Raw genomic sequence first — 57671 nt, forward strand, 5'->3', positions numbered from 1 at the left:
TTCCCTCAATCAAGACCACGATGAACCATCCATTACTGCGCCTCATCGCCCTGTGCCTTCTTATTCCTATCGCGGCAGGTTCAAGAAGAACGGAGGAATGACCGGTGACCATATTTGACGCCCACTGCGATGTGCTGAGCAAACTGCTCGAGCATCCGCAGCTGGATTTTGCGCACGAACAGGATTTGCTGGATGTCACGCTGGAACGCATGCAAAAGTCTGGCATCCGGTTCCAGAACTTTGCCGTCTACTTGCCCGAGAAGTATGCCGGAGAGTTTCGTTATGTGCTGGAGAGCATTGATCTGTTTCATGAGAGGGTGCTTGCAAGCGGCCCCATCCATTTTATCCGGTCCAAGGAAGACCTCGAATACGCAGAGAAGAACGGCTTGACCGGAGCGCTGCTATCGCTTGAAGGAGTCGATGCGCTGCAGGGAAACCTGGCCTATGTGCGGATCCTGCATCATCTGGGCGTCCGGAGTATCGGCATCACCTGGAATTACGCCAATTGGGCGGCGGACGGCGTCATGGAGTCCAGAAGAGCGGGATTGACCGAGAAGGGCCGGCAGCTGATTCAGGAATGCAACCGTCTGGGCATGATCCTGGACGTGTCCCATCTCTCGGAAAAAGCGTTCTGGGAGCTGGCATCGCTGTCCGCGAAGCCGCTCGTCGCCTCCCATTCCAATGCCGGCAAAATATGCCCGCGCCGCAGAAACTTGAGCGATGAGCAGATTGGCTCCATCATCCGGGCGGACGGAGTCATCGGGGTCACCTTTGTGCCGCCTTTTGTCCATGCGGAGGAACCGGTAACGATGGACCGGCTGCTCGCGCACATCGACCATATCTGCTCTCTTGGGGGCCGCCGGCATATCGGGCTGGGATCGGATTTTGACGGTATCCGTGAAAAGATCATCGGTCTGGAGCATGCGGGGAAATATCATGATCTGGTCAATTTACTGCAAAAGCATTACAGCGAGGAGGACGTGGAAGGCTTTATCTGCGGCAACTGGTATCGTTTTTATTTGAAGCACCTGCCCGCGGCGACCTAATGTCTGCTTCCTGCAGCTTCCCTCAAGCCATAAATCGAAAAAAAGGAGTTCCATCCTGGGATGGGCTCCTTTTTTGTTTGGTCTTAGGATACCGTAATCGTACCCGTCATATTGTCGTGGCCTGAGCCGCATTGGATCGAGCAGTTGAAGTCGTAAGTCCCGGCCTTGTCTACGGTAAAGGTGGCCGTTTGTCCGTCCTGCAGATTGACGTTCAGGTCAGGAATTTCGAAGCCGTGTACGCCATCCTTGTTTTTAAAGGTCAGCTTGACCGTGTCGCCGGCTTTCAGATCGATATTAGGCGGGTCAAAAGCGAAGTTTTTCGCCGTCACGGTAATTTCTTTGGTTTGTCCGCCGCCGGTGGACGGAGCTGTATTGTTGGCAGGCGGAGCCGCCGTACCGTTATTGCTTTTGCCGCATGCGCTTAATACCAATACGATCGAGAGCAGCGCTATCGTAAAGATACAACGGAATTTCGGTTTCATCGTCGTCCTCCTTGAATGCAAATCTGGGTGTGTGATTCTTCTCCTTCAAGATGACCGATTCGAGCCGCTTTTATACCTGCATGACATCAGCCGGAAATGCGGCTTGGGTGCAAACCGGATGTATGTACGAAGGGCTGTATATTTTTTCTGCATGATTTTTGGTCTTGCTGGAAATATTACGTTACAACGCTTCTAATGAAAAAATGAGGAGATCGTTCCAACATGAGAAAAACTCACGTGATGATTGGCGCAGCCCTTTTAAGTACAAGCCTTGCTCTAAGCGGCTGTAATACGAATAAGAACAATAACGCAGCGACTCCGGCTCCGGCGCAAAATACAAACGAAAACAAACCATCCACGACGCCGGGAAAAGTGACGGGCACCTCTTTTAAAAACTTCGGCACCTACGGATTCGATCTGAAAAATACCCGCCATGTCCCTTATAAAGAGGTGACCGCGGCCAACGTCAAGGATCTGGGCGTGATCTGGAGCGCGGACCTGAAGGAGCTTGACAAAGACGTCAAGAACGGGAATCAGTGCTATCCGGTGTTCGTCGACGGCATCGTGTACATTACGACCGCCGGGAATCAGGTATTCGCCTTCGACGGCGCGACCGGCAGTCAAATCTGGCACTGGAAGCCGTCCGCAGAACAAGCTGCGACATTCAGCAAGTCGGGGATCATTGCCAACCGCGGCGTCGCTGTTGGGGAAGGTAAAGTGTTCATGCTGACGGTCGACAATCAGATCGTGTCCCTGGACCAGAAGACCGGCAAGCTGGTTAAAATGGTGCCGATCTCCGAGTCCATCAAAGGTGTGACGCTGGAGAACGGTTATTACGAAACGACCGCGCCCGTGTATTACAAAGGCAACATTTATATCGGCAGCAGCGGCGGGGACAACGGCATCCGCGGGTTTGTCAACGCCTATAAAGCAAGCGATCTGTCGCCAGCCTGGGCTTCTCCTTTCTACACGGTCCCGCCTAAAGGCCAGGACTGGCTCGCCAACAGTAAATTCCAGGGCGGAGGCGCGGTATGGAATCCGCCGGCCATCGATGAGGAGACAGGAATCATGTACTTTGCCGTCGGCAACCCGGCGCCTGACTTTTACGGTGAATCCCGGCCGGGAGACAATCCGCACACGGACTCGGTGGTCGCCGTCGACGCCGCTACGGGCAAGCTGATCTGGGCAAAGCAGGAAATCAGCCATGACCTCTGGGATTATGACGCCGCGGCTTCGCCGATGATCCTGAATGCCACCGTCAAAGGCAAGCAGCAAAAAATCGTCGTGCAGGGCGGGAAGTCGGGACAATGGTATGCATGGGACGCCAAGACCGGCGCCGTCGTTTGGGACGGGGTTCCTTTTGCCAAGATCGATCATCCGAAGCCGACACCGGAGGGTGTTACCGTGTACCCGGGCGTGCTCGGAGGCGAGAACTATGCTCCCGAAACGTATGATCCCGCAACAAATTACGTGCTGATTCCGGGCGTGGAACAGGGGGCCGTCATCAAGTCCGCGAAAAGCCAGACGGAAGCCTCGACACCGGACATGCCCGGAGCGGCCGCGTTCGGTACGACGACCTCGGCGCCAGCGAAGGATGTGCCGTACGGCACCATCACGGCGATGGACGTGAATACCGGCAAAAAAGCCTACCAGATCAAGACGAAGGATCCGATGCGCGGAGGCTTTACGAGCACGGCGACGGGACTGGCTTTCTACGGCGAGCTCGACGGGAAGATCAACGCCCTGGATATTAAAAGCGGCAAGGTCATCTGGACCTTCCAGACGACGGGCAGCAGCATTCAAGCAGCGCCGGCGATTTTCGTCGTCGACGACAAACAATATATGGCCTTTACTTCCGGCGGTCCCAAACCGAAAGTGTTCGTATTCGGGCTTGGCGGCGACAAAACCCAAGGCAAAGCGGGTACGGCGGAAGACACGAACGCTCACCAGAAAAAATAAGGTTCATAAAGCGGGGCAGAGCCTATGGCTTTGCCCCTGTTTATTTGCGCACAAGAAAAGGGGAGGAATCGAATCCATGTGGTATTTGCAGCGACTGTCCATTTTGATCATGACGGTATGTCTTGCCGGATGTGCCGGGATGCCCTCGAAGCCGGTATCCTCGGAAGCTCCGGCATCGGCGCAAGCGGCGGACCATGGCGTACAGCTGACGGTTGATTCGCCGTCCTTGCGGCTTAAACAGTGGAAGTCGGACGGGTCCCATATGACCTCTGTTCACGGCAGGCTGCTTCTCGACAATCAGCCTGTGGCCGGCGCCACGGTGCATACGAGCCAGAGCCAAATTGACGTTCCCACAGGGAAGGACGGATCGTTCACCCTGACCGTTGACCAGAGCCTCCTGGCTGAGACCAAGCTCAGTATCGCTTCCCTTAAGGACGCCACAGTATCCGGGAAACATCTATCGCCGGAAATGTCGAAGCGGCTTCTTACTGCTTCGGCCATGCTCAGCGTAAATTATCCGATTGAGGTGCTGAAGGTGGAAGACGATCCCGAGGATGCGTCCAAGGTCCAGGTTCACGGACGGGTTATCGCCGGCAGCGGTGACGTCGTATCTTATTTTCAAGTAGATAAATACCGGATGGGCGGGGTTGTCAAAGACGCGAACGGCAGACCGGTCGAGAACGCGGTGGTATGGTTCGACCGGGATCAAGGCGAAGGCTTCGGGAAATCGACGCCGACCGATCAGGACGGCAGATATTCCATTTTCTATTGGCCCGAGGATGAAGAAACAAATCTGTCGGTCACGATCGGCACCAAGAGGTACACGCTTCCTGAAGGCAGGGTATTCAAGATGCCCGAGAACACGAGCGTGGAGATCGACATCACCCTGCCGGAAGAGGGCACGGTCATCACGGATCATCCTCCGTATCTGGTGAGCCGGACATCGTCTGGCGCGATGTACACCGGAGTGCTGGTCGGACTGAGTTTGCCTAAGGATGTCCCCTATTCCGTCACCATTCCGAACAAGCGAGGGGAATTTACCGTGACCGTTGCCAAAAAGGTGTGGAAGCAGCGGCCGGCCTTTTTCGAGACCCGGATGTCCAAATTCGTCGAGGGGCGCTTAACTTGGGGGGATACCCTTCCGGCCGGTTTTGTTCAGCCTGCCGCTGAAGACCCGAAGCATATTCCGTTTACATATGATGAACGTCCGGCTCACTCTACAGCCATTTAGATAGCATAGCGATACAAAAGAATGTGCTGTTGATTATCGACCGGGAGTCGAAGCACAAAAATCCCTGACCTACATTTGAAGTAAGTCAGGGATTTTTATGAAAGCTGACCATGAATTTAGGGCAAACTAACCGCGGTCTCGTTCCGGGTTTCTTTTGCGCATGCCGGCTAATCCGATCAGACCCAGCAGTCCGAGCCAGCCCCAGCCTCCGCCGCGGTTCCTGTCCGTCGCCGCGTTCGTCCGGATTCGGTTATTGTCAGTCAGCATATTCGTATTGGATCCGGTGTAGGTGTTTGTTCCCATCCGGCCGGTGTTGTTCGTTCCGTAATTCGTATTCAAGTATTGGCTGCCTGTTCCAGTGCCATATACGCTGACATGGTAATGGGATGTCGTTCCGGCATTGTTCACCCGGTAATGCGAACCACCGGTAGATTCGGTTCCGAGGGTCCCTGTGCCCATACCGGTGCCCATGCCGCCATTTCCGCCGTCTTGCGTCGTTCCAGCCGCCCCATAAGCACAGGCCGGAGCAGCCAGCATCAAAGACATGCCTGCAATCAATACACCGATTCTTAACTGTTGTCTCATTGAGGCTACCTTCCTTCGGAGTATGTTTTTAAGCTTACGTTATTGTGTCACGGAAGAGGTGAGCTTATACAGATGGGGAGCCAGGGGCTTTTTAACGGTTATACGGGAATATTCGATTTTGTCCACGACATATATATCAAAAAAGGCAGGAAACCAAGAACTTTGGCGTGCAGGCCTATTGCTTGTCGATTCAGGTTATAAGGAAACAGGCGGGGGAGTGTGTCGAATGGGAAAAATGAATTTAAGGTCGTCCGTAAAGGGCGCAGTGATGGGAACTGCCATGACCGGAGGGTGGCTGCTTGCCGATCTGCTGCTGCCGGAGCCCTGGGGTGATGTGGTTTTATTTGGAGCGATGGCGGTTTTGAATATAGGCATCGGCTGGAAAATCGGCAGAATGTTTGATCAGCGCGAAGCGCAGGAAGCCGGCACCCATGGCGAGGCGGCGCATGCCAACAGCCCGGCCAGCCTGGAGTCCCGATAATAGAATGGATGTGCGGGAAACCGGTGAAAATCAATGATTTTGATTTTTGCCGGTTTTTTGTATTCGGTATGCCTGGCTTCATGAACTCTTTATCGGCCGAGACATGGCTCTCGCAGGGGACAAGCCCTTCGCGGATCCATGCCTGCAATTGGTTGCAATAGTGCCATTTATGTTGGTTTTATGAGCTACGACGGCATTTGTGCGGTTGCTATAATGACGGTACCAAAAGAGAAATTGGCATTTCAAGAGGGGGAACGACCGTTTATGAACCGTCTAAAAAGAACCTGGCCGCTGCACGTTATGCTGCTGCCGGCGCTGGTGTTTCTGGTCATTTTCAGCTATGTGCCGATGGCGGGGATCGTCATGGCCTTTCAAAATTTTAAGCCCTGGCTCGGCTTTGCCCACTCCGAGTGGGTTGGACTGGACAACTTCCGCATGCTGTTTGAACGGCAGGACAGCGTGGAGGTCATCTGGAATACGCTGATCATTTCCGCGCTCAAGATCGTGCTGAACCTGCTGGCGCCGTTTACGTTTGCGCTGCTGCTCAACGAGGTGCGCAGGGCGTTCTTCAAGCGTTTCGTGCAGACGCTGGTCTATTTGCCCCACTTTTTGTCATGGGTCATTCTGGGCGGCATTCTGCTGGATTTTTTATCCACAGACGGCGGGTTTCTGAACCGCATCCTGAGCTCCTGGTTCGGCATCCAGCCGATCTTTTTCCTTGGCGATAACAACTGGTTCCGGTTTACCGTTATTGCCTCGGACGTATGGAAGGAGTTCGGCTTCGGCACGATCGTATTCCTGGCTGCGCTCGCGAACGTGAATCCGTCCCTTTACGAAGCGGCGGAGGTAGACGGGGCAACCCGCTGGAAGCAGACGCTCCATATTACGATTCCGTCCATGCTGCCGATCGCCGTGGTCGTCGGAACGCTGGCGCTGGGCAACATTTTGAACGCGGGCTTTGACCAAATTTTCAACCTGTACAATCCGCTTGTGTACCAGAAAGGGGATATCATCGACACGTTCGTGTACCGTACCGCGATTCTGAACGGAGAGATGGGGCTTGGCACGGCGATCGGTCTGTTCAAGTCGGTCATATCGATGATCCTGATCCTCATTTCCTACCGGCTGGCCTATAAGCTGGCGAACTACCGGATTTTTTAAGAGGGGGATATCAGAAGGATGTATCATAAAACCGCTTCATACCGCATATTTTCGGTCGCCAATACCCTGGTGCTGCTGTGCCTGTCGCTGATGTGCATCATTCCGCTGCTGCATGTGCTGGCGGTGTCGTTCAGCGCCAAGTCGGCGGCGGACGCCAATCTGGTCGGCCTCTGGCCGGTGCAGTTCTCGACGGAGGCCTACAAAAAAACGATCGACAACCCCGTGTTCCTGCACTCCATTTGGGTTTCGGTAAAGCGTACGGTGCTGGGCACCGCGCTCACGCTGCTGCTGGCCTTTCTGGCGGCCTATCCGCTGTCGAAGGAAGCTTCGGTCTTTCGGGCGAGAAACGTGTACTCCTGGGTGTTCGTGTTTACGATGATCTTCAGCGGCGGGCTGGTGCCGTTCTATATCGTCATCCAGAAGCTGCATCTCATCAACTCCTTCTGGGTGCTCGTTCTGCCAGGAGCGGTCAACGTGTATCTCACGATATTGCTGCTGAACTTTTTCCGGGGGATCCCGAAAGAGCTGGAGGAAGCGGCGTTCATTGACGGAGCCGGGCATTTCCGCACCCTCTTCTCGATTTTCCTGCCGGTATCGCTTCCGTCAATCGCAACGCTGGCGCTGTTCAGCATGGTGTTCCACTGGAACTCGTGGTTCGACGGGCTGCTGTACCTGAACAATGCCAAGCAGTTTCCGCTGGCGACCTTCCTGCAGACGGTCATTGTGCAGAAGGATATGAGCACCATGAGCATTGATCCGAAAGAGGTGGCGCTGCTCTCGCAGAAAACGGTCAACGCCGCCCAGATCTTCATCGGAGCGGTGCCGGTGCTGCTGGTTTATCCGTTTTTGCAAAAATATTTCGTCAAGGGCCTTGTGATGGGCTCGGTTAAGGAATAGGAGGCAGGGCATGGAAATCGAAAAGATGTGGATCAAGGGCATGGACGTGTCCTTCCTGGATGAGATCGAACAGGGGGGAGGCACGTTTCATGAGGGTCCGGACAAGGTGGACGTTCTTGAGCTTTTACAGCGCAGCGGCACCACCTCCGTCCGGCTGCGGATCTGGAACGACCCGCCGGGAGGCTACTGCAATCTGGAGCGGACTCTGATAATGGCCAAAAGGGTCAAGGAGCTCGGCATGCATCTGCTGCTGGATTTTCATTACTCGGACAAGTGGGCTGACCCGGCGAATCAGTGGAAGCCGGCCGCTTGGGAAGGACTGCACGGGGCGGCGCTGGAACAGGCCGTTTACGACTATACGTACGAAGTGATGGCGGTGCTGCGCGCCGGCGATGCCCTGCCGGATATGGTTCAGATCGGAAATGAGATTACGAACGGCATGCTCTGGCCGGATGCGAAGGTGGATCCGAAAGCGGAATCCGGAGCGGATGAGGAGCCGTGGGCCCGCTTGTGCGGGCTTCTCAAATCCGGCGCAAGCGCTGTGCGGGCGGTGGACCGATCAGTTCGGGTGATGCTCCATATCGATCGCGGCGGGGATCCGGAGGGAAGCCGGACCTTCTTTGAACGGATGGAAGCGGAAGGGGTTCCATTTGACGTGATCGGATTGTCGTATTATCCGTGGTGGCATGGCCCCCTGGAGCAGATCGAACGGAATTTGCAGGATTTGTCTCTGCGGTTTGGGCGGGACATCGTCGTCGTGGAAACGGCTTACCCCTGGACTTTTCGGACTAGGGAAGGATTTCCCCTCATCGTGGAGAATGATGAAGCATTGCCGTCCGAGTTCCCCGTTTCGCCGGAAGGCCAGCAGGCTTATTTGAAAGCGCTAACCGACATCATCCGCCGCACGCCGGATGGCCGGGGCTTGGGCTTCTATTATTGGGAGCCGTGCTGGATCCCGTCGCAGCAGGTGTGGTCCGTCGGCCATGCCAACAATTGGAGCAATCTGACGCTGTTTGATCATGACGGTTATCCGCTCCCGGCGCTTTATACCCCATAACAGAAAAGAGGCTTGTATTCATATGAAAACATCCTATCCACCGATCAGCCCGCAAATTTCAGGCTTCATGCATGGGGCTGACTATAACCCGGACCAATGGCAGCATGATCCGGAAGTGCTTGAAGAGGACATCCGGCTGATGAAGCTGGCCAAATGCAACGTGATGGCCATCGGCATTTTTGCCTGGGCTGCGCTGGAGCCGGAGGAAGGCGTATTTACGTTCGAATGGCTCGACCAGGTGCTGGACCGGTTTGCCGCAAACGGAATTTATGCATGGCTGGCAACCCCCAGCGGCGCAAGGCCTGCATGGATGTCGCAGAAGTATCCCGAAGTGCTGCGCGTAGGGGAGAACCGGGTGCGCAACCTGCATGGCGGGCGCCATAACCACTGCTATTCTTCGCCCGTATACCGGGAGAAGACCCGGATCATCAATACGAAGCTGGCGGAGCGGTATGCGAACCATCCGGCCGTGATCGGCTGGCACATTTCCAATGAATACGGCGGGGAGTGCCACTGCAACTACTGCCAGGAAGCGTTCCGCGAGTGGCTGAAGGCGCGATACGGATCGCTGGAGGCTTTGAATCAGGCTTGGTGGACGTCGTTCTGGAGCCATACGTATACGGACTGGTCCCAGATCGAATCTCCCGCCGGGCACGGGGAAAAGATGGTCCACGGCCACAATCTGGACTGGAGAAGGTTCGTCACGGACCAAACCGTGGACTTCTGCAAACAGGAAATCGCTCCGCTCAAAGCGATCCGGCCGGACCTTCCTGCGACCACGAACATGATGGATTGGTTCGAAGGGCTGGATTACCGCAAATTCGCGGATATCCTGGACGTCATCTCCTGGGACGCCTATCCGACGTGGCATGACAAGCAGGACCCGGGCAAGCTCGCATCCTGGTTCTCCTTTAACCACGACCTGTTCCGTTCGCTGAAAGGCGGGCAGCCGTTCATGCTGATGGAGAGCACGCCGAGCCTGACGAACTGGCAGCCGGTCAGCAAGCTGAAGCGCCCGGGCATGCATCTGCTCTCCTCGCTGCAAGCCGTAGCTCATGGCTCGGACACCGTGCAGTATTTCCAGTGGCGCAAGAGCCGCGGCTCCAGCGAGAAGTTTCACGGCGCCGTCGTCGACCATGCCGGGCACGAGCACACGCGGGTGTTCCAGGATGTAGCCCGGCTGGGCGGCCTGCTGGAACAAATCGCCGCGGTGACCGGTTCCGGCGTGCCGGCGGAGACAGCCATGATCGCGGATTGGGACAACCGCTGGGCCGTGAAAGATTCCCAGGGGCCGCTGAACCGGGGAATCGACTACGAGGGCACGGTGATGCAGCATTACCGCGCCTTCTGGAACATGGGCGTGCCCGTGGACGTGATCGGTTCGGGCGACGACTTCTCCCGGTATAAGCTGATTGTCGCCCCGATGATGTATTTGTGCACGGCGGAAGCCGGGGCCGCGCTGGAGGCGTTTGTGGCCGGCGGAGGCACCCTGGTGGCGACCTACTGGTCCGGCATCGTCAATGAGAGCGACCTGTGCCATCTGGGCGGATTCCCCGGACCGCTTCGCAAGACGCTCGGCATCTGGTCCGAAGAGATCGACGGCCTGCATGAGGGCGAGCTTAACCGGATGATCCCCGTCCAGGACAACGGTCTGGGCCTCGAAGGCGATTATGAGCTGTATGACCTGTGCGACCTGATTCATCCCGAAGGCGCCCAGGTGCTGGCGGAGTACGGCGACGATTTTTACGCCGGGCGTCCGGTGCTGACGGTACATTCGTTCGGACAAGGCAAGGCCTATTACCTCGCCTCACGCGCGAAGGAGCCGTTCTACGGCGATTTCTATGCCCGCCTTATTCGGGAAGCGGGGGTCAGCCCGGTGATGGATACCGAGCTTCCGCAAGGAGTTACGGTCCAGCTTCGGTCGGACGGCAGCACTGACTATGTGTTTGTCCTGAACTTCACGGGTGAGGACAAGCAAGTGGATCTGGATGAGCGGGAATACCGCGATCTGCTTGGCGGTGATCCCGTCGCCGGAAGCATCAAGCTGGAGGGATACGGTGCGAGGCTGCTGGCGCGGAGCACCATATAAATCGTAGACGGTAACAGGAATGCGGTGCCCGGCGAGGGGCTCCGCATTTTTCGTATCCGCTCCGGGTTTGCCTGCGGTGCCAGGGATCGTTCCATGAAGAATGGCTGGTGAAAGATGCCTGCTCACAAGCTGCTCGTTTTTGGGACGTGCACCTGTTACAATAGGATTTGTATGTCATGGAAGGGAAGGTGCGGGGCATTGATTTACGGAATCGGGCACGATGTGCTGGAAATCAAGCGGGTTGGGCTGCTTCTCGGCAGCCGTCAGGGCTTCCGTTTTATGGAACGGGTGCTGACCGCCCGTGAAAGGGAGGAAGCCAAGAAACGGGGCGGAAACCTGACCGAGTTTGTCGCCGGGCGCTTCGCCGCAAAGGAGGCTATCTCCAAAGCCTTTGGCTGCGGCATCGGCGGGGTAATCGGCTTTGTGGACATGGAAGTGCTTCCCGATGAGAGCGGCAAACCCGTCGTGGTGCTGAACGAGCAGGCTTGGGAGCGCCTCGAGCTGCCGGGTGAGCCGGAATATGTAATCCATCTATCGATCTCCCACCAGACCGAGCTGGCTTCCGCCTTCGCTGTTGTAGAGAAGCGGGAATAGGCCGGCTCATGATCAAGCCAGCCAGAAAGGTATGAAGGACCTCATGAGCAGTTCGATAAGTTCAATGGAGCAGAAACGGCATTTCAGCATCAACCTGCTGGAATGGTACGACAAGCATAAACGGGATTTGCCGTGGCGGCGCCACCGCAATCCCTACTATATTTGGGTGTCGGAAATCATGCTGCAGCAAACGCGGGTGGACACGGTCATTCCGTTCTTCAACCGGTTCATCGAGCGGTTTCCGACCGTGGAGGACCTGGCCGACGCCCCTGAGCAGGATGTGCTCAAATGCTGGGAAGGCCTGGGGTATTACTCCCGGGCGCGCAATTTGCAGGCTGCGGCCAAGCAGGTGAAGGAGCTGCACGGCGGTATGGTGCCGGACGACAAGGCGTCCGTGTTCGCCTTGAAGGGGGTCGGCCCGTATACGGCCGGCGCGATTCTGAGCATTGCCTTCAACAAGCCGGAGCCGGCCGTTGACGGCAACGTGATGCGGGTGCTGTCGCGATACTTCCTAATTGAGGAAGATATCATTAAAGGAAGTACCCGCGCCTTTATGGAAAGCCTGGTCGTGGAGCTGATCCCGGACGGCCGGGCATCGGACTTCAACCAGGCGCTCATGGAGCTGGGCGCCTTGGTGTGCACACCCAAGTCGCCGCACTGCCTGACCTGCCCGGTGATGGAGCACTGCTCCGCCAGGCAGGAAGGCAAGGAGGAGCAGCTGCCGATCAAGACCAAGGCGAAGCCGCCGCGGCCCGAGTATCGGGTGGTGGCCCTCGTGGAGGGCCGCGGTGATCATAGCGGCCGCGTCCTGATCCGCCAGCGTCCGCAGGAAGGGCTGCTCGCCCGTATGTGGGAGCTGCCGCATTTGCAGACGCCGGCGGCGCGCAGCGGGCGGCTGCCGGACGAGCCGGCGATGGATATCCTCGCCGGGGCGCTGCTCGAGGAAGGCATCGCTGCGCGGCCGATCGCGCATTTAACGGACGCGGAGCATACCTTCAGCCATATTCACTGGAACCTGCAGGTCTACCGCTGCCGCGAAGAGGACCTGCCGCAGGCAGCCGAGCTGAAGGCGATGTACGCGGCCGGGGACAGCGGCGAGCCGTCCGTCCAGACGGAGTACCGATGGATCGATGAGCAGGATATGCAGCATTACGCCTTTCCCAATGTGTTTTTAAAAATTTTACAGAACTATTTCAAACATTCATCCTATTAATCGTTTAAAATGTTAACCAAAGCGTGCCTGTTCTCGGCAGCCGGGAATCATCTCGCTGAGAGACAAGCAAAAGGGGCTGCCCCTCAAGAAACTGCAATGCAGTTCTTTGGGGGCAGCCCCTTTATTTCCGGGAAGGTACAGCTTACGGCTGTACGATTTCCTGGTAACGTTTGCTGACAACATCCCAGTTCAGAACGTTCCAGAACGCTGCGATGTAGTCAGGGCGTTTGTTTTGGTATTTCAGGTAGTAAGCATGCTCCCAAACGTCCAGACCGAGGACCGGTGTTTGACCTTCCATCAGCGGGTTGTCTTGGTTAGGCGTGCTTGTTACAGCCAGTTTGCCGTTCTTGTCCACGACGAGCCATGCCCAGCCGCTGCCGAAACGGGTTGTAGCCGCTTTGGTGAATTCTTCCTTAAATTTGTCCAAGCCGCCAAGCTCGCTGTCGATTGCTTGAGCCAGAAGGCCGTTTGGCTTGTCTCCGCCTTTAGGGGCGATGATTTCCCAGAAGAGGGAGTGGTTAGCGTGTCCGCCGCCGTTGTTGCGAACGGCTGTACGGATGTTCTCAGGTACGCTGTCCAGGTTGGAGATCAGCTCTTCAAGGCTTTTGTTTTGCAGTTCAGGAGCATTTTCCAGAGCCGCGTTCAGGTTCGTTACATAAGTGTTATGGTGACGGTCGTGATGGATTTCCATCGTTTGAGCGTCGATGTGCGGCTCGAGCGCATCATTCGGGTATGGAAGTGGTGGTAATTGAAATGCCATAATAAATACCTCCTGTTAATGTTTTTTTGGGTAGAATCAACGCAAGTGGCTGATTCATATGAATAAAGGAACGCTTTTGTTGTCCAAAAGAGCCCTTTATCGGCATAAGTATGTAGCATGGAACGTGATTCCATTTCTATTAAACCGTATTTTTTCGATTAAATCAACATTTATGTTTACAAAGTCGAATTAATCCTGAGGCGGGCTTGCCAGCTGTGTTGGAACGGACTTAACCGCAGCCTTTTCCAGTCAGAACCTCAAATGATCCAGGCGGGTAGAGCCATTCTTTCATCGCGAGAAAAAACTTTTTTGGATTCCGTGAAGGCACGCCGAAAGACGCATTTGTTATCCTTTACCCAAATCCCGAAGGATTATGCCGCAAAACTAGTCCATTATATGGGAAATTTACAGATGATAGAATGAAAACGCTTGCCATAAAGCGCTTTCAAAAGAAAACGCGTGTTTTTTAAAGTAAACTATGGTTTAATGGATGATAAAGAAGGATTTTCACGGTTTTTGTCGTAATACTATACCTTGGATTAGAGGGTTTTTTTGTTTTCCCTGAAAATCCCCTTAATCCTATAAAGCTAACGAAAAGGGAGATTTAAACATGCATGTTCGTTCCTTTCAGTTAAGTGATGCGACTCGTGTCAACGAGCTGCTGCAAATCGCGTTATCCGAAGAATGCTACGAGAATACGATCGAACCTTTCTCCAGGCAGCTCTACTGGGATTCCGACCTGATTATGGTTGCAGAAGAGGATGAACAGATCGTCGGTGCCCTGATCGGCACGATCGAGCATAACCACGGCTTCTACTATCGTATCGCCATCCATCCGGATTACCGCCGCAAGGGAATTGGCAAGGCACTGGTCACCATGATGGAAGGCCGGTTCCAGCAGCGTAAGGTTAGCGGAATTATGATTGCAGGAGACGAGCATAACAAGGCCGCGATGCCTCTGTATGAGGCGATGGGCTACGGGGCCAACAAGGTGCTGCAGGCATTCCAGAAACTCAGCATTGTCGCGCCGCAATAGAGATAACGACCCTTTGGTATTATGGAGAAAACCTACATCCATATCGTGAATAAGCAATATTTACTATACTTGAGCATATCTACGCGCCGTTGCAAAAGGCCCGAAGATATGCTTTTCTGTATATATGGGAATTTGTCATAAAAATGAGGTGTAGCATGAATCAAGTCGATCAGCGGGAGCAAGGCCGCCCCGAGCCGGTGCCGGTTACAACGCCGGGAGAGCAGGCAGGCAAGCGCGGCTGGCTGTCCGAATTTTGGGACTGGGCCAAAACACTGGTTATCGCATTTGTCATTATGATGCTGCTGAATTTATTTGTTTTTAATCTGTCCATGGTCCGCGGGCAGTCGATGCAGCCGACGCTGGTAGAGCAGGAACGGCTGTTTGTCGATAAGATCGTATATGATTTTACCGCACCGAAGCATGGCGAGGTCGTCGTGCTTCGCGACCCGAGCAACGGTCCGGAGAAAAAGGAATTTCTGGTGAAGCGGATCATCGGCGTGCCGGGTGACACCGTGGAAGTGAAGAACCACAAGCTGTACGTAAACGGTAAGGAGCAGAGCGAGCCTTACACCGAGGTGGAAATTCAGGATGCGGATTTCGGCCCGGTCAAGCTGGACAAGGATCACTATTTTGTGATGGGGGACAACCGGCATGCCGGCGCAAGCCGGGACAGCCGTTCCTTCGGCAGCGTGGAAGCGAGCGCCATCGTTGGGCGGGCCGAATTTATTTTCTGGCCGTTGTCCAAAGCGAGATCGCTGTAAGACATTATGGAACGACTCTTAACGGAAAGGAGGCCGCAAGGAGAAATGACATCAGGTAAACCACAGGCTGCGTACGCTCCTTCGGCTTCGCCGTGGGAGCAGCTGAAACAGGACATTAAAGAGGCGGCGGCCGGGTTCGGCATTGACGATATCGGTTTTGCTTCGGCTGACCCGTTTGTCTCTCTGAAATCGATTCTCGAGAACCACCGCAAGCTTGGTTACGAATCCGGCTTTGAAGAGCCGGATCTGGACAAACGCGTCACCCCGGCACTCCCCGATGCACAGCCCGCCTCCCTCATTGCTATCGCCGTAGCCTATCCATCCAAAATGGAACACAAGCCCAAGCAGGTGCCTGGACAATACCGGGGGATCCTTGCCCGTTCTGCGTGGGGGCGGGATTACCATCAGGTGCTGCGGGACGCTATGGGCAAGCTTGAGGCATTTATCCGGGAGCGGGTGCCGGATGCGGTGATGGAGAGCATGGTGGATACCGGGGCATTGGTGGACCGGGCGGTTTCGGAGCGGGCCGGCATCGGCTTCAGCGCGAAGAACTGCTGCATCATTTCGCCTAAATGGGGTTCATGGATCTACCTCGGGGAGATGGTGACCAACATTCCGTTTCCGCCGGATACGCCCGTCACGGAGGACTGCGGCGACTGCACGATGTGCATCGACGCATGCCCGACGGGAGCGCTGGTCGGCCCCGGCCAGCTTAATGCGCAGCGGTGCATCTCCTTTTTGACCCAGACCAAGGGCTTTCTGGAGGACGAGGTGATGCGCAAGATCGGCAACCGGCTGTATGGATGCGATACCTGCCAGGTCATCTGTCCAAAGAACAAGGGGAAGAACTGGACGCATCATGAGTATCTGCTGCCGGATCCCGAGAAGGACAAGCCGCTGCTGCTGCCTATTCTGGATTTGAGTAATAAGGAGTTCAAGGAGAAGTTTGGGGAAAGCGCAGCCGCCTGGCGCGGCCGCAAGCCGATTCAGCGCAACGCCGTGATTGCGCTCGGCAACTTCAAGGATACATCGGCGGTGCCCCGCCTCGGCCGGGTGCTGCTGGAAGACCCAAGACCGGAACTGCGGGGTGCCGCAGCGTGGTCTTTGGGCCGGATAGGAGGGGAAGAAGCTTTGAATTGGCTGAATAAAGGTCTGGCTTCAGAACAAGACGAGAAGGTGATAGACATGATGAGAGAAGCGCAGGAAAAGCTTCAGCCCGCTGGAAGCGGACAACCCGCAGATGCCGAAATGGCTGCGGATGATTTTTCTCCCGGTCTGGGAGGCGAGAAGGAAACGGTCTTTTATTCGGAGATGATTTCTCCGATCGGCCCGCTGACGCTGTGCGCAACGGAGAAAGGGCTGTGCCTGATCGAGTTCGGACCGTTTAACGTCAAGGAGGCGGTTCTCCAGAAATGGTCCCGCACCTGGTGCGGCGGCGGTGATTTCGTTCAGGATGATGAGCGTTTAGCAGAGGCGAAGCGCCAGCTGGGGGAGTACTTTGCCGGGGAACGCAAGACGTTCGACTTGCAGCTGGATATGCGGGGAACGCCGTTTCAGCTTCAGGTTTGGAGCTCGCTTGCCGATATTCCTTATGGAGAGATCCGATCCTATGCAGATATCGCAAATGCGATTGGCAGACCGAAGGCCGTCCGTGCCGTCGGAGGAGCCAACAACAAAAATCCCGTACCGCTGATCGTCCCGTGTCACCGGGTGATCGGCGCCGACGGCAGTCTCGTAGGATATGGCGGAGGGATGGAGATCAAGCGCCATCTCTTGACCTTGGAGAACTCCCTGCCCGAAAGAAAGGGATGGGCCGATTAAGTAACCAATCGGGGGAACGTTCATGAGGTATGTAGGCATTGAAAGTGTGGAGCCCGGTCAATTTTTGGGGAAAACCATCTATTCCGGGAATGGGACGGTACTGCTGTCGGCGGGTGTCCAGCTTACCGTGTATATGATCAGTACGCTGAACCGAATCGGGGTCACGATGCTCTACATTCAGGATCCGCTTTACGCGGACGTGGATACGGAGGACATTCTCAGCGAAGCGACCAAACAGGGCCTGATTCAGGAGATGAGCGACGCTTTTGAAGCGGTGCGGTCCGGGAAGGAATGGAACACCCAGCTGATCGGCGCGAGTGTGGACCATCTCCTCGAGGACGTGATGGATAACAAGGAGCTGCTCGTGCAGCTTACGGATGTCCGGACCGCAGACAACGCCCAGTATGTGCACGCGATGAATGTATGCCTGTTGTCCACAGTAATGGGCGTCAATATGGGCCTGAATTATCAGCAGGTCAAAGAGCTCGCTACAGGCGCCCTGCTGCATGATATCGGTAAGAACGGCATGCGGGAGGGAGACGAGCTGTTCCCGGATTCCAAGAGCCATCACACCTGGCGCGGTTTCGAGAAGCTCAAGAACAAAAGGGAGTTCGGCCTGCTGATCGCCCACGTCGCCCTTCAGCATCATGAGCGGGTAGACGGCTTGGGCATTCCCCGGGGACTGACCGGAGACGAGATTCATTTATATGCCAAAATCGTCGCCGCTGCGGACGCTTACGACCGGATGATTCATCCGCTGAAGCCTTCGGGCCGGAGGCTGATGCCGCATGAAGCTTGCGAGCAAATGATGGCCATGTCGGAAAAGCAGCTCGACCACGGCGTGCTGGTCCAGTTTACGAGGATGGTGTCGATCTATCCCAACGGGACGGCCGTCAGGCTGTCGAATAAGGAGACGGGGCTTGTCGTCCGTCAGCACCGGGGGCTGCCGGGACGTCCGGTCGTCCGGATCGTGCGCGGCGAAGCGGGTCATTTGGATATTAAAGAGCTGGATTTGGCGCAGGAAACGACCGTATTTATCGAGGCTGTATTGGCCTAGAATTCATTTGCGAGCCGCATTTGGACATGCTATGATAGGTTCGTGCTGCTCAGGCACGCGCAAGGAATCGATTTATACTTATAGGGGTGGCGGAATATGCAATATGTAATTCCAATTATTACGCTGATCGTCGGCTTGGTCGGCGGGTTTTTTATCGGCGTGTATTATCTGCGCAAGCAAATGGAAAAAATGCAAAATGACCCGCAAATGCTTCAAAAGATGGCCAAGCAAATGGGTTACAACCTGAACGGGCGCCAGATGCAGAAAGCGCAGCAGATGATGAAAAATCAGCAGTTTTCCGGCAAGAAAGGCCCGGCACAAGGTCAAGGCCGCAAGAAGAAATAATCCCCTCGGCATAGAACGTCTACAGAGAAGCAGGGGGTAGCGATAGGAGGAAGTGCTGTGGCTGGCGTTAAAGATTACGTGAACGCGCGGGTTGGTGAAAACCGCGAGAAGATCGAGTACCATATCGAGCAAATTTTGAAGCTGATCGGTGAAAATCCCGAGCGGGAAGGGCTTCTTGAGACACCCGCCCGCGTTACCCGGATGTATGAGGAAATTTTTGCCGGATATGAGGTAGACCCGCGTGATGTGCTGGGCGTGACCTTTGACGAAAATCATGAGGAATTGGTGATCGTCAAGGATATCGTGTATTACAGCCAATGCGAGCATCATATGGCGCCGTTTTTCGGCAAGGTCCATATCGGCTACATTCCGAGCGGGAAAATTGCCGGACTCAGCAAGTTGGCCCGGTTGGTTGAGGCGGTCACCCGCCGTCTGCAGGTACAGGAGCGGATTACGTCCCAAATCGCCGACATTATGGTCGATGTGCTGCAGCCGCATGGTGTGATGGTCGTCGTGGAAGGCGAGCATCTGTGCATGTGTTCGCGGGGCGTGAAGAAGCCGGGCAGCAAGACGGTGACTTCCGGCGTACGCGGCATTTTCCGTGAAGACCCGGCGTCGAGAGCAGAGTTTCTGTCTTTGATCAAAGAATAATGACGGCAATATAGAAAGAGGGCACGCCCGGAAGGGGGCGTGCCCTCTTTTGTTTGTGCCAGCTATTTTTTGAAGATTATAGAATTTATAAATTTCAGCGAAGCTGAACCATTCTATAATCGCAAGAAAAACTTCAGCTAATCGCGGTCTGTCTTCTTTGAAGGTACGTCGATAGACGTTTTTCTTAAGATTATAGAATTTATAAATTTCAGCGAAAGCTGAACCATTCTATAATCGCAAGAAAAACTTCAGCTAATCGCGGTCTGTCTTCTTTGAAGGTACGTCGATAGACATTTTTCTTAAGATTATAGAATTTATAAATTTCAGCGAAAGCTGAACCATTCTATAATCGCAAGAAAAACTTCAGCTAATCGCGGTCTGTCTTCTTTGAAGGTACGTCGATAGACGTTTTTCTTATCATAGGGTCATTGTCGATATCCTTCTGCTCAGCCAGCTTGATATTGCCAAGGAAGGTGGACACCCGGCGCAGGTATTCACGCGAGTGTTCGCGGAAGATCAGCTCGTGGTGGCTGCCTTTCACGATCCAGACGTCCGAATACGGATTAGTCTGGTTGGAGGCAAGCTTCTCCGCGATTGGATAAGGCGCCTTCTCGTCCTCCGTCCCGTGGATAAAGAAGATCGGGAACGGATAATCCTCTTTTTTGACCTGCTGGTATGGAATCTGGTTCAGGCTGGTGCCGTTCAGTACCGGGAACAGCAGCTGCAGAATTTCCAGCGACGGATGCCGCGGCAGGTCGATCTGATTTTTGATGTTATGGTACAGCGTATCCGGCTCGAGCAGGAAGGTGCTGTCGAGAATCATGGCGTCGACATCCTGCGTCTGCAGTCCGGCCTGAAGGGCCGTGCCGGCGCCCATCGAGAAGCCCCATACCACGATCTGCTTGGCCCCGCGCTGCTTGGCCAGATCGATGGCCCCCAGCAGCTGCTGGGCTTCCACCTTGCCGCCCGTCGCGACGGCTTTGCTGTTCTGGGAAGCGAATCCGTAATCGAACATAATGACGTTAAAATTTAAGCGGTGGGCGAAATGTGCCAAATCGTACATCGGGATCCAGGTTTCCTCCCGGTTGGCGCCGTACCCGTGACTGAACACGATCGTCTTGGTTGATCCCGCGGCTGGAATGTACCAGCCCTGCATCATCCGGCTGCCGTCATGGGCCGGGAAAGTGACGTCCTCGTATTTCATGGACTTGGCCTGCATCGGATTGGAGTACAAGGGGGCGACTGTCGGATTGGACAACACCCAGGCGATGTAGGCATGCAGCGCAATGAAACAGAAGAGCAGGAAAAATACAACGGACAAGAGCAGTGCCACCAAAATATGCTTAAAGCGAATCATTCGCGTAGATAACGGTAATGGTGTATCGGGCAGGGGGCGGGGAAGATGTACGTCGTTACGGGATGTCATGTTCATGCGTGCCCCTCCTTATAAATACTTTACTATATTAAGTTTAACTTCCGGGCTTCGTTTACGAAACATATAAAATTTTACTCTATATCCTATGCAAGCCTGAGGTCAAAGTCAATCCGGGGCGGACAATTGTTAGACAATTGTAATAGTGAACCGCTCCATAGTTCACCTGCCGGCTACCCTTGTCCTCCTGATGCGGACATGAGCATAGAGTGCCCGACGGCATGAACTTGCACATGCAGATGGGCACCCGGTGGTGCACGAGTGCAGTGATGCCGGACATTGGCCCTAGCTACGTATTAGCGTCTTCTTGCGAAAGGGTCAAAGAAGAAAATATAGACTTTATCCGGCGAATTTCTTATAATTTATGTAACCATGTTTCATGTGGTGAAACATTTGAGGGGCGGGATCGGAATGGAAGACCGCAAATTAACGGTTCGTGCCGTTGAACGGGCACTGGATATATTGATGTGTTTTACGCAGAACAGCGAGCTGGGACTGACCGAAATTGCCGGAATGATCGGACTGCACAAGAGCACCGTCCATCGGCTGATGACGACTCTTGAGGAGAAGGCTTTCGTCGTCCGCGATGCGGCGACGGAAAAATACCGGCTGGGCATTAAAGTGTGGGAGCTGTCCACGCATTTATCGCAAAGCGACGATCCGGCGGTGCTGCTGCTGCCGGCGATGGAGCGGCTGCGGGACCGGCTGGGTGAGACGGTCAGCCTGTACCTGCGGGACGGGAAGGACCGTCTGCGGATCCAGGCGGTGCAGAGCAACCAGGCCATCCGGAGGGTGGCGCAGGTCGGGGCGCGCCTGCCGCTTACGGTGGGAGCGTCGAGCAAGGTGCTGGTGGCGTTTGCCGCGCCTGCCGATCAGGAGGAGCTCCTGAGCGATCCGGATTGGGCGGAGCTGGTGAAGGGCGGCAGCTATGTGCGGCAGCTGCAGGACATCCGCGAGCGGGGCTATGCGACGAGCATCGAGGAGCGCGAGCCCGGCGCCGCCGCGGTGGCGGTGCCGATCGTGAATCGGAACGGCCACGTCGCCGCTGCCCTGTCCGTATCCGGCCCGGTGAGCCGGCTGTCCAGCGAAACGCTGAATGAGTTTGCTCCCGTGCTGATTGAAGCGGCGCGGGAAATGGGGCTGATGATTCCGTAAACAGACGTAAGCCCACTGAGGTTGTGAACGGATGAATAGAATAAGAAAACAAACGGTCTGCGTCATCGTTATAGAGAAAGCCCGTCATACCGGGGAAATCCGGTATGGCGGGCTTTTTTTAGATTATAGAATTTATGAATTAGAAATCAATGTCATCAGTGAAGTCAGTGAAATCAGTGAAATCAGTGCTCGATATGCTCTTCAAACCAGCGTACGATATGGGTCAGCCGGCGGGTGCGCAGATGCGGATTGCCGCTGCGGGACAGGTTGTGGTCGGCTCCCGGAAAACGGATGAACTGCGCTTCCTTGCCAAGGCGCTTGAGCGCCACGAACAGCTGCTCTCCCTGCTCGATCGGGCAGCGGAGATCCTGCTCCCCGTGCAGGATCAGGAGCGGCGTGTTCACCTGCTTCACGTAAGCGATCGGGGAATGCTTCCACAGCTTCTCCAGATCGTCCCACGGATTGCCCCAAATCTGGTCCTCTGTAAAATAGTACCCGATATCGCTGACGCCGTAGAACGACACCCAGTTGCAGATCGAACGCTGGGTGACGGCGGCTTGGAACCGGTCGGTATGCCCGACGATCCAATTCGTCATGAAGCCGCCGTAGCTGCCGCCGGTGACGCCAAGCCGGGAGGCGTCGATGTAGTCATAGGCGGACAGGACATAGTCCACCGCATCCATCAGGTCCTGGTAGTCGCGTCCGCCGTAATCGCCGCGGACCGTATTGACATGGGCCTGGCCATACCCGTGGCCGCCGCGCGGGTTCGTGTAGAACACGGCAAATCCTGCCGCGGCGAGCAGCTGGAACTCGTGCATGAACGTGCAGCCGTACATCGCTTGCGGTCCGCCGTGGATTTCCAGGATGGCCGGCACCTTGGAGCCTTCCTTGAAGCCGACCGGCTTCATGATCCATCCCTGGATCGGCCAGCCGTCCGAGGCTTCGAAGCGGAAGGCTTCCGGCTCGCTCAGCACAAGCTCGCTGAACAGCTCCTTGTTGCAGTTGGTCAGCCGGGTCTCTTCACCGTTTGCCATGTCAAAGGCAAACAGATCTCCCGGATGAAGCGTATCTGCGGAAGCGAGAATCAGCCTGCCTTCCGGTGCCAGGGCGAACTGGTAAATTTCCCTGTCGCCGCCGGCGATGATCTCGTAATCGGAGCCGTCCAGCGCAAAGCGGGCGACCTTGACGCCGCCGTCCTCGCTCAGCTGCAGGAAGACGTACCTGCCGTCTTCACTGAAGACGGGTGGACTGCCGGCTCCCGCGCGCATATCGCCAACGCAGGCGTGTCCGAGCTGTACGTCGAGGTCCTCATAGCAGGCGCGTGCCTCGCCGCCTTCAGCGGGAATCAGGTAGATGCGCGTCAGCGTGGCAAAGCCGCAGTTCAGGTCGTCGGCCAGCATCAGGATATGGCTGCCGTCCGGCGTGTAGGCGATGGCCCCGATGCTCAGCCGCCCGTCCGTCAATTGGCGGACGTTTCCGCCGTCCCGCTCCGCCACGAATAAATCGTTGGTCAGGCAGAGGTCCGGATCCGGGAAGGAAGCGGAGGCCTGTGTGGCGGTATAGATGATGCGGCTGCCGTCCGGCGACCAATTGAACGAAGACACATCGAAGTCGCCCGAAGTGACTGGCGTACAAGCGGAAGTGGCAAGATCGTGAACGAACAGATGCGTTCTGCGGTCATTCCACAGTCCGGCGCCGTCGGCCTTGTATTTTATACGATGAATAATTTTTTCGTCCGGCTGTTTGTCCTTGCCGGCCTTCTCCGCTTGGGCTCCGGAGTCCGCACCGACGGCTTCATCGGTTGAAGGAGCCTCGGCGCGGAGCAGAAGGGCGCTGCCGTCGGGCGCCCATTTAAAGGCGCTGACGCCGTGCTTCAGCTCCGTTACGGCCTGGGCTTCGCCGCCGTGCGCGGGCATGACCCAGACTTGGCGGGCATCGCCCTTCTTGCGCAGAAAGGCCAGCCTGGAGCCGTCGGGAGACCACGCTGGCGAGGCGTCCTGCTCGCCGGCGGTAAAGGCGGTATCCTCCCGGCCGTCCGGCGAGATCAGGCGAATATGGGAGGTGTAGCCCCCATGCTGGTCGTTAACGGTTTTCGATATGTACGCGACAGCGCCGGTCTTGGGGGATACGGCAGGGTCGCTGACCCAATGCATCCGGTACAAGTCATCGGCGGTAATGGGACGTTTTTCACTCATGGACAGGGCCTCCTAAGCATGAAATTGGAATAGGTATGAAGCAATCAGATTCTAAACCACATTATCCCAGAGTTCCGGCGGGAAATCCATCCGCGGATCCGCGCAGGAGGGGAGGGCGTGACCACAAATCCACACATCCCAAACATCCCAAACATCCCAAACATCCCAAACATCGATGGGTTCACCAACCTTAATAGGAAGACACAAAAAACAAGCCCCTTGATCCGGTTCAAAGGGCTTGCCGTGTATCTTAGTGGCGTTATTAGCTGGCGGGCGTCTGAGCCATCTAGTGTCGGGGTTCCCGCTGGCGCCGACGCCTTATGTCCGGTCTATTTCTGCTTGCCGATCCAGCTTGCGATCGTATCGATGATTGCCGGTGTCACGTTGGAAGGCTGCGCGTATTCCGAACCGGTGGAGAGGCCGTCATATTCGGCAAGCAGATGGTTTACTTTCGGGAATGACTTATATTCCACATCGGCGCGGCCTTTTAATGCTTCCTTCCACTGTTCAAATTCATGCATCGGCACCTGCCAGTCGTTTTCGCCCTGCAGGACGAGCATCGGGCCGCTCTGCGTTTTGGCTAACTCGGACGGCTTGTAATCCTTCTTATCGTACCACCAGTAAGCCGGTGGAATCGGAAAGCTCTCCGGCAGGTGCGAGACCGAATACTGCGGGTCGTCCAGAAGTTTGGCGGCCTGGGTCCACACAGCTGCCTGCTGCTCGTATGGAGCAGGATCCTGACCCAACTGTTTTACGCGAGAAACCAATTCCGCTTGCTGCTCCACGACAACGTCGATAAATGAAGAGCTCGGGCCGGACAGCAGGATAGTGCCGGCGATGTTCCGGCCGGCATTGGCATCGGCATCCACGATGAGCGGCATCGCATAACCGCCTTGACTGTGCCCCGCCACGTAAATCCGGGCGGGATCGACGCCCGGGGTTTGGGTCAGCAGCTTCACCGCCGACAGCGCATCGTCAACCGTCTCTTCTTTGACGGTTAATTTCGGGTTGGCGGCGATTTTAAAGGTATGCTCAAACGTGACCTTGTCGTAGCGCAGGACGGCGATGCCTTTGGCGGCTAATCCCGCCGCCAGGTCGCGGAACGGCTTGGCTCCGCCGATGGAGGTGTCCCGGTCGTTCGGACCGGAGCCGTGAACGAGCACGACGGCAGGGAACGGTCCTTGGCCCACAGGCAGGGTCAGCGTTCCGGGAAGAGCCCATTCCCCTTCGCCGATTTGGACCTCCCGCTCGGTATAGGTCTCCGGATGATCATAAGCCGGAGGCCGGTATCCTCCCGCCGAGACCGGGCCGATGTTCAGATCGTCCACCTGGCGGTCTGCATTCAGGCGAAGGGTGATCTGAAGCGGTACGGCCGCCGTCTGCAGCGTATACGCCACATTATGGTGGACGGCATTGTCGCTTTCCTGCTTGCCGCCTACTGACGATACTTGGCCGTAGACGCTCTCGTAGTTCTTCCACAGGCCGCTCAGCGTTTGAGCGGGCAGAGCCTGCTGCAGGGCGGGGCTCATGACCTTGGCCGCCTCAGCTCCGTTCCCGGCCCGTAAGGCCTGAAGGAACAAATCGGCATTGTCGGCGGCTTCAGAAGGGCCTTCGGAGCTCTCTGTGCCGCCTAATGCTGTCGACAGGAAGGCGGCCGGAGCCATCGCCTGTTGGCCGGTAATCCGGACCGTTCCTCCGGCCGGCACGGTTTTGCCATTCAGTACGGCGTTGGAGCGTCCGATAGTCAGTACCAGCTTCGTACCTTCTTTTGTGACGGTCACCGAGCGCTGATTCGGGTCCCAGCTGACTTGGGCGCCCAATCGAACTGCGGTTTCGCGAATGGAGACGTAGGATGTGGCGTCCGGAGTTTCGGCAGCAGCCGCTGCAGGGACAGACAGACTGATGGCGGTCAGGGAAGCAGCAGCCACCGCGCTTAGGGTTCGTTTCTTTTTCATAAACATTCCTCCTAAAGGGGATATCCCCGAATGAAAATATGACATATCGCGTTCCGGCGTGTTAACTTGCAATTCGGGCCGCGATGATGATCACAGCTAAGATACCGACCAGGAAAATCCAGGCGCCGGGTCTGCCGAAGTTGACCGTCCAGCCGATGCCCATACGTTTTTCGACGAACAGAGCGGGGTCCTGCGGATTGAAATAAATATTGCCGAGCTTCCAATATTTATCATCATTAACGACATGCGTTGCCCCGGAACCGGAAGATGAACCGCCGATCCGCCGACCGCCCTGGCCGGTGGAAAAGGCCAGCACAATGGCCAAAACGACGATCAGAATGGGCATCATCAGGCTGACAAGCATCATAACCTCCCGGCTCAGCGGATAGATCATGTTGTACTGAACGAACGAGAACAGCAGCACCATCATGAGGCCGGCCGCGACATTGAACATGGACCATCGGCGGCGGAAGGCGGCGTTCCGGCGTACCGACTGCTGCGGATTGGCCGGGTCCAGCTGCTGTTTGCTGCGGAGGATCGACCAGTTCGTGGTCATAAAGATCCCGATCATGACCAGCTGCATCAAGTTCAGGCCGAGAACCGTCCGGTACGATTTGGCCGCCGTTCGGGTCACTTCGCCCTGCCAGTTGAACTTCATGTTCAGCGTGTCGGGGATTTTATCGTAGTAAGCCAGGGCCAGGGCGGCGCTGATCAATGCAACGGCTCCATGGATCAGAAACCATTTATTCGACCAGACCAGCTTGTTCCCGCTGCGGAATGACGTATCCACGGCCACGACGGAAGGGTTCAACGTCTCCTGGGGAAGCGTGGCTTTGTATCGTTTCATTTTCGTATAAAAAATCAGATTGATGACTGCCGAAGCGGCGATCAGCAGCACTACGAATCCTGAGATAATGGAAGGCTGCTGCTTTTCCGGCACAGTCAGCATGGCGAGGAGGCAGGCGATCAGCAGCACGCCATATGCGACTGAGCTGGTCCATACATACTGTCTGCGCATGCGGCGCAGCGGAGCGCTGTGATACATGGCTTCGCTGACCGATACGCCGAAACTGACAGTTTCCCGCGTTAAATAAGGCATGCAGATCAGGGACAGCGACAGGGGAACGAACATGGCAATCAGAAACAAAACGGATATCCAGTACATTAGGCATTCTCCTTTGGTTCTTGGGTGATTTCGTCGTAAAAGCTTTCCACGACCCGCAGCAGCTCCGCTTTATCCATGCCCCGGCAAATGGCTTCGGCGATGACGGGTCTAAGCTGAGCTTCCTGTTTGTGCGTATAGTCCGGGGTGATTCCCGGCATGCCGTCGGGGTTCACGACGACCCCTTTTTGCCGGTGAATTTGGATAAACCCTTCCTGCTTGAGCAGCGTGTAAGCCTTATTAACGGTGTGCAGGTTCACGCCGATATCCGAGGCAAGGCTGCGGACGGAGGGAAGATACTCGCCCGGGGCCAGCTGTTTGCTGGCGATCCCTTCGATGATCTGATTCATGAGCTGTGTGTAAATGGGCACGTCGGACTGCATATCCAACCGGATAATCAATGATGAGCCCTCCTTTCATCAACATGCTGCGTAGGTCGTATTTATTGTTAGAGTATAATCATCTGTTATACAACAAATATAACAGTTACACGTGTGATTGTAAATAGTTCGTCATACTAGTGCATGTGTGATTGTAAATAGTTCGTCATACTAGTGCATGTGTGATTGTAAATAGTTCGCCAACCCAGTGCCGTTTGGTTATAGATCGTTCACCAAATTAATGGACGCATGACTGAAATCAATTCGCCAAACTAATGGACATATCGTTGTAAATAGTTCGCCGAACCATCGCACGTATGACTGTCATCAGTTTCCGAAAACTATTTTGACATAGTACCTTGCAAAGCAAAGTACCTGGTGTTATTATGGTGACGAAGGGAGCGGACAAACGAAATGGAAATGTCGGAATGGACTTCACAGGTCCGCAGAGGCATCCTGGAATACTGCATTATGCAGCTTATCGCCAAGCAGCCGAGATACGGATACGAGCTTGTGACGCTGCTGGATCAATGGGAGCCGCTTGCCGTGACGGAGGGAACGCTCTATCCGCTGCTTCGGCGGCTGCTAAAGGATCAATACATCGAATCGTTCTGGAAGGAATCGGAGGCAGGTCCGCCGCGCAAATATTACAGCCTGACCCCTTCGGGGCACCAGCTTGTGGAGATGATGTCTGCGGAGTGGAACAAGATCAGCCGGAGCGTCGATCAAATTCAAATCTATGGAGGAGAGATCTTATGATCAGCCCATATGGAAGGTCTTATTTAGAGAAATTGAACAAGTACTTGGAGAAGCTTCCCGATGAAGAGCGGATGGATGCCGTTATGGAAATCGAGAGCCATATCGCAGAGGGCATCGCGAACGGGCAGCCGGAGGCGGCGATCCTGTCGCGTTTGGGCGATCCCCGCAAGCTCGCCAAGGCGTACCGGAGCCAGCACTTCATCGAGGGTCATCGGAGCGGATCTTTCCGCGATATTTTGGCTATGGCGTTGTTCTACTGCACGACAGGGCTGCTGAGCATCATGGTCATCCCGGTCCTTGCCGTGATTGCCTACGGCTTTGGCTTTTGCACCTTGTTGATTCTGGTCGCAGGCGCGATTCGTACTTTCGGCGCGACCTGGATCAGTATGGGCGTGCCTGGCATGGAGGTCCCAACGGAATACAGCATGGTGGTCGCGGCGATCGTTGGCGCCATCATTGGAGGGATCGCATACTTCAGCTGGATAGGTCTTAAAAAGTACATGGCTTTTTTGTCCACCCATTATCGAAGATCACTGCCGGGCGGCCGGGTGTCGGCATAGGTATTTGCAATTTTAATGTTAACCGGAACAGAGAAAGACCGTACGCATCATGCGCACGGTCTTTCTCATTTATACCAGCTGATCGGCGTGATTGTGATTCCGCCTGGCGCCCGACTAGCAGCGACCTTGGTGCATCAGCGGTTCTGGCTGATTTTCTCCTGCAAAATCTCTTGAAAGCTCCTATTCTTGTCCGTATCTTCCTTCACCGGCCGGTTAACGGGCTGCGGCTTAGGGTAAGACGGGTGATAGGGCATGATGCCGTGCATATGTATCATTCTGCAGGCCTCCTTATGCCAGGGATTTGGAAACAGATTTTCGTAAAGCAAGTTTAATGAAGTCTGATCCGAAGACGCAAAGTCCGTCACGGGGATTGTGTATCTTTTTTACCCCGTTGCTAGGTAAATGAAACATCAGATGACGTAGTGCCATGATTCCGGAATCGTGATTGGCGAACCGCCCCAGCTGTTGTAAAATTTAGTAAATCCAAACGAGGGGGGAAATCATGAGAACCGCTTGCGCTCTTCTGATCTTGTTCATTCTGGCATTGGGAGGCTGCAGCAGCAGCGAAAAGGAGGATGAAAAGAAGTTCACCGTGGAGGATTTGGGCATCGTCAGCAAGGCGGATGGACGAAAGGTGTATTATGGAATGAAGCAGGCGGACGCTGAGGCCGTATTGGGACAGGGCAAAGAAAGGAGAGAGGGAGAGTTTGAATATGCCTTCGGTGTCTACGCATTTTATCGGGACGGCAAGGTTGCCGCTATCCGGCTCGAGGAAGAAGCGAAGGATCATTATAAAACTGCCTTAGATGCCGAGATCGGCATGCACAAAGACCAGTTCGAAAGTATTTACGGGGATGTTCATATGCCGACCATACCGGATTCCCAATTAACGTATGTTTTTGATATGAAAAAGCAGGTGCTTCTGAAGGAGAACAAGCCCAAGAACGATAAGGAAGCCAAAAATCTGCTGATCTTCAGTGCGCTGGAGTACGACGGAATCGTGGATACGATCGTCATCATCGACAGTTATTCAACGTCCCATGGTATCAAAGAATAAGCAGTATGATAAATAAAGCCCCGCAGGCCATGTCCATGGCACTGTGGGGCTTTTACTTTTTAACGATAATTATTGGTTGGCGATCATTTGACGCAGCACGGTTTGCAGAATGCCGCCGTTGTGGTAGTAATCCACGTCGACCATGCTGTCCAGACGGGCCGTTACCGGGAATTCGAACTTGGTGCCGTCTTCGCGTGTAGCGGTGACGGTCAGGCTCTCGCCCGGCTTGATGTCGTTGCTGAGTCCGACAATGTCGAACGTTTCGCGGCCGGTGAGGCCCAGGCTGCTCCAGCCATGGCCTTCCTGGAACTGCAACGGAAGCACGCCCATGCCGACGAGATTGCTGCGGTGAATCCGCTCGAAGCTTTCGGCGATAACGGCTTTGACGCCGAGCAGGAACGTACCTTTGGCCGCCCAGTCGCGGGAGCTTCCCGTACCGTATTCTTTACCGGCAATAACGACCAGGTTCTGTCCGTTGTCCTGATACTTCATGGAAGCATCATAGATGGACACGACTTCGTCCGTAGGCAGGTAAGTCGTAACGCCGCCTTCGGTGCCCGGCGCCACTTGGTTGCGGATGCGGATGTTCGCAAACGTACCGCGCATCATGACCTCGTGGTTACCGCGGCGGGAACCGTAAGAGTTGAAGTCCTTGCGTTCAACGCCGTGCTCCTTCAGGTACAGACCTGCAGGGCTGGTCGGCGAAATGTTGCCGGCAGGGGAGATGTGGTCCGTCGTGACGGAGTCACCCAGCAGGGCAAGCACGCGTGCGGACTTGATATCTTCGATGTCGGCCAAGCCGTTTGCGAGATTCTCGAAGAACGGAGGGTTTTGAATGTACGTGGACTTGTCGTCCCACTCGTACAGCTCGCCTTCCGGAACCGGAATCGCATTCCAGCGCTCGTTGGCGGTAAACACGTTCTCGTATTTGCGGCGGAACGCTTCAGGGCTGACGGACAAGCCGATCGCTTCTCTGATTTCCGCGGAAGTCGGCCAGATATCTTTCAGATAAACCGGCTGGTTGTTCGGATCGTAACCGATCGGATCGTTCTGCAGGTCAATGTTGACCGTACCTGCCAGCGCGTAAGCGACAACGAGCGGTGGCGAAGCCAGGTAGTTGGCTTTAACCTGCGCGTGTACGCGTCCTTCGAAGTTACGGTTACCGGACAGCACGGCAGCGACGGTCATGTCGTTGTCGGTGATCGCCTGGCTTACTTCGTCCGGAAGCGGACCGGAGTTACCGATACATGTTGCGCAGCCGTAGCCCGCTACGTAGAAGCCAAGGGCTTCCAGCGGCTCAAGCAGCCCGGCTTTTTCCAGGTAATCCGTAACGACGAGGGAGCCCGGCGTCAAGCTGCTCTTCACGTATCCCGGTTTCTTCAGGCCGCGTTCCACGGCTTTCTTCGCCAGGAGACCTGCGCCCAGCATAACGCTTGGGTTTGACGTATTCGTACAGCTGGTGATCGCCGCGATAACGACTGCGCCGGTTCCCATTTCGCTGACGGATCCGTCTTTATGCTTCACGGACACTTTTTCTTCAATCTTGGCATCGCTGAGGCCGTATCCGCCTTTTTCGATCGGCGTACGGACGATGTCGTTGAAGGCGTCCTTCATATGAGTCAGCTCGATGCGGTCCTGCGGGCGTTTCGGTCCGGCAAGGCTCGGTACGACCGAGGCCAGGTCGAGTTCGATGATGTCCGTAAATTCCGGATCTTCGGTTTCCGCGGTGCGGAACATGTTCTGTGCTTTGTAGTAGGCTTCTACCAGAGCAACCTGCTCATCGGTACGTCCGGTGTTGCGCAGGTAAGCCAGCGTCTCGTCATCGACAGGGAAGAAGCCGATGGTTGCGCCGTATTCCGGTGCCATATTGGCTACCGTTGCGCGGTCCGCGAGGCTGATGTTGGCCAGACCCGGTCCGAAGAACTCGACGAATTTGCCGACAACGCCTTTTTTGCGGAGCATTTGGGTAACGGTCAGCGCAAGGTCGGTCGCCGTAGCGCCTTCCGTCAGGCTGCCTGTCAGTTTAAAGCCGATAACGTCAGGCGTTACGAAGTAAAGCGGCTGTCCGAGCATGCCCGCTTCGGCTTCGATCCCGCCGACACCCCAGCCGACAACGCCGAGGCCGTTGATCATCGTAGTATGGGAGTCCGTACCAACGAGGGAGTCCGGATATACGACCGTTTCTCCGTCGATTGTCTTGGTCGCCGCCACGGATGCGAGATATTCCAGGTTGACCTGGTGAACGATCCCGGTTCCCGGAGGAACGGCGCGGAAATTGTTAAATGCCGTTTGGGCCCAGCGCAGGAAGCGGTAGCGTTCCTCGTTGCGCTCAAACTCCACTTGCATGTTGTAGTTGAGGGCGTCGCTGGTACCGAACGCATCAACCATAACGGAGTGGTCGATAACGAGATCGACCGGAACGAGCGGGTTGATCTTCTTCGGATCCCCGCCGGCTTTCTTCACGGTGTCGCGCATAGCGGCAAGGTCGACGACGACCGGTACGCCGGTGAAGTCCTGCAATACGATACGGGCAGGAATGAACGGGATTTCCTTGTTATCGTCACGTCCTTCATTCCATTTAGCCAGCTGCGATACATGCTCCTGGGTAATGGCACGTCCGTCGAATTGGCGGACAGCGGCTTCCAGAAGCACCTTGATGGAGAACGGAAGCTTGGAAATGCTGCCGAGTCCCTGCTCCTCAAGAGCCTGCAGGCTGTAGTAACGGTAGGTTTTGCCTCCGACTTCCAGACTGCGGGCCGTGGAGAATTGATCCTTTGCTGTCATTACATGTACCTCCTTGATCGTAATTCGGTTCCTCTGCTTACTGTGGTTCATCAAATCAGTCATCATTCAGGTGGCTTGGGTGAGAGCGATAAGGGCGATCACTTTGCCGTTCCTTGTTTCACTAGATGAAACATAATTTCAAAATAGTGAGGTTCGCTTTTAGTATACCGTTTACAAGCCGGGGAGTAAAGTACTTTTTGTGTCTATTTATATGAAGAGACCGAGGCGGCAAAAGAACGGGAAAAAGTTCCCCCGATCTGCGCCGGGACTGGTTCCGCGCACTGGCGGGACGGAGTGCGAAGCTTGTCCGCTTCCCGCCTTCCGGCGGACCTCCGCCGAGCGAAAATGGACCAGGGTTCATAGGTGCACCCTTTTTTTCATATAGTGGAATATACGCAGCCGAAACAACATATTTCGGGTTAACGAAACGGGTGAAAGGGGAATGCATGGGAATGGAGAAGGAATGGAAGCAGACGCTGTACGCCTATGTAAATCAATACAACCAGCATCAGATCGATTACCGGTCACAACATACAGATCAGGTCGTGACGGATCCGGCTTATTTATTGGCAAGAAGTGAGCGCGCTTCCCGGCTGTCACAATGGTATGCCGCAAGGGGGGCAAGGCCGCTTCGCAGCGAGACGAGGGCCAAGCTGCTGCGGACGATCCGCGATACCCCGGAGGAGGCGGTCATCGACGTGCAGCTGTATGTGCAGCTGTTCTATGAAAAGGGCGGCGTCAATCATGTGGAGGAAATGATCCAGCGGGAGAGGCTGACCCTGATCCGGGACGGGGATGCCTGGGTGATCGTGTCGGTGGAGCAGCTGACGCCGGAGAAGCATCCGGCCGCCGGCATCCCTGCCGTGCACACCGGGCAGCCGGCCTACGCCTATTCCAGCGGCGGGTCGAAGCCTTACCTGAACGCCGAGGTGCTTCAGGGCGGACCCGGCCGCAAAACATCACGCTACAACCGCGCGGCAGCGGCGGCTTATGCCGACGAGTGGTGGGAAACCAGCAATCCGGAGTTTGCCGTATTCGAGGTGGACTGCACCAATTACATCTCGCAATGCCTCTTTGCAGGGGGCGCTCCGATCCACTATACTGGTAAAAGAGAATCGGGCTGGTGGTACAAAGGATATGTCGGGAGCAAAGAGTGGTGGAGCTACAGCTGGGCAGTTTCGAACGCGCTGCAATCCTTTTTGTCGTCAAGCAGCTGGGGGCTCCGCGGTGAGCTGGTGGAGCGGCCCGAGCAGCTGATGCTGGGCGACGTCATTTTTTATGACTGGGACGGCGACGGCTCCTTTCAGCACAGCACGATCGTCACGGCGTTTGATGCCGGCGGAAGCCCGCTGGTCAACGCCCATACGGTCAGCAGCAAGCACCGTTTCTGGGACTACAAGGACTCCTACGCCTGGTCGGAGAACACCGTATACCGTTTTTTACATATCCCGGACTACTTCTAAGCCATTATAATGGTATATGAACAGCGGCAGGAGGACACCTGCAATCATGAGGAAAAAGAGAGGTTTGGCATGGGGAACAACAAAACAACCGTAGGCCTTGTGTACGGCGGTAAATCAGGAGAACACGAGGTATCGCTGCAGACGGCCTTTGCGGTGATGAACGCCTTTGATTACGATAAATACGAACTTATTCCATTCTATATTACGAAGCAGGGCGAGTGGAGAAAAGGAACGACGCTGCAGGCCCCCCTCGGCAAGCTGGACCAGCTGAAGTTGGAACAGAGCCAGGAAGGTACAGAAGCGGCGCTGGGAGCGATTTTCAGCAGGCTGTACGGCGGTGAAGCCGGCATCGACCTGATGTTCCCGCTTCTTCACGGAACCTTTGGGGAAGACGGAACCATCCAGGGTCTGTTCGAAATGGCGAACATTCCTTACGTAGGCGCCGGAGTCCTGGCTTCCGCAGCCGGAATGGATAAGGCCGTAATGAAAAAGCTGTTTGCGCAGGCGGGCCTGCCTCAATGCGGCTACCGCTTTTTCACGAAATCGCAGTGGGAGCGCAGCAGCTTCAATCTGATCATGGGCGTCGAAGACGACCTTGGATACCCATGCTTTGTCAAACCGGCGAATTTGGGATCGAGCGTTGGCATCTCCAAGGCGAGAAACCGCGAGGAGCTGGAGCAGGCGATTGAGCTCGCTTTCCGCTATGACCTCAAAGTCATCGTCGAAGAGTTTGTGGACGCGCGCGAAGTGGAGGTGGCTGTGCTCGGCAATGACGAGCCGATGGCATCTGTGCCGGGAGAAATTATTTCCTCCAGCGATTATTACGACTACGCGGCGAAGTATACGGATGGGCAATCTGAAATGGTCATTCCGGCTTCGCTGGATGCGGAGACGGCGGACCGGCTGCGGGAGCTCGCCCTGATTGCTTTTCAGGCGATCGAAGGCAGCGGCATTACCCGGGCCGATTTCTTCATCCGCAAATCGGACGGCGCCATCTTCATCAATGAGGTCAACACGATGCCGGGCTTCACTCCATACAGCATGTATCCGCTGCTCTGGCGTGAAACGGGCCTCGGCTATCAGGCGCTGCTGGACCGGATGATCGAGCTGGCGCTGGAGCGCTACAACAGCAAGCAGTCGCTGGTTTTTGCCAACGACATTTAACTTGGCGCTGCGAGATTGCTTGAGTGAAGGTCCGCCAGAATGAACGGTTAGACGTACAGCAACACCATATAAGGTATCCGGCCGGCTCTGCAGTATAGGCCGGGTACCTTTTCCATTTTAATCAGGAGAAGGAGATGAAATGATGGGTTTCCAGACCGAATTCAATTCCGTGTGCAAGTTCAAAAGCGACCAGGAGCTGTACGAGCTGCTCGAATACGGACGCGGCAAAATGGTCAAGCAGGGCTTCCGCGTCTTCCCGACAGGCCAGAAAGTGATTGCCTATACCCCGAACAACGTGGCGGTGGCAATCGTTAAGATCGTCGGCTGCATCGCCGAGATCAATTTTCAGGGGCAGGAGGTTACGGAGGTCGAAATGGAGCTCATCCGCAAGCTGACCGACGAGGAGTCGCGGATTCAGACCGATTTGGCTTACGAAATGTTTTTTGGGGAACATACTTCTTAAGGATGATTTTATAACCAAGAGGAGTAGAAGCCAATGATGAGGGTCCGTTTCGGATACGTGGCGATGTCAACCGTAATAAAAGATGCGTCTCCCTCCAAAACGATGACGATGGCCAGTTTCACCAAACTGAACGACCGGGAGGCGGCCATTCGCAAACTGGAGCGGATTGCGGCCGAAAATTTGCATAACACGCTGCGGCTGCTGAAGCATAACAACGGCAGCGGCATTCATGTGTACCGGTTTTCTTCCAAACTGATTCCGCTGGCGACCCATTCGGACCTAAGCGATTGGAGCCCCTATGATGCCCTTCGCGAGCCGTTTGGCGAGGTGGGCAATTACGTCAAGCAGCATGACATGCGGGTGTCTTTTCACCCGGATCATTTCACGGTGCTCAGCACGCCCCGGGCCGAGGTGCTGAAGAGCTCCATTCGTGACCTCCGCCACCATGTTACGATGCTGAAGGTGATGGGGCTGAACGCGACAGCGAAGAACAACATACATATCGGCGGAGCTTATGGTGACAAAACCGCTGCGGCGCAGCGGTTTGAGGAGCATTTTGCCGCGCTGGACGAAGACATCAAGCAGCGGCTGACGCTGGAAAACGACGACAAGACGTTTACGGCCGCCGAGACGCTTGAGGTCTGTCAGCATGTCGGACTGCCGATGGTGCTGGATATTCACCACCAATGGGTCAATAATGATGGGGAGAAGCCCTGGGAGCTGTGGCCGGACATCCTGCAGACCTGGTCGACGCCGCTGGCGCAGGCCGATGCGGCGAAGGACAAGCCGCTTCCGCCGAAAATTCACGTGTCCAGCCCCAAGAGCGAGTCGGACCCGCGCGGCCATGCCGATCACGTCGAGATGGAGCCGCTCTTGACCTTTTTACGGAAGATTGCGGGAGATACACCTGCCGTGGATGTCATGATTGAAGCCAAAGCCAAGGACGGGGCGCTGTTCAAGCTGATGGAGGATTTGCAGGCATATCAGGGTGACGGAGTGCGTATTCTGGATGGTGCGAGTATTGAGATTACACCCTAGATAAGGTTGATTTCTTTACGGGCATCACCTTTGGGGCCAATGTGGAAATCGGTTTCCCGGTCCGAATCGGGCGAAACTTTGCCGGAGTCTATACGTATAGTTTTAGGAGATAGAATCAGCGGTGTGACGTTATAAGCTGATCCACACGGGGACGGGAGCTGTGTTCATGAGTGTCTTGGCTCCGCCCGCGGACGGGGCCGTCCCAAAGTACAGATCTAATCAGAAAGTAGAGTGAATGCTTTGAACCAAGAGGGTAAGGTACCATATGTCGTAACCAGCAAGAGCTTTACGGCTGTAGCGATTAACGCCGCCTCGAAAGCAGGCGAATGGATTAAGAGTAAACTGGGCACGGTAAAACAGTTGGATACCAAGTCCGGAGCGCCGGATTTGGTCACTGAAGTGGACAAGGGCGCCGAGCAAATGATCCGCAAGCTGATTTTCACTCATTTTCCGGATCATGCGCTTCTTGGCGAGGAAGGGGTCGAGCCCGGGCCGGAGGCTTCCAAGAAAGCGCTTGAGCAGGCGCTGGATGAAGAATACTTGTGGATTGTGGATCCGGTGGACGGAACGACGAACTATGTTCACGGGTATCCGTTCTTTTCCGTATCCATTGCCTTGGCGCATAAAGGAGAAGTGATCGTCGGCGTCATTTACGATCCTTCACGGGATGAAATGTTCGTGGCCGAAAAGGGCAAGGGCGCCTATGTGCATGGCAAGCGCATGTCCGTTTCCCAGCAGGGAACGCTGAATGAGAGCCTTCTCGCAACAGGCTTTCCGGTGGGAAGAGATACGACGCTTCCGCAAAATATGGCCGGACTTAATTTCCTTGCGCCGCGGGTGCGCAACATCCGCTCCGGGGGCTCCGCAGCCCTGCATCTGGCTTATGTTGCCAGCGGGCGGCTTACCGGCTACTGGGAAGTCGGCTTGAACGCCTGGGACCTGGCAGCGGGATCGCTGATGATCACCGAGTCCGGCGGAAGCATCACGGATACGCTCGGCAATCCTTATCATCTGGGCGTTCGCCATGTGGTCGCCACGAACGGGCTGATTCAGCAGGAGCTGGTCGGCGCATTGAAGGAAGCGAAGGGGACCGGCGAATAGTCGGAGATTCAGAGGCTGAGCCTGACCGTCATGCTGTTTCATTAGGCTTGAATCGGGGTAACAAACAATGGACGTAATCGATCTTATTCACGCGGTGGCAGGCCACCGGTACAGCGCAAAGGAGTGTCAACCCATGAGTGAGAAGGACAATTTGGAGCGGCAGCTCAGTGACATGCTGACCGAAGGCGAGCTGCAGCAGCAGCAAGACCGTGAAGAGAAGGAGCGCGAGCTCATTTCTCCGAGATATGAAATCCGGATCCAGACGAAGATGGACCCGATCGTGGAAGAGACGAAGATTTACCGGGGCATGGCGAAGGAGCTTGATGACCGGTATGATAAATATATGAAGAGAGCCGAAGGGGACGGAGCTTCCGAAAGCAAATCCCTGGAGGACGAGAAGTCGTAGAGAACATGATCGCTTGATCATCCCAAATTAGACCTGTGTGGCAGCTGCCGGTTCCGGCAGAGAAGGCCGTACAGGTCTTTTGTCGTTTGTTAAGGACTCCGAAATTTACCTCCAAGCTGAGATTCCTCTCCAACATCCTTTCCCATCACTTTGTACAGCGCATCCCCACCGTAATAATTTCAACCCTAAATCGCAATATTGCCTCCTCAAAATTTGGAAAGCGATCCGGTAGACTGATCCTTGTAAATCAACCTATTTTCGAGAGGGGCATTAAACAAATGAGAAAAGGCAAGAAATGGCCGGTCATGCTGCTTGCGCTCATCCTGATGGTATCCTTGTCTGCCTGCGGCGGGGGCAGTAAAAGCGGCAGCGGTACCTCGGAAGGAACGGCGGAGCCGGCGGCCACGACGGACGATTCCTCAAAGACGAGCTCGGACGAGAAGATCGAGCTGTCCTTCTGGTCGCTCGGCACGACCAACTATGAGGAGCTCGGCAAAGAATACACCAAAGAGCATCCCAACATTACGATCAAATTCCAGAACACCTCCGACCAGACCGCGCACCATAACAACCTGACGACGGCTTTGTCCGCCGGATCCGGAGCTCCGGACATCTTCATGCTGGAGATCGGCTTCATGGAGCGGTTCATTACGGCGGAGGACAAATTTTACAACCTGAATGATTTAGGGGCTAAAGATATCGCCGCCAACTACCTGGACTGGAAATGGAAGCAGGGCTCGTCCAAGGACGGAAGCTTCCAGATCGGGCTTCCGACCGACATCGGCCCGACCGTCGTGTATTACCGCACCGATTTGATGGAGAAGGCGGGGCTGCCGACCGATCCGGAAGAATTCGGCAAGGCGATTGATACGTGGGATAAATTCGCTGCCGTGGCAAAGCAGTTCAAAGAGAAAACCGGCAAGCCGTTTGCGGATTTGACGGATCTGGTCTACAACGGCGTTCGTGACCAATCCGACGGCGAGATTTATTTCAGCAAGGCGGACGGCTCCTTCATCGGCGACAAAAACCCGATGGTGAAGAAAGCCTATGACTTTACGGTCAAAGGCATTCAGGAAGGCTGGATCGGCAATACGCTGCTGTGGTCTCCGGAATGGGGTCAGGCGACCAACGACGGCGGATTCGGCGTCATGCTTGGACCGGCTTGGATGGCAGGCAACATCAAGACCAACGGTCCGGACTCCTCCGGCAAATGGAGAATTACGCAGCTGCCTGAAGGCGCGGGCAACTGGGGCGGTTCCTTCCTGACGCTGCCGAAGCAGGGCAAGCATTCGAAGGAAGCTTACGAATTCATCGCCTGGCTTGACAGCAAGGAGAATCAGCTGGAATCGTTCAAATCCAAAGGCTTGATGCCTTCGATTCCTGCTTTGTATACGGATGCGGCCTTCACCGGCTTCAAGGACGACTTCTTCGGCGGACAGGCGACGGCCGTGGAATACGGTAAAGCCGCACAGCGCGTAAAACCGGTCTACTATGGTCCGCTGCATGATCAGACGGATACGTTCTTCAAGGATGCGCTGAAGAACGTCCTTGAGAAAAAAGCCGACCCGGCCAAAGAATGGGACGCTGCTGTCGAGAAAGCCAAAACACTGGCGGAACGCAGCTAACCATTTTCGAAAATTCAAATGTTAAAGCATTGATTCTGCATCCAAATTCGTCAGGACGGCCTCAGCGCCGCGCCTGGCGGGTTTGGATGATCCTATGAGAACCGCGGAGGTGCAGCATGGCAGAAACCGTAATCGCTTCGCAGGCCCGGAGCAGCAAGAAGCCTTTTCTGACAGAGCAAAGGCGGAGCCGGATGACAGCCTATACGTTTATTTCGCCTTTTTTTATTTTGTTCGCCATTTTCGGGTTGTACCCGATATTCTTTACGATTTATTTGTCCTTCTACAAGTGGGATGCGCTCGGCCCGATGAAATACGTCGGGATGAAAAACTACGACCTGATCACGAGCGATCCGACCTTCTGGATCTCGTTCACCAATACGCTCATCATGGGCGTGATGGGCACCGTCCCGCAGCTGATTATTGCGCTTCTGCTGGCGGTGATGCTTAACTCGGCGATGACCCGGTTCAAGAAGACGTTCCGGGTTCTCTTTTTCATGCCCAACATTACGTCGATCGTTGCTGTGACGCTTGTATTCAGCACCCTGTTCGGCAACAACGGCATGATCAACTGGATGCTGAACGGCCTGGGGCTGGAGAGCGTGGCCTTTAACTCCGGCTGGTGGGGCGTCAAAATCGCCATCTCCACCATGGTCATGTGGCGCTGGACGGGCTACAACGCGATCATTTTCTTGTCCGGCCTGCAGAGCATTCCGATGGACCTGTACGAAGCCGCGCGGATCGACGGGGCGAACCGCCGCCAGCAGCTGGCTTACATTACGCTGCCGCTGCTCAAGCCGTTTATCGTCTTCGTGACGCTGATCTCGACCATCGGCGCACTCCAGCTGTTTACCGAGCCGTACGTCTATTTGGGGCAGTCCGGAACGGGATCGACCCGCCAGGAAGGGATCACGATGGTGACTTATTTGTACAGCGAAGCTTTCCGCAACGGATTTTTCGGAACGGCGGCGGCTACGGCGGTCATGCTGTTTATCATTACGATCATCTTCTCCATGATTAACATGTGGGTATCGGGACGGATGAACGGAGATACGGAAGGTGGTAAGGCATGAGTTCACTTCAAACGGCTTCTTCCCGGACGCCGGGGGATACGGGAATCATCGGCAAAACGCTCTTTTACATTTTGCTCGTGCTCGGGGCGCTGGTCTCGATCTTTCCTTTTTACTGGATGTTTGTCATTGCGACGAATGACCGCGGGGCGGTATTTCATATTCCCCCGATGCTGTCCATCGGCGGCGAGTTTCTGAACAATTTCCAGCGGGTGCTGGAGCGGACGGACTTCTTTCGCGCGCTGCTCAATTCGCTTTTTGTCTCTTCCATGGTGACCGTGTCGGTGGTGTTCTTCTGCACCCTGGCCGGATACGCCTTTGCCAAGTACGATTTTCCGCTGAAAAATGCGCTCTTTTACTTCGTGATCGCGACCCTGTTCGTGCCGACCCAGCTGAGCGTGCTGCCGACGTATATCATCATGGCGAAGCTGCACTGGATCGATACGTACAAGGCGCTGATCGTGCCGGCGATGGTGAACGCCTTCGGGATCTTCTGGATGCGGCAGTATATTTCCACGGCGGTCCACTCCGAGCTGATCGAGTCCGGACGGATCGACGGCGGCGGGCATTTCCGGATTTTCTGGAGCATAGCGGTCCCTGTCATTACGCCGGCCATGGCGACGCTTGGCATTCTCAATTTTATGAACGTCTGGAACGACTTCTTCTGGCCGCTCGTTGTGCTGAAGAACAGTGAGCACTTTACGATCCAAATCGCACTGCAGCAGCTGTTCTCTAACCGCGACGGGCTCGATTACGGCATGATCATGTCTGCGACGTTTACGGCGACGCTGCCCCTTCTGATCGTGTTCCTTCTCTTCAGCCGCTGGGTCATTGCAGGCTTGACCTCCGGGGCGATCAAGAGCTGATCCCCCTAAAATCTGCCAGACACGAAGGAATTATTTCATGCCATGAAGAATGAATAGATCTAAAGACATAGAAGCAGGAGGCAGGAGGACCCAAGTGCCATGAAGCTCCGCCGCAAAATATTACTGGCTATTATTCTTCTGGTGTTCATACCGGTCATCATCATGGGCGTGGTCACCTATTACAACTTTTCCAGCGCCATGGAGAAGAAGTCGAACAATTTCTACTGGATTTCGCTGCTGGAGACGGACCGCAAGCTCAAGTTCGCCTTGAATGAGATCAACTCCGTCTCCAATGCGGCGATTACCCAGCCGGTCATTCAGCAGTTTCTGAAAAATCCGGATGTAAGTGTGACGTACGACCGCAAGCAGGAGATCAACAATCTGCTGATCAACCACCCGATGATTACTTCGTTCAGCCTGTACTCCACCAGCCAATTGATCTATCAGTACAATGCGCCGATGTCATTCGGCGATTTGAAGCGGCAAACCTGGTATGCGTCCATGCTTGGCGCCGAAGGGCGTCCGGTATGGTCCGGGCCGGGGGAGAACGGTTCGGCGGCAGTGAGCCGTCCCGTTATGATTCATGCCCGCGTCATCAAAGACTACTACTCGCTGGAGACGATCGGCTATCTGGTCATCTATGTGAAGCCGGACATTTTGGATCAGGTATTCTGGGAAGCCGCGACGCTGAAGAACGGGGACATTCTGCTGGTGAACAAAGAGGGCAGTGTCGTATTTAACAAATCCGGAGACCGGATCGGGGAGAACATCTCTTTTCCTTTTCTGTCAGACACTTACACCAAGACGAAGGACTATTACGTAGATTCGTTTCATCATGAAAAATCACTAATTACCTTTCTGCCGTCCCACAACGAACAGTGGTATCTGGTTGCGGTGACGCCGCTGAAGCTGATTCGTTCTGAATCCGTTTCCATTCGGAATATCGCCATTATTTTAGGACTGTTTTCTTTGCTGTCGGCACTTTGGTTCGACCAATTTTTTATCCGCAGGCTGGTCCGCAGCCTGATCAGCGCCGTAAACGGCATGAAGCGGGTTAAGCAGGGCATCTTCGTACCGATCACATCCCATACGAAAAGCGATGATGAAACCGATCTGCTGATCGACGGCTTTAATCGGATGAGCTCGCAGATCCAAGAGCTGATCCAGCAGGTGGAGACGGAGCAGACCCGCAAGAAGGAAGCCGAGCTGCAGGCGCTGGTGGCCCAGATCAATCCCCACTTCATTTACAATTCGCTGGAATCGATCAACTCGATGGCGGTGCTGGCCGGGAACCGGGATATCAGCAAAATGGTTATTTCCCTCGGCAAGCTGCTGCGGATCAGCATCAGCGAGAACCAGGAGCTTATTCCGCTGTATATGGAGTTCGAGCATGTTCGCCATTACTTGAACATTCAGAAATACCGGTTCGAAGACCGGTTTGACTATGAAATCGACATTCCCGAGACGCTGCGATCATATATGACTCAGAAGCTGATCGTACAGCCGATTGTTGAAAACGCTTTGTACCACGCCATTGAGCCGATGGAGGACAAAGGATATATCCGCATCCAGGCCATTGAAGCCGGCCGGGACATCGTCATCGACGTGACGGACAACGGGCCGGGCTTTGACCCGGAGTCGCTGCTTCGCATTTGGAACAAGGAGTCCGCCGGATCGAAAAAGTATCATGACAGCGGCGTGGGCCTGAAAAACGTCCATGAACGGCTGCGGATCCGGTTCGGAGGCTATTACGGCATTCTCATATGCTCCTCTCCCGGCGGCGGATCAGTCGTCCGGATCCGGGTGCCGAAGATTATGCCATAGGACCGGGGCGTCAGGGGAGGAGAAAAACGGATGTTAAGAAGAAAACTGCGAAGCTGGGGCTGGGTGCTCCTCTATGCGGTCGTACTGACCGGCACGGTCGTCGTCGTGGCGCATGCGAACCATGAGCCGATCGAGGAGGATGCCACCGATAAGGTCACGCTGACCTTCCGGCATTTCTGGATCAGTGAGCATGACCGGCCGATGCTGAACATTTTTGAAGATGTCGTGCGCGATTTCGAGGAGGCCCATCCCAACGTCAAGGTCAACTTCGACGGGATGGATCAAACGATCCACCGGGAGCAGAAGCTCAAGAGCGAGATGGTGACCGGCACGCCTCCGGACATGTTCGTCCTGTTTGGCGGCGCCGAGATCGAACCGTACGTCAGGTCGAACCGACTGCTCGATTTGACGGAGTTCGTGAACGGCAACCACCTGGAGAACGAATTTAAAGATTTGAAGCTGTGGACCTTCGACCGCCATGTCTACGGCCTGCCGATTGAAGGCAACGCCGAGCCGCTGTATGTGAACGCCGCCTTGTTCCGCAAGCTCGGGATCGCCATTCCGGAAACGTTAAGCGAGTTAAACGAAGCGGTGGACGTGCTGCGGCAGCACGGCTATATCCCGTTTGCCCTCGGCAACGAGGAGCGCTGGCCGGCGGCTATTTTTGCCCATTATTTAATGGACCGCTACGGCAATCCGCAAATGATCGAAAACCTCGTCGAGGGAAACAGCGGCAGCGCGTTTCAAAATGCGGCTTATCTGAAGGCATTTAACCAGATCGAGGCATGGGCGGAAAAGGGGGCATTCGGCCCCCATCCCAACGATATCTCGACCGAAGAAGCGATCGATCTGTTCAGCCATGGCAAAGCGGGCATGTATTTAAACGGCAACTGGGACATTACGCTGTTTCATAACGAACGGGCGCCGGCCGATTTTCAGAACGATATCAAGGCGATTCCGTTCCCGTCCCTTGAGCCGGGCGGCTCCAAGTCGCTTGCGGGAGGCTATACGATCGGGATCGGTTTATCTTCCAATTTAAGCGAAGCGCAGAAAAAGGCGGCCCTGGAGCTGATGAAGAGCTTGTACACGACCCAAGTGCAGGAGCGGATCGTGTACGAGGGGCTGCGGATTCCGTCCATGCGCATTCCTTTTGATGCCGAGCGGACCGGGCCGGTTTTTCCGCAGGTGACCGCCTTAATGGAGCAGGATCCGCAAACCTTCGTTCCTTATGACAATATGCTGTCCCCGGAAGTGAACAAATCGTTTCTGGCGGTCATCGCAGAGATGATCCACGGGGGCATTTCGGCGGGAGACGCATTGCAGGAGCTGGACGTCTCCTCTCAGCAGTACTGGAATCTGAGGCGCAGCACGGCGGTGAAATGAAAGGAGGGATAGGAAATGGAAGGTTCAGGCCGGCATTACACAGCCATATTGGTGGATGACGAACCGATCATTCTGCGGAGTCTGAAGGCTGCCATCCCCTGGGAGGAGCTGGGCATCGAGGTGGCCGGCGAGGCGAAGAACGGGGAAGGGGCGCTCGACCTGGTCCGGGAGCATGCGCCGGACATCATCATCAGCGATATCCGCATGCCCGGCATGGATGGTATTACGCTGATGAAGGAAGTGCTTACGGGCAATCCTGGACGCATTTTCATCGTGATCAGTGGTTATGGCGAATTTGAATATGCCAGGGAGGCGCTTCGGCAGGGGGCTTTCGACTATCTGCTGAAGCCCATCGATCATGACGAATTGACAGAGATGCTGAAGCGGGCGGCTGCCCGGCTGGACGCGCAGCGGGCCGACGACAGACTTCTGCACTCGGTTCAGGTGCTGTCCGTGATGGCCCGCGAGCGGATGTATGCGGAATGGATTGAGGGCAACGACCGTCCGTGCGGACCGCTGGCGTGGCTGGAGAGCCATGAGCTGGATGAGGACTACTTTATGGCCGTTGTGCAGCTGGATCATTACCACCAGCTGAGCGAACGGTGGTCGATGGCCGAAAAGCGGCTGTGGCTGTTTGCGGTCCGCAACATTTTGGAGGAGTGGTCGCAGCAGTACGGATGCCTGGCGGTGTTTCCTTTTCACAGCGGAGAATGGATCGTGCTGTTCCCCGATGCGCTGCAGCCGCGGAAAATCACGCTTGGCCACGATCTGATCGACCGGATCCGTACGTATTCCAAGCTGAAGTGCTCGGTGGGCCTCAGCCGGACGACCCGGGGAATCCATCAGCTGAGCAGAGCCTATGACGGGGCAGCCCGGGCGCTGTACCAGCGCTTTTACTCCGAGCAGGAGGGTGTGTTTGCCGATACGGAGCATGAGGATATTGCCGGGCATCCGGATTTAAAATATCCGAAGCATCTGGAATCACAGCTGCTGGACGCCATCCGGACGCTCGATACGGGGCGCCTGAACGCATGCTGGGATGAGCTGAAGGGATATCTGGAAGAACAGGCCTATCCGAAGGAGGGAGCCGAGCGGCTGCTCATCGAGCTGACGATCGTCCTGTGCCGCCAGCTGGAGCAGGGAAATCCGCCGATGGATTGGCGCCTGGACGGCCTGATTCATGAGCTGCATGACCAGGGAAGCCTGCATGACGCGATCGCTCTGCTTAAAGAAGCATTTGCGGTGCAGCTGGCGGATCACCTGAAAAGCCAGCACCGGGAAGACGGACCAACTGTGGTTGAAAAGGCGAAGCAGTATATTTCGAACCATTATCATCAAGATCTCAGCATCGAGGAAGTTGCCGAAGTCGCCGACCTGAGCATCAGCCATTTCTGCACCTTGTTCAAGCAGGTGTCGGGCTATACGTTCCTTGAGTATTTAACGGAGTGCCGGATGGACAAAGCCAAGTACATGCTGAGCCATACGAGCGTAAAAGTGTATCAAATTGCGCCGCTGGTGGGGTATCAGGATCCGAAATATTTTACCCAGGTTTTTAAAAAGGCCACGGGCCAAACCCCGACGGAATATCGCGAATCGCATGCCGCCATTTCGGGGAAAAACTAATCCCCCAAACCGGTAAATGGTGGTAAACTGAAGTTAGCAAGCAAGCCTTTGGCGTCCTGCCGGAGGCTTGTTCCATTGAATAAGGAGTGATCACATGCTTCGAACTGTTCACAAGTACATAGGCTCGCTGTCCGCTGCGCTACTGTCCTCGGCACTGGTGCTGAGCGCGGCGGGAGCGGCACCCGCTTCTTCACCGCAAGCGGCGGCGAAAGAGCCCTACCGGATCGTCGCCTTCGGCGATTCGCTAACCGTCGGCTATGAGCCCGGCAAGGGAGAGAAGGACGTTCCTTACGGTTTTGTGGACCGCCTGCAGGAGCAGGGGCTGCTTCACGGCCGGACGGAAACGCTGAACGTGGGGATTGCCGGGCTGAAGAGCCTAGGGCTCCAAAACTTTGTGGAAGCCGTCGCAGCCGGACAGCCGATCGGTGCCGAGGCGATTCAGCCGAACCTGCCGGATCCCCGGACCGCCCAGATCGGCGCAGCGGCTCCACAGACCCAAGCGGCCGTGAAGGCCGCGGACGCCATTACGATCACGATCGGCGGCAACGACATGTCCCAGCTGCTTGAGACCGGGAGCCAAATGACGGACCAGCAGCTGTCCGACCGCGTACAGGAGCTGTTCAAGCTGTACTCGGACAGCATGAAGGTCGTGCTGGACGACCTGCACGGCTTGAATCCGGACGCGCTGATCGTGGTCGCCGACCAGTACCAGCCGATGCCGGAAATCGCCGACAAGGCGCTGTATCCGAAGCTGGGGCAGGCAGCCCAGGCTTTTACGGACGTCATTGACAAGATGGCGGCCACCTATCAGTCGCAGGGCGTCAATGTCAAGGTGGCCCATGTGGCCAAGGAGTTCGTCGGCGGCGAGGGCACGATGACGCATATCATCGCGGATCGGGACATCCACCCGAACCAGATGGGGTATGAGGCGATGGCCAAAGTCTTCTCCGAAGTGATCTGGGGCGGCTACACCAAGCTGGCTGTTCACGAGGCGGGCGCGCCGATGGGTATCATCGTCGGCGGCAAGGAGCTGAACACGCCTTACAAGCCGGTCATCAAGAACGGCGCGAATTTCGTGGCCATCCAGGACATCGTGAACGCGGTCGGCGCCACTTCCAAGTGGGACGGCAAAACGTCCAGCGCGACGATCAGTTACGCGGGCAACACGGTCGTCATCACGATCGGCGCCAGCTCCGTGAAGGTGAACGGCCAACCGGTCGCTGTTGGCGCACCGGCGTTCCTGAACAAGGTCGGCAAGGAATCGAAGACGTACGTACCGCTGGCAGCGCTGGCGCAAGGCCTCGGCTTCGACGTTCAGTACGTGGCGAAGCTGAGAACGGCATTTATCAATCCATAATAAGCACGAGAAGGGCTTCCCCGAATGGGGGAGCCCTTGTTTATTGCGGAGGTTTCGAAGCTGTAATGCTTGAGGGTGGGTGCTCCGAAGCCTTCTTGCAACGTGAGCATCAGCTTCGAAGTTGTAATGCTTGAGGGCGAGTGCTCCATGACGTAACATCTGGTGGAGTGCGCTCCGAAGCCATCTTGCAAGCCCGCTGCGCGTCCGGCTCATGCTTCCGACCGCTGTTGCTCGCGAATTTCCGGGAATGGACGATGAGGAAGAAATTCGCTCACAAAGGCGGCCGCTGCCGCTTCTCCAGCATGAATCCGGCCGCTCCGCTGGATTCGGGGAAGGGGGAGCTATGCCTGCTGCGCTTAGGCAACTAATAAGGGCAGGGAGAGCATCGCTCGGAAGTTGTTAAGGCCGCTGCGCTCCCGAGCACAGACCTCTGGTGGGAGTTCTCCGATGCCCACATCTCTGGTGGTATCGCTCCGAAGTCTTCTTGTAAGCCCGCTGCGCGTCCGGCTCATGCTTCCGACCGCTGTTGCTCGCGAATTTCTGGGAATGGACGATGAGGAAGAAATTCGCTCACAAAGGCGGCCGCTGCCGCTTCTCCAGCATGAATCCGGCCGCTCCGCTGGAATCGGGGAAGGGGGAGCATGCCTGCTGCGCTAAGGCAACTAATTAGGGCAGGGAGAGCATCGGCTCCGAAGCCTGTAAGGGCGTAGCCGACTGGTGCCCAACTCCTCTGATTACAGCCCTTTTGATAGCCCCGCTCTGAACCCTGCTCCTGCTGCCGCAACCCGGCAGGCAAAGGCAACTACAGCATCAGCTATCACATCTGCTACCCCTTCGTAATCTCAAAACCCGCTTCTGCTCTCTTCTAATGCACACCGATCTGCGCATAGGCCTTTAACCTCGCCCAACCGATTCACCGGCCGACCAGCTTCTGGCCCACGCCCATGCGACGGTGCTCCGCTTCCACGATCAAACCGCTGATTTCGGGCGAACGGCGGAGACCCCAGCAGGAGCCTTCCTTACCCGATCGTCAGCACAACCTTGCCCTGGCCGTGCCCGCTGGCCAGCTCGCGGTGCGCCGCGGCGGCCTCTTCCAACGGGAAGGTCCTACGGACGCGGACATTCAGCTTGCCCGCGGCGCAGAGCTCCGCCAGCTCGGCCAGCCGCGCAGCCGAGCGCTGGTTGCGGATCATGCGGACGCCGAGCTCCGCTGCAAGCTCGCCGTCCACGATCGTGCCGATGCGCTCCCTGTCCGGGACGAGGTCCACGGATACGCGGAGCGCATCCCTCCCGGCGGCGTCGAGGGCCGCATCGACGCCGCCAGGAGCAAGGGCACGCACCCGCTCGCCCAGGCCGGGGCCGTAGGCGACGGGGATCGCCCCCAGGGCGCGCAGGTAGTCGTGGTTCCGCTCGCTGGCGGTCCCGATAACCGTGGCGCCCAGAGCGCGGGCAAGCTGGACAGCCATGGTGCCGACCCCGCCGGCGGCGCCATGGATCAGGACGGTATCGCCCTCCCCGACGCGAAGCTCCTGCAGGGCGGTGTGGGCGGTCTGTCCCGAAGCTGCGAGCGCCCCGGCTTCTGCCCAAGGGATGCCCGACGGCTTACGTACGATTTGGCTGGCGGGAACGACGACGTATTCGGCGTAGCTGGCCAGCAGAGCCCAGCCGATCACGTCATCGCCGGCCGCGAAGTCCGTTACGTGGTCTCCGGCCTGCTCGATCGTTCCGGCGAAGTCATTGCCGAGAATTTGCGGAAACCGGATGCTTAGACCAGGCGGGACCCATCCCGTTTCCCGGACGGCCAGGTCGAACGGTTGAACGCCGGCCGCTTTGATGCGAACCCTGACCTCATCAGGGCCGGGTAAGGGGAGGGGCACTTCCGCCGTATGCAGTACGTCCGGCGGACCGAACGCGCGGATCACCGCCGCTTTCATGGTCTGTTGTTCTGTCATGCTATCGATCATCCTTTCGGTCATTGAATATAGTGATATCCAGAGCTTTTATTTCATGCCTCCTGAGGTGAGCTTGAGCAGCCTCTCTCGCCTTCGGCCTGTATTTATTCTATAATCGATCCTAAATAATAAAAAATATATATAATGCTATTTATTAATAACCTTTGGTATATAAGGAGGGGTTTCGATGGAGCTGCTGCAGCTTCAATATTTTCGCAAAGTTGCCGAACTTGAGCACATGACCCGTGCGGCAGAGGAACTGCGCATTGCTCAGCCTGCCCTCAGCAAGACGATTTCACGGCTGGAAGAGGACCTGGGCGTGCCGCTGTTTGACCGGAAGGGGCGGCAGATCCGGTTGAACGCCTTTGGCCGGGCCTATCTGCGGAGGGTAGAGACCGCGCTGAACGCCCTGGAAGACGGGAGAAGGGAACTCGAAGATCTGGCTGGAGCGGAGAAGGGCAGGGTTAACCTCGCGACGACCACGCATAAATGCTTCTCCGACCGGATCGGAGATTTTCTAGGGATGCATCCGGAGATTCGGCTGCAAATTTCACAGGCGGGAGAGCAGGAAAAGCGGGATAAGCTTGTAAGCGGGGAGCTGGACCTGTGTATCACGTTCCCACCGATCGAGCAGCCGGGCATCGAGGGAATTTCCTTTTTGACGGAAGAAATTTTGCTGGCGGTGCCTTCGTCACACCGGTTTGCAGGCCGCAGCAGCATCCGGTTAAGCGAGGCGGCGGGGGAGGCTTTTATTTGCATCCAGAGCAGCAATCCATTTCGGAAAATGACGGATCAGTTTTGCAGGCAGGCCGGGTTCGAGCCGGATATTGTGTGCGAGGTGGATGAGCATTCGGCCGTTGGCCATTTTATCCGGGCGGGGGTAGGCATCGCTTTTATCCCTGAGACGCTGGTAGATCGGATCGGATTTTCGTTTCATGTGCTGCGGATCGAGGAACCGGTCTGTCGGCGTACTTATCAAATCGCATGGCAAAAGGAGCGCTATTTATCCCAAGCTGCGCGCGAATTTCGGGACTTCCTGGTCCAGAGCTTTTAAAAGCGTGCCGCTTCGTTATTACCAATCAAAAAAAACGCCCAAGGAACGGCTTCTGCCGTATCACCTTGGACGGATATTCTCCTATGGGCTAACCGGAGGGTTCCGGGCAGCCCATTTTTATGGCTATTTTATCTCCGGTCAAAATAGTTGATCCCCATAGCCTCCCGCACCTCGCCCATCGTTTGGCGCGCGGCCTCGCGGGCTTTGGTGGTACCTGCCATTAGAATGTCGTCGATGTCGCCGGGACGCTGTTCATACCGGGCGCGGCGTTCGCGGATCGGCTCCAGCACCTCTTCGATCGCCCCGGTGATTTTAGCTTTGCAGGCGGCGCAGCCGAGCGTGCCCCGGGTGCACATGTCATGAATATTGCCGCTGTCCTCGGGGCGAAAAATCCGGTGATACCCGTAAATCGTACAGACCTCCGGATGGCCGGGATCGGTTTTGTGCACGCGCTCCGGATCGGTTGGGGCCTTGCGAATCCGGCTGCGGACCTCATCCGTGGTGGAATCGAGGGAGATGGCGTTGCCGAGGCTTTTGCTCATTTTGCTTGAACCGTCGAGCCCGTCCAGCCGTTCACCTACGATGATTTGCGGCTCAACCAGGACGGGGGCGTACAGCTCGTTAAAGCGCCGGACGATTTTGCGCGTCTGCTCGATATGGGGGATCTGGTCATCGCCGGCGGGAACCAGGGTGGCTTTACAGAAGGTGATGTCCGCCGCCTGGCTGACCGGGTAGCCGAGGAAACCGTAATACAGATCCTCGTATCCGCGCTCGGCCGCTTCGCTCTTGATCGTCGGGTTGTGGCGCAGCGAGCTGACCGACACGAACATCGAATAAAACACCGTCAGCTCGGCGATCTCGGGGATCATCGACTGCACGAACAACGTCGCACGATCAGGATCAATGCCTACCGACAAATAGTCCAGCGCCACCTGGCGCACGCTGCCCGCCAGCATTTCCGGCGTATGAAAATGGGTGGTTAGCGCCTGCACATCCGCCAGCATGATATAGGTTTCGTACTGCTGCTGAAGCTGCACCCGATTCTTCAGGCTGCCGACGTAATGGCCGAGATGCAGCTTGCCGGTCGTCCGGTCTCCGGTGAGGACAATGTCCTTGGGTTGTGAGTTTGTTGAAATTGTCATGGTTATTCCTCCTGAATTGAAATTGTTTTGTATACGGAACTTCATTAGCGAGCATGTCTAGTAACCCGGTCTTCCCGGGACGCCACCACCAGCCGTCATCCATGGCCATCACCTCCTTCAATCATGCAGTTTTCAGTTTTGCTTTAGTTGATCGGGCAGAAGGGCGTACGTTCTTATATCAACGCCAAAAAAGCCCCGCCCTTAGGATCTCCATGCTGAAAAATTTCCAGATGGAGATCTATCCAAGGACGGGGCTCTAGCCCGCGGTGCCACCTTGATTGGCCGCCATCCTCTAGGGATGCAGCCCTGCTCAACAGGTACGGATTCCGGCGCTAAACGAAAAGAAAATTGTGTATGCCTTCCTCGATACCCTGCCCCGGTTAACGGTGGGGACCTGCCGCCCACCCTACTGTCCGCTTCTTTGGGGAAGCGTTCCTGTTCAGATGGGGCACTCCGAAGCCCACTTCCGCGCGCGCCGCCACCGGCTTGCACCACCCGCCGGCTCTCTGTAAGGCCGCAATTCGCGCGTACTCCTCTTCATCATCGTGAAAATGGATTTGCACTATTGTAGCTCATTTTTTCGAGGAAGGAAAGAGGGCATCTGCCGCTATTCCGTTGTCATCCCGTTGCTATTCCACCGCCGGGGCACGCCAATAACACTTCCATAAAATTTTACTGGCAACCCGCCGAAAATAAATTACACTAGGACTAATCGCCCATGGGCCTGTCTGCCGGGCCATATCTTACAATCGCGAATGATTGTCGTAGAAACGCACATACTTCCCCATTTTTATTGTTGGTATATTGAAAGAAAGCCGGAGGTGTTATGACTGATGAAGCGGGGGATCCGCAATCCGCTGGCGAGAATGAACGTCAGGCAGCAGATGATCCTGCTGTTTCTGGTTCTTGTCATTCCCGTGTTTATTCTGAACGGGTACGGCAACAACAGGGCGGGCCAGATTTTAAAACGCCATGTAACCAATGCTTATATAGAGCTGAACAAGCAGAATTTCAAACTGATCAGCCGCGATATTGAAACCGTTAACAAGGTGACGGCGACGGTGTTTCAGAATCCGGTGGTCCAGCAGCTGGATACGACGGGGAAGGACACGGTGCTGCAGCGGGTGAAAACCTACGAGAAGCTGGAGCGCATGCTGAGCTCATACTCGCAGGAGAGCGATGAGCGGCAGCCGCTGTACTATTCGCTGTACGTGTACGATCCCGGCAACCATTACTTTTTTGCCCCTTATTATCCGGAGTCCAAAAAGTCCGGGGTCTATTTCTTTTCGAACGAGGCCGAGAAGCCGGAATGGTTTGACGAAGCGGTAGCCCGTAAAGGGAACGGCTATTTGCGGCTCACCGATCATTTATCCCCGCCGGCGAAGGGGCAGTATGACCAGAAAACGCTCGGCTATGTCCGCGCGATCAACAACATTGATCAGGGCGGTACGATCGGCGTTCTGATGGTAACGAACGTGGACGCGCGGATCGGCGAATCGCTGAAGACCGTGTCGCTGCCGGAAGGCGAGCTGTATTTTACCGATTGGAACAATCACATTCTGACCTCCACCCAGCCGGATGCCGAGGGCGTGCTCAGCCTTCCTCCGGAAGTGGAGCCGGGAAATTCACCTATGGGCGTCAAGGACGTCATTACGAAGGATTTTATCTATGTCGTGGATTATAACTACGTGCTCCAGCAGAAGCTGGTGTACAAAGTGCCGGTCAAAGCGCTCCTGCAGCAGCAGGACGAAATGAAGCATGTCATCCAGATCATCTCTGTCGCGTATTTCGCCGCCGGTCTGATCATCATTTTATATTTCTGGCGGTCCTTGATGACCCCGCTGCAGAAGCTGGTCACCTTCGTCCGGCGTTATGAGCCGGGGAATGCCGTGCCCGAAACGCCGCACCGGAAACGCAACGACGAGGTCAGCGTGCTGATCTCCACGATTTACGAAATGGCCCGGCGTCTGAACGATCTGATTCATTACAAATACGACATGGATTTAAAGCAAAAGGAAGCGCAGCTGTCGCTGTTGTACCAGCAGATCAACCCTCATTTGCTGTACAACACGCTGGAGAGCATCTATTGGAAAAGCAAGATGGAAGGCAACCACGTATCGGCCGAGATGATCAAGGACCTGTCCAAGCTGATGAAAATCAGCCTGAGCCGCGGGAGGGAGCTGATTACGCTCGGAGAGGAGTTGGAGCATGCGACCGCTTATATCAAGCTGCAGCAGAACCGCTATGACTATGCGTTCCAGGTGGACATCAACCTCCCGGAATCGCTGCACCCGTTGAGCATTCCGAAAATTACGCTGCAGCCTTTGATCGAAAACGGAATCATTCATGGCATTAAAAATATGGGCGAGGACGGCGAAATCCGCATCGAAGCAGAGGCGTCCGGGGGCATCCTGCGCATCCGCATCTCCGATAACGGCTACAAACCGGTGGACATCGAAGCCATCAACCGGAACTTGAACAGTGAAACAAATGATCCTTCGACCGGTTACGGGGTCCGGAACATTCATCAGCGGATTCAGCTTCACTACGGCAAGGAGTACGGCCTTGTCTACAGCGTCCGCCCGGGCGGGGGCACGCTGGTCACGATCACGCTTCCCGCCGAAAAGGCAGGCGGTTCATGACAAACAAGGTATAAACAAGCTACATACAAGGGGGAGCATCCATGTTCAATATTTTGGTCGTCGACGACGAGCCGCTCATCTGTAAGGGATTAGCCGGGCTGCTTAGCGCATCGGGCCTCGACATCGGTCAAGTCTACACGGCGGGCAGCGGCCATGAGGCGCTTGATATCGTCCGGATGGAGGAGGTCGACCTGCTCGTCACCGACATTCAGATGGGCGAGATGAACGGAATCGAGCTGATGCACCAGGCGAAAATCATCAAGCCGTGGGTGCAGACGATTATTATTTCAGCGCATGAAACGTTCCAGTACGCGCAAAGCGCGATCCGGCTCGGAGCCAAGGACTATTTGCTGAAGCCGCTGAACAGCGAGCAGTTTCTGGACTCCGTCGGCAGCGTGCTGCTCAAGATGGATAAACGGATACCGCAGGTGAATGAGCTTTTGACAGCCACACAAGAAGATTTTCGCATGGAGGAGCCCGAGCCCCGAGAGAACGAGCTTCTGAACCGGCTGCTGTCGGAAGAAGCGGGCCATGAATCAGGGAATCTTGAGACGGGCGGTGAATATGGCGAGCTTGGGCTGAAGGGTCCGTATTTTGCCGTTATGAAAATGAGGCTGGACCTTTCCTCCGGCAGCTCGTCCTATACCGACAGGGATCGGCGGCTTCTCCGGTATGCCTCGCTCAATATTGTGAAGGAGCTGCTCGATCAGGAATGGGATGCGCTTCTGTTTTACTCGCCGGATGACGACATCCATGCGATTATCCAGTGGAGCGAGGCGGCAAATGCCGAAACCGGCGAGAACAAGCTCAGCCAGCTCGAAATGGCCGGCCGCAGCGTGTACCATCATATCCGCAAATATTTGAAGCTGGATTGTACAGTCGCCATCAGCCAGATCCTGAAGGGCATTCCTTTTCTTTCCGTACTCGGCCGCCAGGCCGATAAAGCGATGCTGTGGAGCCGGCACTACCCGGACTACCACGTTTTTTATTACGGGGACTTCAATTGGCATAACTACGCTGAAGATCCGTCCGCAGAAGAGCTGTCGACGCAGAGCAACCGGATTGTTGAGAGCACGAGGCGCTATATCGAAGAGAACTACAGCCAGAAGGGGCTGACCATTCATGAGGTGGCGAAGAAGAACCATGTCAGTCCGAACTATTTGAGCTACCTGTTTAAGAAAATCACCGGGCATAACCTGTGGGAGTACGTTATCAAGCTGCGGATGGAGGAGAGCCGCCACCTGCTTCAGAACACGGACCTGCGCCGCTATGAAATCGCCGAGCGGGTGGGGTACGAGTCGCCGGAGCATTTCAGCAAAATATTCAAAAAGTATTTCGGCATGAGCCCGAGCGAGATGAAGAAGTAAGAACAGCCATCATTTCCATAGAACTAGACATGTGCGCGGGCAGCCCGCTTTTCTACAATGATCCTTAAGAAACATTAGAGGAAAGAGGGAGACAGATGGGGGAACCCGCTACAGCTATGTTAAAGCCGGAAGCGAAGAGCGAGCCGGCGGGCAGACGAACGAGCAGGTGGAAAAAGCATCTTTGGGGATACCTGTTCATCCTGCCGGCCATTGTCATTTTCATTTTGTTTTTGTGGGTGCCGATTATCAAAGGAGCGGTGTACAGCTTCTTTACGATTGATTTCGTCAAAGGCAACACCTTTGTCGGTTTCGATAATTACGCCAGGGTGCTGCACGACCCCGATGTGTGGACAGCCGTTAAAAATACGCTGTATTACATGTTTTTAACGGTCATCATCGGCTTCTGGGTGCCGATTGTGGCGTCGATTGCGATTTCGGAGCTGCGGTTTTTTCAGGGCTTTGCCCGGATTGCCGCTTACCTGCCGTTTGTCGTGCCGGGCGTGGTGCTGTACGGCATGTGGCGGTGGATGTATGACCCGGTCGGTCCGATCAATGGGCTGCTCAGCAGCTTCGGTGTGGAACCAGTGTCCTTTATATCCGACGGGCGATGGTCCATGATCTCGATCGTGTTCATGGAGACGTGGCAGCAGTTCGGATCCGCGATGCTGATCTATTTGGCCGGCGTGCTCAGCATTCCGAGAGACTGGTATGAAGCCGCCGAGATCGACGGGGCCGGCGTATGGAACCGGATCCGCTACATTACGATCCCTTCTATACGGAATCTGATCGTGCTGATGTTTATCCTGCAAATCATCGGGACGTCCCAAGCCTACCAGTCCCAGCTCGCGCTGCTGGACGGGGGACCGAACAACACGACGCTGACTTATGCGCTGCTTATCGTGAAGTACGCGTTCAACCAGCTGGATTACGGCTCGGCGACGGCACTGGGCATGCTGATGTTTATCGTACTCAGCCTGCTCGGACTGCTTCAATTCAAGATGAACAAGGAGGATTACTAGATGAGCCAGCATGACAGAGGAATCCTTTCTTCTTCCGATTTGAGGAAGCCGCTGAACAAAGTGGTGTACGGCATCATGGTGCTTGGCATCGCAGTGATGGTCGTCACGATGCTGTACCCGATTCTGATGACGATGTTTAACGGTCTGAAGACGAACCAGGAAGTGAACTCGTTCCCGCCGCATTTCTTTCCGCAAACGTGGAATTGGGACAATTTCTCGGAAGGCTGGGATTATATCAACCTGCCGATGTTTTTGAAGAACACGATCTTGATCTTCGTCGGCAATCTGCTGATGACTGTGCTGGTGCTGGGCCTGGCCTCGTTCAGCATCTCGAAGCTGAATGTGCCGTTCCGCAGGGGAATTTACTTTTTCATCCTGATGACCTTGTTTATCCCGGCGTCGAGCTATATCATTCCGAACTTCGTTAATTTGAAGGAGCTGGGCCTGCTC

At 55.6% G+C, this 57671-nt stretch carries 52 protein-coding genes and 1 other annotated feature (2 of these 53 cut by a window edge); of the genes, 40 read left to right on the forward strand and 12 right to left on the reverse strand.

Features of this window, described 5'->3' with window-relative positions; translation table 11 throughout:
• Together pqqE and C7820_RS30915 are read left to right on the forward strand one after the other, a co-directional pair.
• Window positions 1-118, forward strand: partial view of a pyrroloquinoline quinone biosynthesis protein PqqE gene (gene pqqE / locus C7820_RS30910; protein WP_116234309.1) — the final stretch only. Its footprint begins 1028 nt before the window's first position; the window shows 118 of its 1146 coding nt (coding positions 1029-1146); its start codon lies off the left edge, out of view; the stop codon is at window positions 116-118.
• Window positions 105-1046 (forward strand): dipeptidase, encoded by a 942-nt coding sequence (locus C7820_RS30915; protein WP_116234310.1) that lies wholly within the window; start codon window positions 105-107, stop codon window positions 1044-1046. Before pqqE ends, C7820_RS30915 begins: the two co-directional genes overlap by 14 nt.
• A gap of 83 nt (window positions 1047-1129) precedes the next feature.
• Here C7820_RS30915 and C7820_RS30920 read toward each other — a convergent pair whose 3' ends face one another.
• Window positions 1130-1528: a cupredoxin domain-containing protein gene (locus tag C7820_RS30920; protein ID WP_116234311.1), complete on the reverse strand. Its 399-nt coding sequence runs from the start codon at window positions 1526-1528 to the stop codon at window positions 1130-1132.
• Window positions 1529-1750: 222 nt separating this feature from the next.
• Here C7820_RS30920 and C7820_RS30925 point away from each other — a divergent pair, with 222 nt between their 5' ends.
• Window positions 1751-3487: a pyrroloquinoline quinone-dependent dehydrogenase gene (locus C7820_RS30925; protein WP_116234312.1), complete on the forward strand. Its 1737-nt coding sequence runs from the start codon at window positions 1751-1753 to the stop codon at window positions 3485-3487.
• A gap of 76 nt (window positions 3488-3563) precedes the next feature.
• Entirely contained in the window at window positions 3564-4718 is a 1155-nt protein-coding gene (locus tag C7820_RS30930; protein WP_116234313.1) for a carboxypeptidase-like regulatory domain-containing protein, read from the forward strand.
• Window positions 4719-4844: 126 nt separating this feature from the next.
• On the opposite strand, the gene C7820_RS33970 is transcribed toward C7820_RS30930, so the two are convergent.
• Window positions 4845-5303: a WGxxGxxG family protein gene (locus C7820_RS33970; RefSeq protein WP_116234314.1), complete on the reverse strand. Its 459-nt coding sequence runs from the start codon at window positions 5301-5303 to the stop codon at window positions 4845-4847.
• 226 nt (window positions 5304-5529) lie between these two features.
• Here C7820_RS33970 and C7820_RS30940 point away from each other — a divergent pair, with 226 nt between their 5' ends.
• From C7820_RS30940 to mutY, 7 genes are all read left to right on the forward strand, one after another.
• Window positions 5530-5784: a hypothetical protein gene (locus C7820_RS30940; protein ID WP_116234315.1), complete on the forward strand. Its 255-nt coding sequence runs from the start codon at window positions 5530-5532 to the stop codon at window positions 5782-5784.
• Between the two features lie 264 nt (window positions 5785-6048).
• Entirely contained in the window at window positions 6049-6945 is an 897-nt protein-coding gene (locus tag C7820_RS30945) for an ABC transporter permease (RefSeq protein WP_089549020.1), read from the forward strand.
• Between the two features lie 18 nt (window positions 6946-6963).
• Window positions 6964-7842 carry a carbohydrate ABC transporter permease gene (locus C7820_RS30950; RefSeq protein ID WP_076175851.1) on the forward strand — a complete coding sequence of 293 codons (879 nt, stop codon included), beginning with the start codon at window positions 6964-6966 and terminating at the stop codon, window positions 7840-7842.
• Window positions 7843-7852: 10 nt separating this feature from the next.
• Window positions 7853-8899, forward strand: a complete 1047-nt coding sequence (locus C7820_RS30955) for a glycoside hydrolase family 53 protein (protein WP_116234316.1) — start codon at window positions 7853-7855, stop codon at window positions 8897-8899.
• A gap of 22 nt (window positions 8900-8921) precedes the next feature.
• Window positions 8922-10988, forward strand: a complete 2067-nt coding sequence (locus C7820_RS30960; protein ID WP_116234317.1) for a beta-galactosidase — start codon at window positions 8922-8924, stop codon at window positions 10986-10988.
• 198 nt (window positions 10989-11186) lie between these two features.
• The gene (gene acpS / locus C7820_RS30965) at window positions 11187-11582 is read left to right on the forward strand and encodes a holo-ACP synthase (protein WP_076175844.1); all 396 of its coding nucleotides are present in this window, start codon (window positions 11187-11189) and stop codon (window positions 11580-11582) included.
• 43 nt (window positions 11583-11625) lie between these two features.
• Window positions 11626-12795: an A/G-specific adenine glycosylase gene (gene mutY / locus C7820_RS30970; protein WP_181909254.1), complete on the forward strand. Its 1170-nt coding sequence runs from the start codon at window positions 11626-11628 to the stop codon at window positions 12793-12795.
• Window positions 12796-12937: 142 nt separating this feature from the next.
• On the opposite strand, the gene C7820_RS30975 is transcribed toward mutY, so the two are convergent.
• Complete coding sequence (locus C7820_RS30975) at window positions 12938-13555, reverse strand: superoxide dismutase (RefSeq protein WP_076175842.1); 618 nt, start codon at window positions 13553-13555, stop codon at window positions 12938-12940.
• Window positions 13556-14165: 610 nt separating this feature from the next.
• On the opposite strand from C7820_RS30975, the gene C7820_RS30980 reads away from it, so the two are divergent.
• The 6 genes from C7820_RS30980 to folE all read left to right on the forward strand — a co-directional run bounded on the left by C7820_RS30980 (window position 14166) and on the right by folE (window position 19226).
• Window positions 14166-14591 carry a GNAT family N-acetyltransferase gene (locus C7820_RS30980; RefSeq protein ID WP_076175840.1) on the forward strand — a complete coding sequence of 142 codons (426 nt, stop codon included), beginning with the start codon at window positions 14166-14168 and terminating at the stop codon, window positions 14589-14591.
• Window positions 14592-14746: 155 nt separating this feature from the next.
• On the forward strand, window positions 14747-15352 hold the full coding sequence (gene lepB / locus C7820_RS30985; protein WP_116234318.1) for a signal peptidase I: 606 nt from the start codon (window positions 14747-14749) through the stop codon (window positions 15350-15352).
• Between the two features lie 45 nt (window positions 15353-15397).
• A complete protein-coding gene (gene queG / locus C7820_RS34070; RefSeq protein WP_116234319.1) occupies window positions 15398-17173 on the forward strand; it encodes a tRNA epoxyqueuosine(34) reductase QueG in 1776 nt (591 codons plus the stop codon).
• 22 nt (window positions 17174-17195) lie between these two features.
• Window positions 17196-18230, forward strand: a complete 1035-nt coding sequence (locus C7820_RS30995) for an HD-GYP domain-containing protein (RefSeq protein ID WP_105444340.1) — start codon at window positions 17196-17198, stop codon at window positions 18228-18230.
• A 96-nt stretch (window positions 18231-18326) separates the two neighbouring features.
• Entirely contained in the window at window positions 18327-18575 is a 249-nt protein-coding gene (locus tag C7820_RS31000) for a YneF family protein (RefSeq protein WP_076175831.1), read from the forward strand.
• Window positions 18576-18632: 57 nt separating this feature from the next.
• Window positions 18633-19226: a GTP cyclohydrolase I FolE gene (gene folE / locus C7820_RS31005; protein WP_105444339.1), complete on the forward strand. Its 594-nt coding sequence runs from the start codon at window positions 18633-18635 to the stop codon at window positions 19224-19226.
• A gap of 367 nt (window positions 19227-19593) precedes the next feature.
• Here the strand turns inward: folE and C7820_RS31010 are convergent, their stop codons facing one another.
• On the reverse strand, window positions 19594-20658 hold the full coding sequence (locus C7820_RS31010; protein ID WP_116234320.1) for an alpha/beta hydrolase: 1065 nt from the start codon (window positions 20656-20658) through the stop codon (window positions 19594-19596).
• A 411-nt stretch (window positions 20659-21069) separates the two neighbouring features.
• Here C7820_RS31010 and C7820_RS31015 point away from each other — a divergent pair, with 411 nt between their 5' ends.
• Window positions 21070-21813 carry an IclR family transcriptional regulator gene (locus C7820_RS31015; protein ID WP_105444338.1) on the forward strand — a complete coding sequence of 248 codons (744 nt, stop codon included), beginning with the start codon at window positions 21070-21072 and terminating at the stop codon, window positions 21811-21813.
• Window positions 21814-21995: 182 nt separating this feature from the next.
• On the opposite strand, the gene C7820_RS31020 is transcribed toward C7820_RS31015, so the two are convergent.
• The 4 genes from C7820_RS31020 to C7820_RS31035 all read right to left on the reverse strand — a co-directional run bounded on the left by C7820_RS31020 (window position 21996) and on the right by C7820_RS31035 (window position 27526).
• Window positions 21996-24008, reverse strand: a complete 2013-nt coding sequence (locus tag C7820_RS31020) for an alpha/beta hydrolase family protein (protein ID WP_116234321.1) — start codon at window positions 24006-24008, stop codon at window positions 21996-21998.
• A 329-nt stretch (window positions 24009-24337) separates the two neighbouring features.
• Complete coding sequence (locus C7820_RS31025) at window positions 24338-25963, reverse strand: alpha/beta hydrolase family protein (RefSeq protein ID WP_116234322.1); 1626 nt, start codon at window positions 25961-25963, stop codon at window positions 24338-24340.
• A gap of 61 nt (window positions 25964-26024) precedes the next feature.
• Complete coding sequence (locus C7820_RS31030) at window positions 26025-27128, reverse strand: DUF1648 domain-containing protein (RefSeq protein WP_116234323.1); 1104 nt, start codon at window positions 27126-27128, stop codon at window positions 26025-26027.
• Window positions 27128-27526: a GntR family transcriptional regulator gene (locus tag C7820_RS31035; RefSeq protein WP_116234324.1), complete on the reverse strand. Its 399-nt coding sequence runs from the start codon at window positions 27524-27526 to the stop codon at window positions 27128-27130. The genes C7820_RS31030 and C7820_RS31035 overlap by 1 nt, the downstream gene beginning before the upstream one ends.
• A 393-nt stretch (window positions 27527-27919) precedes the next feature.
• Here C7820_RS31035 and C7820_RS31040 point away from each other — a divergent pair, with 393 nt between their 5' ends.
• Both C7820_RS31040 and C7820_RS31045 read left to right on the forward strand, forming a co-directional pair.
• Window positions 27920-28264 (forward strand): PadR family transcriptional regulator, encoded by a 345-nt coding sequence (locus C7820_RS31040; RefSeq protein WP_116234325.1) that lies wholly within the window; start codon window positions 27920-27922, stop codon window positions 28262-28264.
• Entirely contained in the window at window positions 28261-28824 is a 564-nt protein-coding gene (locus tag C7820_RS31045; RefSeq protein ID WP_116234326.1) for a DUF1700 domain-containing protein, read from the forward strand. Before C7820_RS31040 ends, C7820_RS31045 begins: the two co-directional genes overlap by 4 nt.
• A 134-nt stretch (window positions 28825-28958) precedes the next feature.
• On the opposite strand, the gene C7820_RS33635 is transcribed toward C7820_RS31045, so the two are convergent.
• Window positions 28959-29099 (reverse strand): hypothetical protein, encoded by a 141-nt coding sequence (locus C7820_RS33635; RefSeq protein ID WP_167527130.1) that lies wholly within the window; start codon window positions 29097-29099, stop codon window positions 28959-28961.
• Window positions 29100-29326: 227 nt separating this feature from the next.
• On the opposite strand from C7820_RS33635, the gene C7820_RS31050 reads away from it, so the two are divergent.
• The gene (locus C7820_RS31050; protein ID WP_116234327.1) at window positions 29327-29881 is read left to right on the forward strand and encodes a hypothetical protein; all 555 of its coding nucleotides are present in this window, start codon (window positions 29327-29329) and stop codon (window positions 29879-29881) included.
• A gap of 69 nt (window positions 29882-29950) precedes the next feature.
• Here the strand turns inward: C7820_RS31050 and acnA are convergent, their stop codons facing one another.
• Window positions 29951-32665 carry an aconitate hydratase AcnA gene (acnA, locus tag C7820_RS31055; protein WP_116234328.1) on the reverse strand — a complete coding sequence of 905 codons (2715 nt, stop codon included), beginning with the start codon at window positions 32663-32665 and terminating at the stop codon, window positions 29951-29953.
• Window positions 32666-33117: 452 nt separating this feature from the next.
• On the opposite strand from acnA, the gene C7820_RS31060 reads away from it, so the two are divergent.
• The 14 genes from C7820_RS31060 (at window position 33118) to C7820_RS31130 (ending at window position 48702) form a co-directional block, all read left to right on the forward strand.
• A complete protein-coding gene (locus C7820_RS31060; protein WP_397334241.1) occupies window positions 33118-34128 on the forward strand; it encodes an amidase domain-containing protein in 1011 nt (336 codons plus the stop codon).
• 69 nt (window positions 34129-34197) lie between these two features.
• Window positions 34198-35292, forward strand: coding sequence for a D-alanine--D-alanine ligase (locus C7820_RS31065; protein WP_116234330.1), 1095 nt, complete (start codon window positions 34198-34200; stop codon window positions 35290-35292).
• A 142-nt stretch (window positions 35293-35434) separates the two neighbouring features.
• The gene (locus C7820_RS31070; RefSeq protein WP_076175803.1) at window positions 35435-35755 is read left to right on the forward strand and encodes a hypothetical protein; all 321 of its coding nucleotides are present in this window, start codon (window positions 35435-35437) and stop codon (window positions 35753-35755) included.
• A gap of 36 nt (window positions 35756-35791) precedes the next feature.
• Window positions 35792-36793 (forward strand): UV DNA damage repair endonuclease UvsE, encoded by a 1002-nt coding sequence (gene uvsE / locus C7820_RS31075; protein WP_116234360.1) that lies wholly within the window; start codon window positions 35792-35794, stop codon window positions 36791-36793.
• A 240-nt stretch (window positions 36794-37033) separates the two neighbouring features.
• Complete coding sequence (locus tag C7820_RS31080) at window positions 37034-37894, forward strand: inositol monophosphatase family protein (protein WP_116234331.1); 861 nt, start codon at window positions 37034-37036, stop codon at window positions 37892-37894.
• 133 nt (window positions 37895-38027) lie between these two features.
• On the forward strand, window positions 38028-38300 hold the full coding sequence (locus C7820_RS31085; protein ID WP_076175798.1) for a hypothetical protein: 273 nt from the start codon (window positions 38028-38030) through the stop codon (window positions 38298-38300).
• 278 nt (window positions 38301-38578) lie between these two features.
• On the forward strand, window positions 38579-39925 hold the full coding sequence (locus C7820_RS31090) for an ABC transporter substrate-binding protein (RefSeq protein ID WP_076175796.1): 1347 nt from the start codon (window positions 38579-38581) through the stop codon (window positions 39923-39925).
• A 116-nt stretch (window positions 39926-40041) separates the two neighbouring features.
• On the forward strand, window positions 40042-40995 hold the full coding sequence (locus C7820_RS31095) for a carbohydrate ABC transporter permease (protein ID WP_116234332.1): 954 nt from the start codon (window positions 40042-40044) through the stop codon (window positions 40993-40995).
• On the forward strand, window positions 40992-41858 hold the full coding sequence (locus C7820_RS31100) for a carbohydrate ABC transporter permease (protein WP_076175792.1): 867 nt from the start codon (window positions 40992-40994) through the stop codon (window positions 41856-41858). The genes C7820_RS31095 and C7820_RS31100 overlap by 4 nt, the downstream gene beginning before the upstream one ends.
• Window positions 41859-41957: 99 nt before the next feature.
• Window positions 41958-43682, forward strand: a complete 1725-nt coding sequence (locus C7820_RS31105) for a sensor histidine kinase (protein ID WP_116234333.1) — start codon at window positions 41958-41960, stop codon at window positions 43680-43682.
• A 30-nt stretch (window positions 43683-43712) separates the two neighbouring features.
• Window positions 43713-45065, forward strand: a complete 1353-nt coding sequence (locus C7820_RS31110) for an ABC transporter substrate-binding protein (protein ID WP_116234334.1) — start codon at window positions 43713-43715, stop codon at window positions 45063-45065.
• 15 nt (window positions 45066-45080) lie between these two features.
• Window positions 45081-46688, forward strand: a complete 1608-nt coding sequence (locus C7820_RS31115; protein WP_116234335.1) for a response regulator transcription factor — start codon at window positions 45081-45083, stop codon at window positions 46686-46688.
• 94 nt (window positions 46689-46782) lie between these two features.
• Entirely contained in the window at window positions 46783-48045 is a 1263-nt protein-coding gene (locus C7820_RS31120) for an SGNH/GDSL hydrolase family protein (RefSeq protein WP_116234336.1), read from the forward strand.
• Window positions 48046-48492: 447 nt separating this feature from the next.
• Window positions 48493-48702 carry a hypothetical protein gene (locus C7820_RS31130; protein ID WP_116234338.1) on the forward strand — a complete coding sequence of 70 codons (210 nt, stop codon included), beginning with the start codon at window positions 48493-48495 and terminating at the stop codon, window positions 48700-48702.
• A gap of 362 nt (window positions 48703-49064) precedes the next feature.
• On the opposite strand, the gene C7820_RS31135 is transcribed toward C7820_RS31130, so the two are convergent.
• Window positions 49065-49979 (reverse strand): NADP-dependent oxidoreductase, encoded by a 915-nt coding sequence (locus C7820_RS31135; protein ID WP_116234361.1) that lies wholly within the window; start codon window positions 49977-49979, stop codon window positions 49065-49067.
• 205 nt (window positions 49980-50184) lie between these two features.
• Here C7820_RS31135 and C7820_RS31140 point away from each other — a divergent pair, with 205 nt between their 5' ends.
• Entirely contained in the window at window positions 50185-51051 is an 867-nt protein-coding gene (locus tag C7820_RS31140) for a LysR family transcriptional regulator (RefSeq protein WP_116234339.1), read from the forward strand.
• Between the two features lie 128 nt (window positions 51052-51179).
• Here the strand turns inward: C7820_RS31140 and trpS are convergent, their stop codons facing one another.
• Window positions 51180-52193, reverse strand: a complete 1014-nt coding sequence (trpS, locus tag C7820_RS31145) for a tryptophan--tRNA ligase (protein ID WP_116234340.1) — start codon at window positions 52191-52193, stop codon at window positions 51180-51182.
• A gap of 241 nt (window positions 52194-52434) precedes the next feature.
• Window positions 52435-52746, reverse strand: a binding site (T-box leader).
• Between the two features lie 280 nt (window positions 52747-53026).
• Between trpS and C7820_RS31150 the strand changes: the two genes are divergently transcribed.
• From C7820_RS31150 to C7820_RS31165, 4 genes are all read left to right on the forward strand, one after another.
• Complete coding sequence (locus C7820_RS31150; RefSeq protein ID WP_116234341.1) at window positions 53027-54835, forward strand: sensor histidine kinase; 1809 nt, start codon at window positions 53027-53029, stop codon at window positions 54833-54835.
• Window positions 54836-54876: 41 nt separating this feature from the next.
• Entirely contained in the window at window positions 54877-56202 is a 1326-nt protein-coding gene (locus tag C7820_RS31155) for a response regulator transcription factor (protein ID WP_116234342.1), read from the forward strand.
• A gap of 116 nt (window positions 56203-56318) precedes the next feature.
• Window positions 56319-57221 carry a carbohydrate ABC transporter permease gene (locus C7820_RS31160; RefSeq protein ID WP_240913475.1) on the forward strand — a complete coding sequence of 301 codons (903 nt, stop codon included), beginning with the start codon at window positions 56319-56321 and terminating at the stop codon, window positions 57219-57221.
• Window positions 57222-57671 carry the 5' portion of a carbohydrate ABC transporter permease gene (locus C7820_RS31165; protein WP_094600071.1) on the forward strand. It continues 423 nt past the right edge of the window, so 450 of the gene's 873 nt are visible here — the first part of the coding sequence; its start codon is at window positions 57222-57224; its stop codon lies beyond the right edge, outside the window.

The sequence above is a fragment of the Paenibacillus sp. VMFN-D1 genome, assembly GCF_003386155.1.
Classification (GTDB): domain Bacteria; phylum Bacillota; class Bacilli; order Paenibacillales; family Paenibacillaceae; genus Paenibacillus_AQ; species Paenibacillus_AQ favisporus.

Coding starts and splice junctions, on each gene's coding strand:
- C7820_RS30920 (WP_116234311.1), bottom strand. CDS start 1,528: ATGAAACCGAAATTCCGTTGTATCTTTACGATAGCGCTGCTCTCGATC.
- C7820_RS30925 (WP_116234312.1), top strand. CDS start 1,751: ATGAGAAAAACTCACGTGATGATTGGCGCAGCCCTTTTAAGTACAAGC.
- C7820_RS30930 (WP_116234313.1), top strand. CDS start 3,564: ATGTGGTATTTGCAGCGACTGTCCATTTTGATCATGACGGTATGTCTT.
- C7820_RS33970 (WP_116234314.1), bottom strand. CDS start 5,303: ATGAGACAACAGTTAAGAATCGGTGTATTGATTGCAGGCATGTCTTTG.
- C7820_RS30940 (WP_116234315.1), top strand. CDS start 5,530: ATGGGAAAAATGAATTTAAGGTCGTCCGTAAAGGGCGCAGTGATGGGA.
- C7820_RS30945 (WP_089549020.1), top strand. CDS start 6,049: ATGAACCGTCTAAAAAGAACCTGGCCGCTGCACGTTATGCTGCTGCCG.
- C7820_RS30950 (WP_076175851.1), top strand. CDS start 6,964: ATGTATCATAAAACCGCTTCATACCGCATATTTTCGGTCGCCAATACC.
- C7820_RS30955 (WP_116234316.1), top strand. CDS start 7,853: ATGGAAATCGAAAAGATGTGGATCAAGGGCATGGACGTGTCCTTCCTG.
- C7820_RS30960 (WP_116234317.1), top strand. CDS start 8,922: ATGAAAACATCCTATCCACCGATCAGCCCGCAAATTTCAGGCTTCATG.
- mutY (WP_181909254.1), top strand. CDS start 11,626: ATGAGCAGTTCGATAAGTTCAATGGAGCAGAAACGGCATTTCAGCATC.
- C7820_RS30975 (WP_076175842.1), bottom strand. CDS start 13,555: ATGGCATTTCAATTACCACCACTTCCATACCCGAATGATGCGCTCGAG.
- C7820_RS30980 (WP_076175840.1), top strand. CDS start 14,166: ATGCATGTTCGTTCCTTTCAGTTAAGTGATGCGACTCGTGTCAACGAG.
- lepB (WP_116234318.1), top strand. CDS start 14,747: ATGAATCAAGTCGATCAGCGGGAGCAAGGCCGCCCCGAGCCGGTGCCG.
- queG (WP_116234319.1), top strand. CDS start 15,398: ATGACATCAGGTAAACCACAGGCTGCGTACGCTCCTTCGGCTTCGCCG.
- C7820_RS30995 (WP_105444340.1), top strand. CDS start 17,196: ATGAGGTATGTAGGCATTGAAAGTGTGGAGCCCGGTCAATTTTTGGGG.
- C7820_RS31000 (WP_076175831.1), top strand. CDS start 18,327: ATGCAATATGTAATTCCAATTATTACGCTGATCGTCGGCTTGGTCGGC.
- C7820_RS31010 (WP_116234320.1), bottom strand. CDS start 20,658: ATGAACATGACATCCCGTAACGACGTACATCTTCCCCGCCCCCTGCCC.
- C7820_RS31015 (WP_105444338.1), top strand. CDS start 21,070: ATGGAAGACCGCAAATTAACGGTTCGTGCCGTTGAACGGGCACTGGAT.
- C7820_RS31020 (WP_116234321.1), bottom strand. CDS start 24,008: ATGAGTGAAAAACGTCCCATTACCGCCGATGACTTGTACCGGATGCAT.
- C7820_RS31025 (WP_116234322.1), bottom strand. CDS start 25,963: ATGAAAAAGAAACGAACCCTAAGCGCGGTGGCTGCTGCTTCCCTGACC.
- C7820_RS31030 (WP_116234323.1), bottom strand. CDS start 27,128: ATGTACTGGATATCCGTTTTGTTTCTGATTGCCATGTTCGTTCCCCTG.
- C7820_RS31040 (WP_116234325.1), top strand. CDS start 27,920: ATGGAAATGTCGGAATGGACTTCACAGGTCCGCAGAGGCATCCTGGAA.
- C7820_RS31045 (WP_116234326.1), top strand. CDS start 28,261: ATGATCAGCCCATATGGAAGGTCTTATTTAGAGAAATTGAACAAGTAC.
- C7820_RS33635 (WP_167527130.1), bottom strand. CDS start 29,099: ATGATACATATGCACGGCATCATGCCCTATCACCCGTCTTACCCTAAG.
- C7820_RS31050 (WP_116234327.1), top strand. CDS start 29,327: ATGAGAACCGCTTGCGCTCTTCTGATCTTGTTCATTCTGGCATTGGGA.
- acnA (WP_116234328.1), bottom strand. CDS start 32,665: ATGACAGCAAAGGATCAATTCTCCACGGCCCGCAGTCTGGAAGTCGGA.
- C7820_RS31060 (WP_397334241.1), top strand. CDS start 33,118: ATGGAGAAGGAATGGAAGCAGACGCTGTACGCCTATGTAAATCAATAC.
- C7820_RS31065 (WP_116234330.1), top strand. CDS start 34,198: ATGGGGAACAACAAAACAACCGTAGGCCTTGTGTACGGCGGTAAATCA.
- C7820_RS31070 (WP_076175803.1), top strand. CDS start 35,435: ATGGGTTTCCAGACCGAATTCAATTCCGTGTGCAAGTTCAAAAGCGAC.
- uvsE (WP_116234360.1), top strand. CDS start 35,792: ATGAGGGTCCGTTTCGGATACGTGGCGATGTCAACCGTAATAAAAGAT.
- C7820_RS31085 (WP_076175798.1), top strand. CDS start 38,028: ATGAGTGAGAAGGACAATTTGGAGCGGCAGCTCAGTGACATGCTGACC.
- C7820_RS31090 (WP_076175796.1), top strand. CDS start 38,579: ATGAGAAAAGGCAAGAAATGGCCGGTCATGCTGCTTGCGCTCATCCTG.
- C7820_RS31095 (WP_116234332.1), top strand. CDS start 40,042: ATGGCAGAAACCGTAATCGCTTCGCAGGCCCGGAGCAGCAAGAAGCCT.
- C7820_RS31100 (WP_076175792.1), top strand. CDS start 40,992: ATGAGTTCACTTCAAACGGCTTCTTCCCGGACGCCGGGGGATACGGGA.
- C7820_RS31105 (WP_116234333.1), top strand. CDS start 41,958: ATGAAGCTCCGCCGCAAAATATTACTGGCTATTATTCTTCTGGTGTTC.
- C7820_RS31110 (WP_116234334.1), top strand. CDS start 43,713: ATGTTAAGAAGAAAACTGCGAAGCTGGGGCTGGGTGCTCCTCTATGCG.
- C7820_RS31115 (WP_116234335.1), top strand. CDS start 45,081: ATGGAAGGTTCAGGCCGGCATTACACAGCCATATTGGTGGATGACGAA.
- C7820_RS31120 (WP_116234336.1), top strand. CDS start 46,783: ATGCTTCGAACTGTTCACAAGTACATAGGCTCGCTGTCCGCTGCGCTA.
- C7820_RS31130 (WP_116234338.1), top strand. CDS start 48,493: ATGCCCACATCTCTGGTGGTATCGCTCCGAAGTCTTCTTGTAAGCCCG.
- C7820_RS31135 (WP_116234361.1), bottom strand. CDS start 49,979: ATGAAAGCGGCGGTGATCCGCGCGTTCGGTCCGCCGGACGTACTGCAT.
- C7820_RS31140 (WP_116234339.1), top strand. CDS start 50,185: ATGGAGCTGCTGCAGCTTCAATATTTTCGCAAAGTTGCCGAACTTGAG.
- trpS (WP_116234340.1), bottom strand. CDS start 52,193: ATGACAATTTCAACAAACTCACAACCCAAGGACATTGTCCTCACCGGA.
- C7820_RS31150 (WP_116234341.1), top strand. CDS start 53,027: ATGAAGCGGGGGATCCGCAATCCGCTGGCGAGAATGAACGTCAGGCAG.
- C7820_RS31155 (WP_116234342.1), top strand. CDS start 54,877: ATGTTCAATATTTTGGTCGTCGACGACGAGCCGCTCATCTGTAAGGGA.
- C7820_RS31160 (WP_240913475.1), top strand. CDS start 56,319: ATGTTAAAGCCGGAAGCGAAGAGCGAGCCGGCGGGCAGACGAACGAGC.